The sequence below is a fragment of the Ruminococcus sp. BSD2780120874_150323_B10 genome, from assembly GCF_015553695.1.
Classification (GTDB): Bacteria; Bacillota; Clostridia; order Oscillospirales; family Acutalibacteraceae; genus Ruminococcoides; species Ruminococcoides intestinale_A.
On the sequence record NZ_JADNHD010000002.1, the window covers coordinates 1 to 57,671 of the forward strand.

The 57,671-nt window shown below is 39.4% G+C and carries 53 protein-coding genes and 1 tRNA gene (1 of these 54 running past the window's edge); 23 read left to right on the plus strand and 31 right to left on the minus strand.

Translation table 11 applies throughout. The annotated features are described in order from the left end of the window. Positions 1-317 precede the first annotated feature (317 nt). Entirely contained in the window at positions 318-1,880 is a 1,563-nt protein-coding gene (locus I2E21_RS01540) for a recombinase family protein (protein ID WP_195410198.1), read from the plus strand. Positions 1,881-1,974: 94 nt separating this feature from the next. Here I2E21_RS01540 and I2E21_RS01545 read toward each other — a convergent pair. Beyond that, positions 1,975-2,059: transfer RNA gene (locus tag I2E21_RS01545), tRNA-Leu, on the minus strand. Positions 2,060-2,355: 296 nt separating this feature from the next. On the opposite strand from I2E21_RS01545, the gene I2E21_RS01550 reads away from it, so the two are divergent. The 11 genes from I2E21_RS01550 (at position 2,356) to aguB (ending at position 16,938) form a co-directional block, all read left to right on the plus strand. Continuing rightward, entirely contained in the window at positions 2,356-2,658 is a 303-nt protein-coding gene (locus I2E21_RS01550; RefSeq protein ID WP_186934732.1) for a metal-sensing transcriptional repressor, read from the plus strand. Between the two features lie 9 nt (positions 2,659-2,667). Further along, positions 2,668-5,169 (plus strand): heavy metal translocating P-type ATPase, encoded by a 2,502-nt coding sequence (locus I2E21_RS01555; protein ID WP_195410199.1) that lies wholly within the window; start codon positions 2,668-2,670, stop codon positions 5,167-5,169. Between the two features lie 127 nt (positions 5,170-5,296). Then, entirely contained in the window at positions 5,297-7,051 is a 1,755-nt protein-coding gene (locus I2E21_RS01560) for a 1-deoxy-D-xylulose-5-phosphate synthase (protein WP_195410200.1), read from the plus strand. An 82-nt stretch (positions 7,052-7,133) separates the two neighbouring features. Then, a complete protein-coding gene (locus I2E21_RS01565) occupies positions 7,134-7,892 on the plus strand; it encodes a HesA/MoeB/ThiF family protein (protein ID WP_195410201.1) in 759 nt (252 codons plus the stop codon). 19 nt (positions 7,893-7,911) lie between these two features. Beyond that, positions 7,912-9,693, plus strand: a complete 1,782-nt coding sequence (locus I2E21_RS01570; RefSeq protein WP_195410202.1) for a bifunctional homocysteine S-methyltransferase/methylenetetrahydrofolate reductase — start codon at positions 7,912-7,914, stop codon at positions 9,691-9,693. 452 nt (positions 9,694-10,145) lie between these two features. Beyond that, positions 10,146-11,594 carry an aminotransferase class I/II-fold pyridoxal phosphate-dependent enzyme gene (locus tag I2E21_RS01575; RefSeq protein WP_195410203.1) on the plus strand — a complete coding sequence of 483 codons (1,449 nt, stop codon included), beginning with the start codon at positions 10,146-10,148 and terminating at the stop codon, positions 11,592-11,594. 58 nt (positions 11,595-11,652) lie between these two features. Beyond that, positions 11,653-12,507 (plus strand): polyamine aminopropyltransferase, encoded by an 855-nt coding sequence (gene speE, locus I2E21_RS01580; RefSeq protein WP_022234283.1) that lies wholly within the window; start codon positions 11,653-11,655, stop codon positions 12,505-12,507. 24 nt (positions 12,508-12,531) lie between these two features. Then, positions 12,532-13,791: a saccharopine dehydrogenase family protein gene (locus tag I2E21_RS01585; protein ID WP_022234282.1), complete on the plus strand. Its 1,260-nt coding sequence runs from the start codon at positions 12,532-12,534 to the stop codon at positions 13,789-13,791. 4 nt (positions 13,792-13,795) lie between these two features. After that, positions 13,796-14,923, plus strand: coding sequence for a carboxynorspermidine decarboxylase (nspC, locus tag I2E21_RS01590; RefSeq protein ID WP_195410204.1), 1,128 nt, complete (start codon positions 13,796-13,798; stop codon positions 14,921-14,923). Beyond that, the gene (gene aguA / locus I2E21_RS01595; RefSeq protein ID WP_195410205.1) at positions 14,924-16,063 is read left to right on the plus strand and encodes an agmatine deiminase; all 1,140 of its coding nucleotides are present in this window, start codon (positions 14,924-14,926) and stop codon (positions 16,061-16,063) included. Then, entirely contained in the window at positions 16,060-16,938 is an 879-nt protein-coding gene (aguB, locus tag I2E21_RS01600; protein ID WP_195410206.1) for an N-carbamoylputrescine amidase, read from the plus strand. The genes aguA and aguB overlap by 4 nt, the downstream gene beginning before the upstream one ends. A gap of 136 nt (positions 16,939-17,074) precedes the next feature. On the opposite strand, the gene I2E21_RS01605 is transcribed toward aguB, so the two are convergent. After that, the gene (locus tag I2E21_RS01605) at positions 17,075-17,272 is read right to left on the minus strand and encodes a hypothetical protein (protein WP_195410207.1); all 198 of its coding nucleotides are present in this window, start codon (positions 17,270-17,272) and stop codon (positions 17,075-17,077) included. Positions 17,273-17,587: 315 nt separating this feature from the next. Here I2E21_RS01605 and I2E21_RS01610 point away from each other — a divergent pair, with 315 nt between their 5' ends. Further along, a complete protein-coding gene (locus I2E21_RS01610) occupies positions 17,588-18,586 on the plus strand; it encodes a tyrosine recombinase XerC (protein WP_022234274.1) in 999 nt (332 codons plus the stop codon). A 135-nt stretch (positions 18,587-18,721) separates the two neighbouring features. Here I2E21_RS01610 and I2E21_RS01615 read toward each other — a convergent pair whose 3' ends face one another. The 3 genes from I2E21_RS01615 to I2E21_RS01625 are packed head-to-tail and all read right to left on the minus strand — an operon-like array spanning position 18,722 to position 21,498. Further along, entirely contained in the window at positions 18,722-19,420 is a 699-nt protein-coding gene (locus I2E21_RS01615; RefSeq protein ID WP_195410208.1) for a DUF6873 family GME fold protein, read from the minus strand. Further along, on the minus strand, positions 19,417-20,781 hold the full coding sequence (radA, locus tag I2E21_RS01620; RefSeq protein WP_195410209.1) for a DNA repair protein RadA: 1,365 nt from the start codon (positions 20,779-20,781) through the stop codon (positions 19,417-19,419). The genes I2E21_RS01615 and radA overlap by 4 nt, the downstream gene beginning before the upstream one ends. Before the next feature lie 12 nt (positions 20,782-20,793). After that, positions 20,794-21,498, minus strand: coding sequence for an N-acetylmuramoyl-L-alanine amidase (locus I2E21_RS01625; RefSeq protein WP_195410210.1), 705 nt, complete (start codon positions 21,496-21,498; stop codon positions 20,794-20,796). A gap of 192 nt (positions 21,499-21,690) precedes the next feature. On the opposite strand from I2E21_RS01625, the gene I2E21_RS01630 reads away from it, so the two are divergent. Together I2E21_RS01630 and I2E21_RS01635 are read left to right on the plus strand one after the other, a co-directional pair. After that, positions 21,691-21,936 (plus strand): FeoA family protein, encoded by a 246-nt coding sequence (locus tag I2E21_RS01630; protein WP_195410211.1) that lies wholly within the window; start codon positions 21,691-21,693, stop codon positions 21,934-21,936. A gap of 27 nt (positions 21,937-21,963) precedes the next feature. Continuing rightward, positions 21,964-23,874 (plus strand): ferrous iron transporter B, encoded by a 1,911-nt coding sequence (locus I2E21_RS01635; RefSeq protein ID WP_195410212.1) that lies wholly within the window; start codon positions 21,964-21,966, stop codon positions 23,872-23,874. 168 nt (positions 23,875-24,042) lie between these two features. On the opposite strand, the gene I2E21_RS01640 is transcribed toward I2E21_RS01635, so the two are convergent. Both I2E21_RS01640 and I2E21_RS01645 read right to left on the minus strand, forming a co-directional pair. Then, positions 24,043-25,254, minus strand: coding sequence for an iron-containing alcohol dehydrogenase (locus tag I2E21_RS01640; protein ID WP_195410213.1), 1,212 nt, complete (start codon positions 25,252-25,254; stop codon positions 24,043-24,045). 168 nt (positions 25,255-25,422) lie between these two features. Further along, entirely contained in the window at positions 25,423-26,331 is a 909-nt protein-coding gene (locus I2E21_RS01645; protein ID WP_195410214.1) for a LysR family transcriptional regulator, read from the minus strand. A 539-nt stretch (positions 26,332-26,870) separates the two neighbouring features. Here I2E21_RS01645 and fabF point away from each other — a divergent pair. The 3 genes from fabF to I2E21_RS01660 are packed head-to-tail and all read left to right on the plus strand — an operon-like array spanning position 26,871 to position 30,210. After that, entirely contained in the window at positions 26,871-28,097 is a 1,227-nt protein-coding gene (gene fabF / locus I2E21_RS01650; RefSeq protein WP_195410215.1) for a beta-ketoacyl-ACP synthase II, read from the plus strand. A 26-nt stretch (positions 28,098-28,123) separates the two neighbouring features. Next, complete coding sequence (locus I2E21_RS01655; RefSeq protein ID WP_195410216.1) at positions 28,124-29,785, plus strand: AMP-binding protein; 1,662 nt, start codon at positions 28,124-28,126, stop codon at positions 29,783-29,785. Between the two features lie 11 nt (positions 29,786-29,796). Continuing rightward, positions 29,797-30,210 (plus strand): thioesterase family protein, encoded by a 414-nt coding sequence (locus tag I2E21_RS01660; protein WP_195410217.1) that lies wholly within the window; start codon positions 29,797-29,799, stop codon positions 30,208-30,210. A 199-nt stretch (positions 30,211-30,409) separates the two neighbouring features. Here I2E21_RS01660 and I2E21_RS01665 read toward each other — a convergent pair whose 3' ends face one another. Together I2E21_RS01665 and I2E21_RS01670 are read right to left on the minus strand one after the other, a co-directional pair. Further along, a complete protein-coding gene (locus tag I2E21_RS01665; protein ID WP_022234263.1) occupies positions 30,410-30,814 on the minus strand; it encodes a CBS domain-containing protein in 405 nt (134 codons plus the stop codon). 14 nt (positions 30,815-30,828) lie between these two features. After that, positions 30,829-31,266, minus strand: a complete 438-nt coding sequence (locus I2E21_RS01670; RefSeq protein ID WP_022234262.1) for a hypothetical protein — start codon at positions 31,264-31,266, stop codon at positions 30,829-30,831. 211 nt (positions 31,267-31,477) lie between these two features. On the opposite strand from I2E21_RS01670, the gene I2E21_RS01675 reads away from it, so the two are divergent. The 3 genes from I2E21_RS01675 to I2E21_RS01685 all read left to right on the plus strand — a co-directional run bounded on the left by I2E21_RS01675 (position 31,478) and on the right by I2E21_RS01685 (position 34,393). Beyond that, positions 31,478-32,623, plus strand: a complete 1,146-nt coding sequence (locus I2E21_RS01675) for a lysylphosphatidylglycerol synthase transmembrane domain-containing protein (protein ID WP_195410218.1) — start codon at positions 31,478-31,480, stop codon at positions 32,621-32,623. Between the two features lie 186 nt (positions 32,624-32,809). Then, a complete protein-coding gene (gene ilvA, locus I2E21_RS01680) occupies positions 32,810-34,003 on the plus strand; it encodes a threonine ammonia-lyase (RefSeq protein WP_186934770.1) in 1,194 nt (397 codons plus the stop codon). Positions 34,004-34,021: 18 nt separating this feature from the next. Further along, positions 34,022-34,393 carry a RidA family protein gene (locus I2E21_RS01685; RefSeq protein ID WP_207735294.1) on the plus strand — a complete coding sequence of 124 codons (372 nt, stop codon included), beginning with the start codon at positions 34,022-34,024 and terminating at the stop codon, positions 34,391-34,393. Positions 34,394-34,484: 91 nt separating this feature from the next. On the opposite strand, the gene I2E21_RS01690 is transcribed toward I2E21_RS01685, so the two are convergent. From I2E21_RS01690 to I2E21_RS01705, 4 genes are all read right to left on the minus strand, one after another. Continuing rightward, positions 34,485-35,690 carry an ISL3 family transposase gene (locus I2E21_RS01690; RefSeq protein WP_195410219.1) on the minus strand — a complete coding sequence of 402 codons (1,206 nt, stop codon included), beginning with the start codon at positions 35,688-35,690 and terminating at the stop codon, positions 34,485-34,487. A gap of 177 nt (positions 35,691-35,867) precedes the next feature. Beyond that, entirely contained in the window at positions 35,868-36,218 is a 351-nt protein-coding gene (locus I2E21_RS01695) for an NUDIX domain-containing protein (RefSeq protein WP_279310038.1), read from the minus strand. Positions 36,219-36,298: 80 nt separating this feature from the next. Then, entirely contained in the window at positions 36,299-37,054 is a 756-nt protein-coding gene (locus tag I2E21_RS01700) for an exodeoxyribonuclease III (RefSeq protein ID WP_022234257.1), read from the minus strand. A 9-nt stretch (positions 37,055-37,063) separates the two neighbouring features. Then, positions 37,064-37,414: an arsenate reductase family protein gene (locus I2E21_RS01705; protein ID WP_022234256.1), complete on the minus strand. Its 351-nt coding sequence runs from the start codon at positions 37,412-37,414 to the stop codon at positions 37,064-37,066. A 112-nt stretch (positions 37,415-37,526) separates the two neighbouring features. On the opposite strand from I2E21_RS01705, the gene recQ reads away from it, so the two are divergent. Then, a complete protein-coding gene (recQ, locus tag I2E21_RS01710; protein WP_195410221.1) occupies positions 37,527-39,338 on the plus strand; it encodes a DNA helicase RecQ in 1,812 nt (603 codons plus the stop codon). Positions 39,339-39,496: 158 nt separating this feature from the next. Here the strand turns inward: recQ and hxsA3 are convergent, their stop codons facing one another. The 9 genes from hxsA3 to gdhA all read right to left on the minus strand — a co-directional run bounded on the left by hxsA3 (position 39,497) and on the right by gdhA (position 46,401). Then, positions 39,497-40,111, minus strand: coding sequence for a His-Xaa-Ser repeat protein HxsA3 (hxsA3, locus tag I2E21_RS01715; RefSeq protein ID WP_195410222.1), 615 nt, complete (start codon positions 40,109-40,111; stop codon positions 39,497-39,499). 10 nt (positions 40,112-40,121) lie between these two features. Then, positions 40,122-41,501 (minus strand): His-Xaa-Ser system radical SAM maturase HxsB, encoded by a 1,380-nt coding sequence (hxsB, locus tag I2E21_RS01720; RefSeq protein ID WP_195410223.1) that lies wholly within the window; start codon positions 41,499-41,501, stop codon positions 40,122-40,124. Between the two features lie 4 nt (positions 41,502-41,505). After that, positions 41,506-42,615: a His-Xaa-Ser system radical SAM maturase HxsC gene (hxsC, locus tag I2E21_RS01725; protein ID WP_195410224.1), complete on the minus strand. Its 1,110-nt coding sequence runs from the start codon at positions 42,613-42,615 to the stop codon at positions 41,506-41,508. Then, positions 42,612-42,956, minus strand: coding sequence for a hypothetical protein (locus I2E21_RS12180; protein ID WP_243240572.1), 345 nt, complete (start codon positions 42,954-42,956; stop codon positions 42,612-42,614). Before I2E21_RS12180 ends, hxsC begins: the two co-directional genes overlap by 4 nt. Positions 42,957-43,637: 681 nt before the next feature. Further along, positions 43,638-43,841 (minus strand): HxsD-like protein, encoded by a 204-nt coding sequence (locus I2E21_RS01735; RefSeq protein WP_195410226.1) that lies wholly within the window; start codon positions 43,839-43,841, stop codon positions 43,638-43,640. Beyond that, a complete protein-coding gene (gene hxsD, locus I2E21_RS01740; RefSeq protein ID WP_195410227.1) occupies positions 43,828-44,178 on the minus strand; it encodes a His-Xaa-Ser system protein HxsD in 351 nt (116 codons plus the stop codon). The genes I2E21_RS01735 and hxsD overlap by 14 nt, the downstream gene beginning before the upstream one ends. Before the next feature lie 103 nt (positions 44,179-44,281). Then, positions 44,282-44,542 carry a site-specific integrase gene (locus I2E21_RS01745; protein ID WP_195410228.1) on the minus strand — a complete coding sequence of 87 codons (261 nt, stop codon included), beginning with the start codon at positions 44,540-44,542 and terminating at the stop codon, positions 44,282-44,284. A 109-nt stretch (positions 44,543-44,651) separates the two neighbouring features. Then, positions 44,652-44,924, minus strand: a complete 273-nt coding sequence (locus tag I2E21_RS01750) for a hypothetical protein (RefSeq protein ID WP_195410229.1) — start codon at positions 44,922-44,924, stop codon at positions 44,652-44,654. A 145-nt stretch (positions 44,925-45,069) separates the two neighbouring features. After that, on the minus strand, positions 45,070-46,401 hold the full coding sequence (gdhA, locus tag I2E21_RS01755; RefSeq protein WP_195410230.1) for an NADP-specific glutamate dehydrogenase: 1,332 nt from the start codon (positions 46,399-46,401) through the stop codon (positions 45,070-45,072). A gap of 344 nt (positions 46,402-46,745) precedes the next feature. On the opposite strand from gdhA, the gene I2E21_RS01760 reads away from it, so the two are divergent. Next, a complete protein-coding gene (locus tag I2E21_RS01760) occupies positions 46,746-46,955 on the plus strand; it encodes a helix-turn-helix transcriptional regulator (RefSeq protein ID WP_022234942.1) in 210 nt (69 codons plus the stop codon). A 191-nt stretch (positions 46,956-47,146) separates the two neighbouring features. Here I2E21_RS01760 and lysA read toward each other — a convergent pair whose 3' ends face one another. The 9 genes from lysA to I2E21_RS01805 all read right to left on the minus strand — a co-directional run. Further along, the gene (gene lysA / locus I2E21_RS01765) at positions 47,147-48,445 is read right to left on the minus strand and encodes a diaminopimelate decarboxylase (RefSeq protein ID WP_195410231.1); all 1,299 of its coding nucleotides are present in this window, start codon (positions 48,443-48,445) and stop codon (positions 47,147-47,149) included. Positions 48,446-48,481: 36 nt separating this feature from the next. After that, the gene (gene yihA / locus I2E21_RS01770; protein ID WP_195410232.1) at positions 48,482-49,072 is read right to left on the minus strand and encodes a ribosome biogenesis GTP-binding protein YihA/YsxC; all 591 of its coding nucleotides are present in this window, start codon (positions 49,070-49,072) and stop codon (positions 48,482-48,484) included. A gap of 11 nt (positions 49,073-49,083) precedes the next feature. Continuing rightward, a complete protein-coding gene (gene lon, locus I2E21_RS01775; protein WP_195410233.1) occupies positions 49,084-51,486 on the minus strand; it encodes an endopeptidase La in 2,403 nt (800 codons plus the stop codon). Between the two features lie 97 nt (positions 51,487-51,583). Beyond that, positions 51,584-52,912: an ATP-dependent Clp protease ATP-binding subunit ClpX gene (gene clpX, locus I2E21_RS01780; protein ID WP_022234937.1), complete on the minus strand. Its 1,329-nt coding sequence runs from the start codon at positions 52,910-52,912 to the stop codon at positions 51,584-51,586. A gap of 15 nt (positions 52,913-52,927) precedes the next feature. Further along, entirely contained in the window at positions 52,928-53,509 is a 582-nt protein-coding gene (clpP, locus tag I2E21_RS01785) for an ATP-dependent Clp endopeptidase proteolytic subunit ClpP (RefSeq protein WP_022234936.1), read from the minus strand. A gap of 60 nt (positions 53,510-53,569) precedes the next feature. Next, on the minus strand, positions 53,570-54,847 hold the full coding sequence (gene tig / locus I2E21_RS01790) for a trigger factor (protein WP_195410234.1): 1,278 nt from the start codon (positions 54,845-54,847) through the stop codon (positions 53,570-53,572). Between the two features lie 107 nt (positions 54,848-54,954). Further along, positions 54,955-55,644 carry a metallophosphoesterase gene (locus I2E21_RS01795; protein WP_022234934.1) on the minus strand — a complete coding sequence of 230 codons (690 nt, stop codon included), beginning with the start codon at positions 55,642-55,644 and terminating at the stop codon, positions 54,955-54,957. After that, positions 55,644-57,152, minus strand: a complete 1,509-nt coding sequence (gene thrC, locus I2E21_RS01800; protein WP_195410235.1) for a threonine synthase — start codon at positions 57,150-57,152, stop codon at positions 55,644-55,646. Before thrC ends, I2E21_RS01795 begins: the two co-directional genes overlap by 1 nt. Before the next feature lie 55 nt (positions 57,153-57,207). Further along, a protein-coding gene (locus I2E21_RS01805; RefSeq protein WP_195410236.1) for a membrane dipeptidase crosses the window boundary here: on the minus strand, positions 57,208-57,671 show its 3' portion. Its footprint extends 454 nt past the window's final position; 464 of the gene's 918 nt are visible here — the last part of the coding sequence; its start codon lies beyond the right edge, outside the window — the gene reads right to left on this strand; its stop codon occupies positions 57,208-57,210.

Genomic DNA, 57,671 nt, shown 5'->3' on the forward strand with positions numbered 1-57,671 from the left:
TAAGTGGTGGTTGCTCATTACGGTGTAGCCTGTGTTGCGTTCCACACGGAAAACTGCCATAGCTTCATCACTCCTTTTGCTGTGGATTTGTTACGCAGTAGAACGGCGATTTTGAGGGTTTAGGTATCAATCCCTTGCCGTGTGAAAAACGCACCCGCAAAGCCGCTTATAGCAAGGCTTTTTTTGCCCCTACTGCGTAACAAAGGGCATGAAAAAAGCGGCGTTCCTGTTCTTCCGGGTGGAAGTGAGAAACGCCGCTTGTGCGGTGCAATATTTAGTTGTAGTACAAACCATGCTTGTCCGTTGTCCGAAAAACCTTGATTTTACTATGTTTCAAAAAGTATCGTTATCTAACCTCATCTTTCAACCGCCCCGGATTTCAACAGCTTATCGACGATATTGAAATCGGACTTGTTTCTGCCGTAATGGTTAAAGATTTATCCCGTCTCGGCCGTGATTATGTTTCGGTAGGTAATTATACCGACAGCTATTTCCCCGAACATAATGTTCGTTTTATTGCCGTGAATGATGCCATTGACAGCGATGAAGGCGAAAGCGAAATTGCACCCTTCAAGAATATCTTAAACGAAATGTATGCAAGAGACATTTCAAAAAAGATTCGTTCATCTCATAGGCTCAGAGGCAGTATGGGAGAGCCGCTATCGCAACCGCCTTACGGATATACGAAATCACTGGAAAACAAAAAGAAATGGATAATTGACCCCGAAGCCGCAACCGTTGTGAAAAGCATATTCAAAATGTGCCTCGACGGTAAAGGCAACGAAACCATTGCAAGAGAATTGCAGGAAAACAAAGTGCTTATTCCTATGGCTTATTGGCGGTCTAAAGGACTGAACAGAGGCGGAAAGAAAACACAAACCAATCCGTACAAATGGTGTAAGACAACTGTTCAGAAAATTCTTTCTCAACAAGAGTATTGCGGAGATATTATCAATTTCAAAACATATTCCAAGTCATTTAAAAACAAAACAAGATATGAAAACTCCAAAGAGAATTGGGCTGTATTCAAGGATGTTAATGAGCCGATAATCGACCGAGAAACATTTGAAACCGTACAGAAGTTTATTTCAAAAACAAAGCGTCGGGCTCCGAAAAAAGAAAACGGCGAACGGAGTATATTTAACGGATTGATATATTGCGGAGATTGCCACAGTAAAATGAGATACCACACAAGCACCTCGAATAAAGAAATTCACTATTTCACTTGTTCGGATAACAAAGTTGATTATCGTGGAAATTGCCCTGGGAGACATTATGTCAGAGCAGACGCCCTTGAAGAAGTTGTAAAACTTGAATTAAGGCGACTTGTTGAAATTTTGGAAATTGACGAGCCATATTTTGCACAACTGCTTTTGCGGAAAAATGACGAAGAAAGAGAAAAAGACAAAAAATTTTTAGAGACGGAACTGCAAAAAGCGATTGCACGCAGCAACACGGTATCGCAACTTTATGAAAAGCTATATGAGGATAATGTAATCGGAAAAGTCAGTGATGAGTGGTTTGTTGAGTTATCTCATAAATACGAAAAAGAGCGTATGGACTTAAAAGCCAAAATTGCGGATACTCGACACCAAATCGAAGAGTTGAAAAACACCAATTCGGAATATGGAAAATTCATATCGGCAATTCGCAGGTTTATGCAAATGGATAATCTGACATCACCGCTGCTTCGAGAGCTGATTGACCATATTGATATTTTTGAAACAGAGGGTACAGGCAAAAGTCGAACGCAACGAATAGTTATATATTACCGTTTTATCGGATATATCGAATTGCCGAACACCGCAAAACAAACCCACATTGCGGATACACGCAAAGGTGTTGCCGTAGAGTATATAACCGAACAATTCACGGCATGAAAAAGAGCAAGGTGTTACCCTTGCTCGTACATAAAAATTATATGACAAAACAAAAAGAGTGTTCATAAGTCAAATCCCTTATGAACACTCGATATGGTGCGGGTGACAGGACTTGAACCTGCACACCGGTAAGCACAAGAACCTAAATCTTGCGTGTCTGCCAATTCCACCACACCCGCATAGGTGCTCTTAATTTTTACACGGCATAGCAAACCGAGGCGGAGCTAATCGCTTAATCCGCAATGAGATTATTATAACAGATTTATTTTTAAAAATCAAGAGAATTTTAAATTTCATTTTGCACGAATTTCGTACGAAAAAGTATGTGACAGGTTTTAAGGTGAATATAATGCTTTTTGCTATAAGTATATCTATAAAATTTTTGGAATCAATATCTTAGTATTGACAATATACCATACGGGGGTATATAATAAATATACCCTTATGGGGTATGAAAGTATAAAGGACTGATTTTATGGCATGTGAAAATTGTCACAGTAATAAAACAAAGCAAAGAAGCGAGAAAGAGTACAAGGCTCTCATCAATCGTCTTAACCGCATAGAGGGGCAGATAAGGGGTATTAAAGGTATGCTTGAGAAAAATGCCTATTGCACCGATATTATGGTTCAGGTTTCTGCCGTTAATGCGGCACTCAATTCATTTAATAAAGAGCTGCTTGCAAATCATATCAAAACCTGTGTGGCGGAGGATATTCGCAACGGTAAAGACGAAACAATTGACGACCTTGTCGCAACCTTGCAAAAGCTTATGAGGTAGGTGCTTTTGATGAAAAAATTTAATGTTACGGGAATGAGTTGTGCTGCTTGCAGTTCCCGTGTTGAAAAAGCGGTTTCAAAGGTTGAGGGCGTACAGTCCTGCTCGGTAAGCCTGCTTACAAATTCTATGGGAGTAGAGGGCAGTGCAAGTGACGAGAGCATAATCGCAGCCGTTGAAAAGGCGGGTTACGGTGCGAGTGTGGCAGGCGCAGAGAAAAAACAGTCTGCCGAAACCGATCAATTGAAAGATAAAGACACTCCTGTTCTTATGCACAGACTTATTGCATCTGTCGGTTTTCTTGCAGTGCTGATGTATATATCTATGGGACATATGATGTTGGGTTGGCCTTTGCCAAACTTTTTTACAGACAACCACATCGCTATGGGACTTGTTCAGCTGTTGCTATGCGTTATAATAATGGTGATTAACCAAAAATTCTTTATAAACGGCTTTAAAGGATTAATTCATCGTTCGCCGAATATGGATACGCTTGTTGCGCTTGGTTCGGGTGCATCGTTTGTATATAGCGTATATGCACTTTTTGCTATGACAGACGCTCAGGTAAAAGGCAATGCTGAACTTGTTATGAGTTATATGCACGAGTTCTATTTTGAATCGGCGGCAATGATTCTTACGCTGATTACGGTGGGCAAAATGCTTGAGGCTCACTCAAAAGGTAAGACGACAAATGCGCTCAAGGCACTTTTGAACCTTGCACCTAAAAAAGCAACCTTGTTGATTGACGGCAAAGAAACCGAAGTAACTGTTGATAAGGTGAAAAAAGGCGATGTATTCGTTGTTCGTCCGGGTGAGAGTATTCCCGTTGACGCTGAAATCACAGATGGCAGTACAGCTGTTGACGAGTCGGCTCTTACAGGCGAGAGTATTCCCGTTGATAAAACATTAGGTGACAGCGTGTCGGCAGGTACTATCAATAAATCAGGCTTTATTAAATGCAGTGCAACGGCTGTAGGAGAAGACACTGCGCTTTCTCAAATTATTAAAATGGTAAGCGACGCTGCGGCAACCAAAGCTCCCGTAGCTAAAATTGCCGATAAGGTTTCGGGTGTATTCGTTCCTGCAGTAATCGTGATAGCCCTTATTACCATTGCGGTTTGGCTTTTGTGCGGTCAGACTGTAGGTTATGCGCTTGCAAGAGGTATATCGGTTCTTGTAATCAGTTGCCCGTGCGCACTCGGACTTGCCACACCTGTTGCTATTATGGTCGGCAACGGAATGGGCGCAAGAAAAGGTATTCTCTTTAAAACCGCAGCATCTCTTGAAGAGGCAGGCAAAACTCAAATTGCCGTACTTGACAAGACGGGTACTATCACTAAGGGCGAACCAAAGGTTACAGATATTATTCCGTTTGAAATCACAGAAAATGAACTTTTAAAATATGCATATTCAATTGAAGTCAAAAGCGAACATCCGCTTGCAAAAGCGATAATCGTAAAAGCGGAGGAACTTTCTTTAAATCCGTATGAAGTTACAGATTTTAAGGCTGAATCGGGTAGCGGATTGTCTGCCGAATACAACGGTAAAAGGATTATCGGCGGCAGTAAGAAATATATTTCTTCAATTATCGGTATTTCAAACGATATATTAAGCAAAGCCGACAAACTTTCCGAAGAGGGCAAAACACCGCTGTTCTTTATGCTCGATAACAAGCTTTTGGGAATAATAGCCGTTGCCGATGTAATAAAAGAGGAAAGTCCGCAGGCTATTAAACAATTACAAAATATGGGCATTAAGGTTGTAATGCTCACGGGCGACAATGAGAGAACAGCTAAGGCTGTAGGAAAACTTGCAGGTGTTGACGAAGTTATTGCAGGCGTACTGCCTGACGGTAAAGAAAAAGTTGTTGCCGAACTCAAAAAGCAGGGCAAGGTTCTTATGGTCGGCGACGGTATAAATGACGCACCTGCGCTTACAAGAGCGGATATAGGTATGGCAATTGGTTCGGGTACGGACATTGCAATTGATGCCGCCGATGTTGTTTTTATGAAGAGCAAACTTACGGATGTTCCCGCAGCGGTAAGACTTAGCCGCAAAACATTAAGAAATATCCACGAAAATCTTTTCTGGGCATTTATCTATAATGTTATCGGTATTCCGCTTGCGGCAGGCGTTTGGATTCCGTTGCTCGGCTGGCAGCTTAATCCGATGTTCGGTGCAGCGGCAATGAGCCTGTCGAGTTTCTGCGTTGTAACCAATGCTCTAAGGCTGAATTTCTTTGACATTACAAATCCAAAGAAAGACAGAAAAATAAAATATAAATCAAAAAAGGATGATAATGCTATGACAAAGACAATGAAAATTGACGGTATGATGTGTTCACACTGCGAGGGCAGAGTAAAACAAAGTCTTGAGGGACTTGCACAGGTAAGTCAGGCAGAAGTAAGCCACGAAAAAGGCACTGCTGTTGTAACACTTACAGCAGAAGTTTCAAACGATGTACTCAAGAAAACTGTCGAAGACCAGGGATACAATGTAATTTCAATTTCATAATTTTATTTGCAGATGTCGATTTAAACGGCATCTGCAAATTTTTTGCAAAAAATTTTAAAAAAACTATTGACTTAAAGTCAGCTTTAACAGTTATAATATCTTTATAAAATTTACAGGAGATGTTATTATGTATATTGAAAAAATTAATTCACCTCAAGATGTAAAAGCACTCAATACGGAAGAAATGAAACAGCTTGCACAGGAAATGCGTACAGTCCTCATAAAAAAGTTAAGTATCCACGGCGGACACTTCGGCCCTAACCTCGGTATGGCGGAGGCTATTATAGCATTGCATTATGTGTTTAATTCACCTGTTGACAAGTTTGTCTTTGATGTATCGCATCAGAGTTACTGCCACAAAATTCTTACAGGCAGAAAAGACGCATTCATTTTTGAAGATAAGTATGACGATGTTTCAGGCTATGCAAATCCTGACGAAAGCGAGCACGATTTATTTAATATCGGTCACACCTCAACATCTGTCAGCCTTGCGTCGGGTCTTGCAAAGGCAAGAGATTTAAACGGCGGCAAGGAAAATGTAATTGCCGTAATCGGCGACGGTTCGTTAAGCGGCGGAGAGGCTCTTGAGGGTCTTGATTATGCAGGCGAGTTTGACGGCAACTTTATTATTGTTGTAAACGATAATGATATGTCTATCGCCGAAAATCACGGCGGACTTTATAAAAATCTCAAACTTTTAAGAGATACGGACGGTAAGGCAGAGTGTAACCTCTTTAAGGCAATGGGACTTGACTATGTATTTGTCAAGGACGGCAACGATATTGAACAGCTTATTTCAGCTTTTGAAAGCGTAAAAGACATTGACCACCCTGTAGTCGTTCATATTTGCACACAAAAGGGTAAGGGTTATGCTCCTGCCGAAAAGGACAAAGAGAATTGGCACTGGTGTATGCCGTTTGACATTGAAACAGGCAGATCTAAATTTGAATTTGACGGCGAAAGCTATGACGATATTACGGTAAATTATCTTCTTGATAAGATGAAGAACGATAAAAGCGTTGCTGTTATTACTTCGGGCACACCTACAGTTGCAGGCTTTACAAAGGACAAGCGTGACATTGCAGGCAAGCAGTTTATTGATGTAGGCATTGCCGAGGAGCACGCAGTTGCTCTTGCTTCGGGTATGGCAAAAAACGGCGCTAAACCTGTTTACGGTGTTTACAGTTCATTTATACAGCGAACATATGACCAGATTTCACAGGATTTATGTATTAATTCAAACCCTGTTACAATTATTGTTTTTGCTGCGACAGTATTCGGTATGAACGATGTAACTCACCTCGGTATCTACGATATTGCAATGCTTTCAAATATTCCGAACCTTGTATATCTTGCACCTACTTGCAAGGAAGAATATCTTGCTATGGTTGAATGGAGTATGTCGCAGAGAAAGTACCCTGTTGCAATCAGAGTACCGGGCAATGGAGTTGTTTCAAATCCGAATTACAAACCGATTGACTTTGACAATCTTAACAAATACAGCGTCACAAAAGAAGGTGGCAAGGTTGCAATTCTCGGACTCGGCACATTCTATCAGCTCGGTGAAAGTGTTGCCGATGAAATTAAAAAGCAGTACGGTATTGACGCTACCGTTGTAAATCCTGTTTACATTACAGGTACGGACAAAGACTTGCTTGCAGAACTTGCAAAAACTCACGATGTTGTAATTACACTTGAGGACGGTATTCTTAACGGCGGTTTCGGCGAAAAAATTGCAAGATTTTACGGTAAATCGGATGTCAAAGTATTTAACTACGGCTTAAAGAAAGAGTTTCTCGACAGATATGACTATAATGAAGTTCTTGCCGAAAATCATCTCACCAAAGAGCAGATTTGCGAGGATATTAAAGATTTTATCTGATTTAAGTTGACAATTACAATCAAATAGTATTAAAATATTAGGGCAGAGTTTTTCTGCCCTGATTTTTATTTTAGGAGTTTTTATGAATTTAACCTACGAACAAAACAAACGCTATTCAAGACAGCTTGTAATGAAAGAGATAGGAGAGAGCGGACAGAAAAAGTTGCTTTCTTCAAGCGTACTTGTAATCGGTGCGGGCGGTCTTGGCTCACCTGCGCTTATGTATCTTGCAAGCGCAGGAGTAGGCACAATTGGCATTGCAGACGCCGACGAAGTTGATGTGTCTAATCTGCAAAGACAGGTTATACATAACTGTGCCGATATAGGCAAAGCAAAAGTTGAATCGGCTAAGGAAAAAATAAATAAGTTGAATCCCGATGTTAATGTCAAAACCTACAAAACATATGTGAACAGTGAAAATATAGCCGAGCTTATCTCTGATTATGATTTTGTGCTTGATTGCACCGATAATTTCGGCAGTAAGTTTTTGATTAACGATTACTGTGTAAAGACGGAAAAGCCGTTTTGTCATGCAGGCGTTGTCGGTTTTGAAGGTCAGCTTATGACATATATTCCGCGCAAATCTCCGTGCTACCGATGTGTTTTTGAAGAAGAACCGAAAGCGGGCGATGTACCTCTTCCAAAGGAGGTAGGAGTTATAAGTGCGGCTTGCGGAGTAACAGGCAGTTTGCAGGCAATGGAGGCAATAAAGTTTTTACTCTCAAAGGGTGAACTTTTATGCGGCTATATGCTTATTTATAATGCTTTAAATGCGTCTTTTCGCAAAATAAAACTCCCGAAACAAAACCCGAATTGCAAGGCTTGCGCAAAGCAGGCATAATAAAAATATAGGAGAAATTATGAATATCAGAGAATACCTTAAAAAGAGCAAGCTGATTGCAGACGGCTCTTTCGGCACATACTATTCCCAAAAATATAAAACGGTCGATATTCCCGAATATGCAAATATTACCGCTCCGCAGAGAATATCGGAAATTCATACCGAGTATATAAACAGCGGTGCAAAACTTATCAGAACCAACACTTTTGCGAGCAATACATACTCTCTTGACTGCTCAATCGAAAAGGTTAAGGAAAATATAAAAGCGGCTTACAAAATTGCAAAAGAAGCGGTTGAGCAGAGCGGAAAAGAAATATTTATCGCAGGCAATATCGGTCCTGTTCCCGCAGTTTTTCAGCCTGATTTTGAGGCTGTGGAAGAAGAATACTATCAGATTGCGAAAACTTTTATAGATGAGGGCGCAGATATTTTATGTTTTGAAACCTTTACACAGTCCGAACATATTATGCCTGCAATAAAGAGAATTAAAGAGGAATGTAATCCGTTTATAATTGTGCAGTTCTGCGTGAATCAGTACGGTTACAGTGAGGCGGGCGAAAGTGCTGAAAGACTTGTTAGCGAAACTGCATTTTCAAAATGCGTTGACGCCGTAGGTCTTAACTGTGGTGTAGGTCCTGCCCATATGCAGCAGATATTGTCAAAAATTAATCTTAACAACAATTGTTTTGCCACGGCTATGCCAAATGCCGGTTATCCTTTACTTGTGCGCAACCGTGTAAAATATGCTGATAATCCGATATATTTTGCGTCTAAGGTAAATGGTATGGCTTTGCTCGGAGCGGATATTATAGGCGGTTGCTGTGGTACAACACCTGATTACATAAGAGAAGTTGCAAAAACCATTGACCTTACACCTACCGTAAAATCGGATGAAACTTCCGCAAACAACGAAAACGAAAAGCCTGTTATAAAAAAGAGCTTTTTCAGAAATGCCGACGGTACAATTAAAGATAAAAAGCTTATTGCGGTAGAACTTGCTCCGCCTTTCGGCGCAGATGATAAAAAACTGCTTGAGGCAGCACATATGCTCAAAGGTCTTGGAGTAGACGTACTAACATTTCCCGATTCTCCTTCGGGCAGAACAAGAATCGACTCTGTGCTTATGGCGCAGAAAGTCAAGAATGTAACGGGTTTTGAAGTTATGCCGCACATCTGTTGCCGTGACAAAAACGCCATTGCCATGCGCTCAACTTTTCTTGGCGCAAGTATAAACGACATTAATAATTTTCTTATCATAACAGGCGACCCTATCCCCGTTATGGCAAGACAAGTAGTAAAGTCTGTGTTTAATTTCGACTCCGTGGGTCTTATGCGCATTGCCGATGAAATGAACAGCGAGGCATTAAAAGACAGTCCGCTCACTTACGGCGGCGCTATAAATCAGAGCAGACGAAGAATAGAATCGGAAATTAAGCGTGTACAAAAGAAAATGGAGGCAGGCGCAGAATTTTTCCTTACTCAACCTGTATTTACAGCAGAAGATGCCGAGCGTTTGCGCAGAGTAAAAGAAGAAACGGGTGCAAGAATTTTGTGCGGAATTATGCCGTTGGTCAGCCGCAAAAATGCTCTGTTTATGAAAAACGAAATTTCGGGAGTTAATGTTACGGATGAAGTTATTGAGCGTTATCCCGAAAATGCCGACCGTGAAGACGGCGAAAATGTAGGTGTTGAACTTGCAAAAGAAATGATTGCGGCTACAAGAGATTTTGCGGACGGTTATTATTTTTCTTTCCCGTTTAACCGAACATATTTGCTTAAGAGAATTATACAGGAAGTCTAAGATAAAATTTATGTAAAACCCTATAAATTTCTTGACAAAATATTAGTTTTGGTTTATTATAAATTTGTTGTAAGAGTATATCTTACTTAATTTAGCGTGAAAAAGATTTCTGTTTTCATGCAAATATATGACCACTTGCATATGTAAGTTAAGCCCATACGGACAGGCGGGTCAGCTGCCGAGCGTGGCGCAAGCCACATTATTGATTGAGTTAAAAGCTCAAATTTTATAAGTCGATTACTTATCATCAGTGCAACAGCACATCACTTGTGAAACGGTCAATAAGAGCAGAACGGTATATTTGCTACATTAGCTCTGAAAACGGAATTCTTCTATTAACTGTCAGCATAAGCTACAGAAAATAAATCATATATCCGTTAATCAAACAGGTGGTGCATTGTGCCGCCTGTTTTTTGTTGCATTATTTTTGATAAGCCGAAAGGGTAATGTAAATGGATATAAACACACAAAAGAAAGCCCCCCTGTATGAGGCTCTGCAAAAATTTCGCAAACAAAGGGTAGTGCCCTTTGATGTGCCGGGACATAAAAGAGGAAGAGGAAATCACGAACTCGTTGAACTTCTCGGGGAAAAATGCGTAGGTCTTGATGTAAATTCAATGAAGCCGCTTGATAATCTCTGTCACCCCGTATCGGTAATTTTGGAGGCGGAACAGCTTGCGGCGGATGCATTCGGCGCAGGTCATGCATTTTTTATGGTCGGAGGTACAACTTCCGCAGTGCAGAGTATGATTTGGTCTGTATGCAAAGCAGGCGATAAAATTATTTTGCCGAGAAATGTGCACAAAAGTGTTATTAATGCTCTTGTGCTCTGCGGTGCGGTGCCTGCATATGTAAATCCCGATGTTGACAAAAAAATCGGAATAGCGCTCGGTATGGAACTTTCTCAAGTTGAAAACGCGATCAAAGAAAATCCCGATGCCGTTGCTATTCTTGTAAATAATCCGACCTACTACGGTATTGCTTCCGATTTAAAAGCAATTGTAAAACTTGCGCATGCTCACGGTATGAAAGTGCTTGCAGACGAGGCTCACGGCACACATTTCTATTTCGGTGAGGATTTGCCTGTATCGGCTATGGCGGCAGGTGCAGATATTGCGGCAGTGTCTATGCATAAATCCGGCGGAAGTCTTACGCAAAGCTCATTGCTGCTTACAAACAAAAATGTTCGTTGGGAGTATGTGGCGCAGATAATTAATCTTACGCAGACCACAAGCGCAAGCTATCTGCTTATGTCAAGTCTTGATATTTCAAGAAGAAACCTTGCCTTGAGAGGAGAAGAGTCGTTCGGTAAAGTAATGAAAATGGCTGAATATGCCCGAAATGAGATAAACGAAATCGGCGGTTACTACGCTTACGGCAGAGAGCTTAACAATGGCAGCAGCGTGTTTGATTACGATGTAACCAAACTTTCAGTTTACACAAGAGATATAGGGCTTGCCGGAATTGAAGTTTACGACTTACTGCGTGACGAATACGATATTCAGATAGAATTCGGCGATATAGGCAACATACTTGCCTATATTTCAATCGGCGACAGAATACAGGACATTGAAAGACTTGTAGGTGCGCTTGCCGATATTAAAAGGCTTTATTCAAAGGACAATGCAAAAATGCTTAGTATGGAGTACATTCCGCCTATTGTATCGGCAACACCGAGAGATGCGTTTTATGCAGACAAAGAAATGCTGCCGATTGAACAGACGGCAGGAAGAATTTGCAGTGAATTTGTTATGTGCTATCCGCCCGGAATACCGATTCTTTCCCCGGGCGAAATGATTACAGATGAAATTATAGAGTATATTAATTATGCAAAAGCAAAAGGCTGCTCAATGCAGGGTACGGAAGACCCGTATATTGAAAAACTTAATGTATTGAAATAAAGTTTTTTAAGGTTACTAATAATGCGTTTTGTAAAAAACAAACCAAAGGAGTGTTTATATGGAATTTTGGTTTTCTGAAAGACATACCGATAATGTTGAACTTTCTATAAGAGTTGAAAAACAGCTATTCAGCGGTCAGAGTGATTTTCAGCGAATTGATGTTTTTGATTCTGTGGAGTTTGGCAGATTTCTTACTTCAGACGGTAATGTGATTTTCAGTGAGAAAGACGAGTTCACCTACGACGAGATGATTGTTCATGTGCCTATGGCGGTTCATCCGAATGTAAAAAAGGTGCTTGTAATCGGCGGCGGCGACGGCGGTGTTGCCAGAGAGCTTTCACATTATGAAGAGATTGAAGTTATTGATGTTGTTGAGCCTGACGAGATGTTTGTTGAGGTGTGCAAGGAATATTTCCCCGACAACTCAAAGGGTCTTGAAGATAAAAGAGTAAATATATATTATCAGGACGGTTTAAGGTTTTTAAGAACAAGTCATAACGAATATGATTTAATTATAAATGACGCTACAGACCCGTTCGGACACACTGAGGGACTTTTTACAAAAGAGTTTTACGGAAGCTGCTACAAGGCACTTAAGGATGACGGAATTATGGTATATCAGCACGGCAGTCCGTTCTATGATGAGGACGAGGGTGCTTGTAAGGCTATGCACAAGAGAGTGTACAACTCATTTCCGATAAGCCGTGTGTATCAGGCACATATTCCTACCTGTGCCGCAGGTTATTGGCTGTTTGGCTTTGCATCTAAAAAGTATCATCCGCTCAAAGACCTTGACGCTAAAAGATGGAACAAGCGTGGCATAAAAACTTGGTACTATACGACCAATCTTCATCGAGGTGCATTTATGCTGCCGAAATATGTTGAAGATTTACTTGCAGAAGAAGAAAAATAATTTTATATATTGGAGGAAAACAGAATGAGCAGACTTTTAATTATCGGTTGTGGCGGTGTTGCAGGTGTTGCAATTCACAAGTGTTGTCAGAACAGCGATGTTTTTACAGAAATTTGCATTGCAAGCAGGACGAAATCAAAGTGTGACGCTATAAAAGCAAAACTTGAAAACACAACAAAAACGGTTATTACAACCGCACAGGTAAATGCCGACAGTAAGGATGAACTTGTGGCTCTTATTAATTCATACAAGCCCGATGCGGTATTAAACCTCGCACTTCCGTATCAGGATTTAACAATTATGGACGCCTGCCTTGAAACCAAAACAGACTACATTGATACGGCAAACTATGAACCGGAGGACACAACAGACCCCGAATGGAAAGCTGTTTATGAAAAACGCTGCAAAGACCTTGGCTTTACCGCTTACTTTGATTATTCGTGGCAGTGGGCATATAAAGAAAAGTTTGAAAAAGCAGGTATCACAGCACTTTTGGGTACAGGCTTTGACCCGGGTGTTACAAGCGTATTTACAGCATATGCGCTCAAGCATTATTTTGATGAAATCCATTATATAGATATTCTCGACTGCAACGGCGGCGACCACGGCTATCCGTTTGCAACAAACTTTAACCCTGAAATTAATCTTCGTGAGGTATCCGCAAACGGCTCGTATTGGGAAGACGGCAAGTGGATTGAAACCAAACCTATGGAGATTAAGAGAGTGTATAACTTTGACGGTGTGGGCGAAAAGGATATGTACCTGCTTCACCACGAGGAAATCGAGTCACTCGCAAAGAATATCCCGAATGTAAAGCGTATTCGCTTCTTTATGACATTCGGACAGAGCTACCTTACACATATGCAGTGCCTTGAGAATGTCGGTATGCTTTCTACCGAGCCTGTTATGTATGAGGGCAGAGAAATTGTACCGATTCAGTTCTTAAAGGCTCTTTTGCCTGACCCTGCATCTCTCGGTCCACGCACTAAGGGCAAGACAAATATCGGCTGTATCTTTACAGGCGTTAAGGACGGCAAAGAAAAGACAATTTACATCTACAATATGTGCGACCATCAGGAGTGCTATAAAGAGGTCGGCTCGCAAGCTGTATCATACACAACAGGTGTGCCAGCTATGATCGGTGCGTCACTTGTTCTTAGCGGTCAGTGGAAAAAGCCTGGTGTTTATAATGTTGAGGAGTTTGACCCCGATCCGTATATGGAGGCACTTAATAAATTCGGCCTTCCTTGGGTTGTTGACGAAAATCCCGTAACAGTTGAGTAAGCCGATGAAATTTACAGAATTAAAAACACCTTGCTATGTTATAGATGAGCAAAAGCTGATAAAAAACCTTGAAATATTAAAAAGCGTTCAAGACAGAACAGGCTGTAAAATCCTGCTTGCTCAAAAGGCTTTTTCGGCATTTTGCGTGTATCCGCTTATGAGCAAATATCTGTCGGGAACAACCGCAAGCGGGCTTTATGAGGCTAAACTCGGTCACGAATGTTTCGGAAAAGAAACGCACATTTTCGCACCTGCTTTTAAGGAGAATGATTTTGAAGAGATTTTAAAAATCTGCGGTCATATTGTTTTTAACTCATTTTCTCAACTTGAAAAATACAGGGATAAATGGCAAAATGCAGATGTAAGCGTAGGCATACGACTTAACCCCGAATTTTCCACACAAGAGGGACACGAAATTTATGACCCGTGCGCTTACGGTTCAAGACTTGGGGTTACAAAGGCAAATTTCAGAGAAGATTTGCTTGACGGAGTTGAGGGCTTTCACTTTCACACATTGTGCGAGCAAAATTCAGATGATTTGGTGTCTACTTTTAAGGCAGTTGAAGAAAAGTTCGGCAAGTATTTTTATAACGCAAAATGGCTCAACTTTGGCGGCGGACATCATATTACACGAGATGATTACGATACAAAGGCGCTTGTTGACCTTATAAAGTATGTTCAAAATAAATACGATGTTGAAGTTTATCTTGAACCAGGTGAGGCAGCGGCACTGAATGCAGGCTATCTTATTACAGAGGTTATGGACATTGTTCACAACGGACTTGATATTCTGATTCTTGACGCATCTGCCGCCTGTCATATGCCTGATGTTCTTGAAATGCCGTACAGGCCGCCGCTCAAAAACAGCGGTAAGCCTAATGAAAAAGCGTTTACTTATCGTTTGTCATCTTGTACCTGCCTTGCAGGCGATGTAATCGGCGATTACAGCTTTGACAGTGAAGTTAAAATAGGTGACAGACTGATTTTTGAGGATATGGCGATTTACTCAATGGTAAAGAACAATACCTTTAACGGTATGCCGCTGCCGTCAATTGTGCTTATGCATAATGAAGATAACTGCGAGGTTATAAAAGAATTTTCGTACAACGATTTTAAAGAGAGGCTTTCATAAATGAGCTTTGAGTATATAAAAAACAAATTTCCGATTGACGATGGCTTTTGTATGCCTGCTGAATTTTCAAAACATTCCGCCACCGTTATGATTTGGCCCGAAAGACCCGGAAGTTGGTGCTATGAGGCAAAATTTGCCGAAAAGGTTTTTGCGGAAATTATAGGAAAAATTGCGGAGTTTGAAAAGGTATTTGTGCTTGCAAGCGACAAAAAATTTGCTCACGCAAAGGCTTGCCTTGAAGGTGTTAAAAATGCGGAAGTTTTGAATATAAATTCCGATGATGCATGGGCAAGGGATACCGCCCCGACTTTTGTTGTAAACAATAACGGCGAAATTCGTGCCATCGACTGGCAATTCAACGCATGGGGCGGCGAATATGACGGTCTGTATGCAAATTGGGAGAATGACGATAAAATTCCATATGAACTTTGCAAAACGCTTGGCGTTCCGATGTATGACGCACATCCGTTTGTGCTTGAGGGCGGCTCAATTCACACTGACGGAGAGGGCACGCTCATTACAACAGAAGAATGTCTGTTAAGCAAAGGCAGAAATCCGCAACTGACAAAAGCCGAGATTGAAGAAAAGCTAAATAAATACCTCGGTATAAATAAAACAGTCTGGCTGCCAAAGGGTATTTATAATGACGAAACCAACGGTCATATAGATAACATATGCGCATTTGTCGCTCCCGCCGAGGTTGTACTTGCGTGGTGTGATGATGAAAATGACCCGCAATATGCAATATCAAAAGCGTGCCTTGATATTCTTGAAAATTCAACCGACAATAAAGGAAGAAAGATTAAGGTCCATAAACTGCCTGTTCCGAAAATTCCCGTGACAGTTACCGAAAACGATATAAAAGGATATATATTCGAGGACGGAGAGGACACAAGAGAAGTCGAAGAAAGGCTTGCGGCATCGTATGTTAATTTTTATTTTTGCAACGGCGCTGTGATTTTGCCTCAATTCGGCGGTGAAAATGCCGAAAGCGACAGAGTTGCCGCAGAAATTCTTGAAAGAGTTTGCAAAGACAGAAAAATTATTCCGATTTATGCAAGAGATATTATTGTCGGCGGAGGCAATATTCATTGCATTACACAACAAATTCCGTTTGCCGATAAGGGAGGTAAAATATGAGAAAAGTTAAGGTATCGGCGGTTCAGATGAAATGTACAACCGATGTTTGGGAGAATATAGCAAATGCCGAAAAATTTGTGCGACAGGCAAAAGAAGACGGCGCAAATATTGTTTTACTCCCCGAACTGTTTGAAAGACAGTATTTTTGTCAGGAAAGACGATATGACTACTACAATTTTGCTAAGCCTACCCTTGAAAACGACGCTGTAAAACATTTTGCAAAACTTGCGAAAGAACTTGAAATTGTTATTCCTGTCAGCTTTTACGAGCGTGACGGAAACCGCCTTTTTAACAGTGCTGCGGTAATTGATGCGGACGGTGAAATTCTCGGTGTATACCGTAAAACTCACATTCCCGACGACCATTATTATCAGGAGAAATTTTACTTTATTCCTGGTGATACGGGGTTCAAAACTTTTAAAACTAAGTTCGGTACAATCGGTGTAGGCATTTGCTGGGATCAATGGTTCCCCGAAACCGCAAGAGCGCTTGCGTTAAACGGCGCCGAATTGATTTTCTATCCGACTGCTATCGGTTCAGAACCTATACTTGAGTGCGACAGTATGCCGCATTGGAGAAGATGTATGCAGGGACATTCTGCGGCAAATGTAATTCCCGTAATTGCGGCAAACCGCATAGGTAGGGAAGATGTAACCCCTTGTGACGAAAACGGCAATCAGACATCCTCACTCGTTTTTTACGGCTCATCTTTCATTACAAACGAAACGGGAGAGATTATTAAATCTGCGTCAAGAGATGAAGAAACCGTGCTTACAGCTGAATTTGACCTTGACGAGATTTTTCAAAACAGACTCGGCTGGGGAATATTCCGTGACAGACGCCCCGATTGCTATAAGGTAATAACCGAAAAGTGATTAGGAGAAAAATATGTGCTTGATATGCGACAGAATATTAAAAAGTAAAATGCTGATTTAATTTCTGATACATAACAAAATCATAAAAACAGAGCAGACCGTAATTTTAAGTCTGCTCTGTTTGCTTTTATTTTGATTATTTATCCGCCTGAATTTTTACAAACTGTTCCTGCATATAGCTGTAAACATCGTCGGGTACATTTGTAAATACATAACATTTGTCGAGATATTCATCACTCGGGAAGATAAGTTCGTTATTCTTTATATCCTCGTCAAGATACTCGTCAGTGGTGTAGTTTACCTTTACCGGAAAGGAGTTACTTCTCATGAACATGGAAAGGCAAGCAGAAAATACGGATATAGTTTGTCAAGTGTAAGAAGAAGGCAATTCGCAGATATCCGGAACTGACGGTACCTGGAGAAAAAGTACAGATGGTCGCATCTATTTACAACGCAGAAGATATGTAAAATGCAATTGAGAAAACGCTTTGCTTTTTATATGTCATATGATATAATAATGTGTAAGTAAAGTGGGTAGAAGACCTGCAATCTGTAATCGAATTACAGGTTTTCTACCCTTGTATAAAAATATAGCTAATTATACAAAATCAATGTTTTGTATAATTGAGGGGGAAGGTGAAGCATTTAAATGAGTATTTCTTTCATAGATGAAGCGCCGCAGATAATCAAGGATTACTTGTTTTATATGCAGACGGTCAAAGGAAAATCACAGAAAACCGTTGATGAGTACTACATAGATTTGCGTACATTTTTCAGATTTATAAAATTACAGCGTGGACTTGTTCCGAATGATTCTGAATTTGAGAACATTTCGATTTCTGATGTTGACCTTGAACTTGTGAAAACCGTCACGTTGAATGACGCATATGAATTTATGAATTATATTCAGCGTGAGCGCAAAAATCAAAATGTTACCCGTGCCCGTAAATGTTCGAGCCTTAAGGGTTATTTTAACTATCTCGCAACAAAAAAATGCGTGCTTGACAGCAATCCTGTTGAACAGCTTGAAGTTCCAAAAAAGAAAAAATCTTTGCCAAAGTATCTTACGCTTGAGCAAAGTCTTGAATTGCTGAATGCAGTCGACGGTGATTATAAGGAGCGTGATTACTGTATTCTCACGCTGTTTTTAAATTGCGGCTTGCGTGTGTCTGAAATGGCGTCTTTGAATTACACGGACATTCATCAGGATGACACTATGCGTGTTGTCGGCAAGGGCAACAAAGAACGAATTATTTACCTTAATTCCGCCTGCGTTTCCGCAATAGAAAATTATATGCGGGTGCGGCCTGTTGACGGCGTTAAGGACAAATATGCGCTGTTTATCAGCCGAAATCACCGCAGAATGAGCGTAAAAACCATACAGGCTATGGTGTATAAATATCTTGAAAAAATCGGTCTGAATGCACAGGGCTACTCCTGTCATAAGCTAAGGCACACTGCGGCAACGCTGATGTATCAGTACGGCGGAGTTGACATACGAGTGCTAAAAGATGTGCTCGGTCACGAAAACCTCGGCACAACCGAGATTTACACCCACTTAAGTTCCGAGCAGATGAAAAATGCCGCCGAGAAAAATCCTTTGTCTAAGGTAAAGCAAAAATCCAATAAAAAATCTGATGAAAAATAATAAAAATTTATTACGAGTTATAATGTTGACCTAAATTTTAAAATTATTTAATCTAAACCATAATTTACCCCAACTTTTGATAAAGGCGCTAATAAAAAACAGCCCCGACTTTGATTTCTCCAAAGCCGGGGCTTGTCATATTTTTACTGCGCCGCCTACATCTGTAAGCGGTTTATTTTCTGCTAAATTAATTATTTTTACATTATGAATTATACAAAATCTTTCGATTTTTCGGAAGTTCGGGTTAGTTTTTATATCACCGAAAAACGCTACAGTACCGTCATCAATCATTGTGCACGCACCGCCGATAAATCCGTAATCGTATCCGTCAAGTCTTATGCTTCCGCTGTCGATTTTCAGAACATCAATTCCGTTTTTGGTAAGCGCATTATAGATTGAGCTGTCAGCGGTTATGGCACTGTTTTTACCGATAACCGCAGTTGAACAGCGTGTGTAACCTTGTTTTACATCGACTATCTCAATGCCGTTTTCCTTGCAGTAATTTTTGACTGAAACATCTATAGCCTCTTCCCTGCCGTATAATTTTCCGCTGATATACAGGCAATTAAGTGCCACGCAATGCGGATATTTGCCATCAATATTGTTCTTGCAAAGAATTATATTATAATCTTTGTTTTCACGAAGTCTTTTTAAATTATTACATTCTTTAAGCAGAAAAATATCGTTGTTGATTTTTAGCATTTGCATATCAATGTGCCGCTGCTCGGGTGTATTAAATTGTAAAATTTTATCCGACGGTATAATATCGTACCCAAAAATTTCAATTGCTTTGCAAAGTTTCGGGTACTCGTCGGACATTACAAAGGCGCTCATATGCTGACTGCCTCAAAGGCCTGTCTTATATTTTTAACTCCGATAAGCTCTGCACCGTCACATTTTACGGCTTTCAGATTGTGATACGGAAGAATGATTTTTGTAAATCCAAGCCTTACAGCCTCGTTTACTCTTAATTGAGCTTGAGAAACCGCCCTGATTTCGCCGGCAAGACCGATTTCGCCGAACACTACAACATTCTCGTCAATCGGAACATCTTTCAGACTGCTGATAAGCGCCATTGCGACCGCAAGGTCAATGGCAGGTTCGTCAATTCTAAGACCGCCGACAATGTTTATATAAGCGTCATTGTTTGAAAAATAATATCCCGCTCTTTTTTCAAGCACGGCAAGCAAAAGCGAAAGTCGGTTGTAGTCAAAGCCCGTTGCCATTCTTCGAGCGTTGCCGTAGCCGCTTTGCGTTGCAAGTCCCTGAACTTCCGCAAGAATAGGACGAGAACCCTCAATTGTACAGGTTACGCAAGTACCCGATACGCCTTTCGGTCTGCCCGACAGCAACATTACAGACGGATTGGGCACTTCCACAAGTCCCGTGTCGGTCATTTCAAACACGCCGATTTCGTTTGTAGAACCGTATCTGTTTTTGACTGCTCTTAAAATTCTGCATGACATCTGCTTGTCACCTTCAAAGTGCAGTACGGTATCAACGATGTGCTCAAGCACTTTCGGACCCGCAATTGAACCCTCTTTGTTTACATGACCTACCACAAACATTGGAATATCAAGCGATTTTGCCGTGCGCATAAGGCAGTTTGTCGATTCTCTGACCTGCGTTACACTGCCCGGTGAGGAGCTTAATTCTGTAAGATTCATTGTCTGAATTGAGTCGATCATTACTATATCGGGCTTTTCAGCACGGATTTGTTCGCATACTACTTCTACATCGGTTTCGGTCATTACAAAAAGATTCGGAGAATTTACACCGAGTCGGTTTGCCCTTAACTTAAGCTGTCTTTGCGATTCTTCGCCCGACACATAAAGAACTTTCATTGAGTTGCCGAGATATTGACATATTTGCAGTAACACGGTTGATTTGCCGATACCCGGGTCACCTCCGAGCAAAATAAGACTGCCCTTTACAATGCCGCCGCCAAGCACACGGTTAAGTTCGCCGCAGCCCGTATCGTAGCGGTGCTCGTTTTCGGTGGTGATTTCCGTAATTGAATAAGGAGAAGAAACCGCAGAAGCTACCTTTCTTTTTACGGCAGGCGCAGCTTTCACGCTTTCTTTGATTTCTTCTTCCATTGTGTTCCATTCGCCGCAGGTCGGACATTTTCCGTACCATTTCGGTGATTCGTAGCCGCACTGCGAGCATATATATACACTTTTAATTTTTGCCATATTAAACTTCCTTTAATAAACATTCATCAGTCCGACAGCTATCGCATAAGCCATTTTTTGTTGATAGGTATCGTCCTGCAATTTTGCACATTCGCTTTCATTAGAGATAAATCCGCATTCACAAATTACAGCGGGCACAGTCGCATTTTTTAAAAGATAAATGCTTTTATCCGCTTTCTTACATTCCCTTTCATTGTCAGGCTGGAGCATAGTTTTTACAGATTGTCTGATACTCTCTGCAAGATCGGCGCTCTGCGGATTGTTAGGTGAATAAAAAACTTGCGTTCCGCTGTATTTGCTCTCGGTAAACTTATTCTGATGAATACTGATTACCACATTTTCAGGATTTGAATTAAATACAGAAAGACGGTTTTTCATATCGGAAACTTTGCGCTGTCGCACATTTTCGCCTTGCGTATATACGGATTTGTCCTCTGTTCTGATTTGCTCTGTTTTATAGCCGAACAGTGTAAGCATATCCGCAAGTTTTACGGATATTTGCAGATTAAGGTCTTTTTCCACCACATTGTTATCATTTACAGCGCCGCCGTCCTCACCGCCGTGACCTGCGTCGATTATTACAGTATGCGTGTTTTCGCTGACATTACTTTCACTCGTCAGTACATTAAGGCGAAAATAAGCCGTTGTAATCAGGAAAACAAAAGCGATTATAAGAATAAAACATATTGTAAAATACAAGATTTTCTTAAGTTTCATAAAGCCGAACACCCCGTTTTATTTTTATGTGCGGAGTGCATTGCTTATAACAATTATAACATAGGCAATGTAAATTTTAAAGGCAAAACTAAAATTGTAACTATATAGTTTTGTCTGAATACTCTGTTAGTAATCAAAATGTAAGTACGGCGCACACCTATATGCAATGTACAGAAAATTCAGGTGAAGTTAATGGAAAAAACAACTCTTGACAAAATTCCGCTGAATTGCGAGGTTTATATAGACAGTATCGAGTGCGGCAACGGCATAAAAAACAGAATTTTTGATATGGGCATAACAGAGGGTGAGAAAATTGTGCCGATAATGAAAAGTCCGTTTGGCGACCCGACAGCGTATTTGTCAAAAGGAACGGTAATTGCGCTTAGAGAAAGCGATTGCAGTAAAATTACGGTACGCCTAAATCGGGATTTCGCATAAATAATTAAAAAGTTGGGAGGTTTTTATTTGCTGACAAGAAACAGCCGTAAAACAGAGGCAAACGGAAAAATTTGCGACAATGCAGACTACAATGTGGTACTTGCCGGCAATCCTAATGTCGGAAAAAGCACGATTTTCAATGCTCTTACAGGTATGAAACAGCACACGGGCAATTGGACGGGCAAAACCGTTGAGTATGCCAAAGGGTGCACAAAAATCAAAGACAAAAGTTTTTCCGTCGTCGATTTACCCGGCACATATTCTATGATTTCTTTTTCACCCGAAGAAGAAGTTTCACGGCAGTTTCTTGTCAGAGATGACATTGACTGCACGGTTATTGTAATTGATTCAAGCGTGCTTGAGCGGAATCTTTCGTTTACCCTACAGGTTCTTTCGGTAACGAAAAAAGCAGTGCTGTGCCTCAATCTTAGCGACGAATGTTGTAAAAACGGTTTTGTTATTGATGAAGATGAGCTATCGCTTAATCTCGGCATACCTGTTATAAGCACCAATGCGACAAAGAAAAGCGATATTGAAAAAATCCGAGAGAAAATTTACGATGTATGCACCGAAAAAACAAAATGCTTTCGTGTTACAAGGCTGTATGACGGAATAGATATTTTTAATAAGGAAAAGCACAAAGAAAACACTGAATTTCTTGCCGCTCGGTCAAAGGAAATATGCAGTCGATGTATAAAAAAATGCGGTGAAAACATAAGCGAAAAAACCAAAAAGCTTGATAAAATACTTACTTCTAAAATTACGGGAATACCTATTATGATACTTTTGCTTGGTTTGCTTTTCTGGATAACTGCGGTAGGCGCAAATTATCCGAGCCGTCTTTTGAGCGAACTGTTTGAATATATAAAAGTCGGTTTGGTATATGTATTTGATTTTTTTTATGCACCGGATTTTATAAAAGGCTTTTTTATAAACGGAATATACACTACACTCAGTTGGGTGGTTGCGGTAATGCTGCCGCCAATGGCGATATTTTTTCCGCTGTTTGCCCTGATAGAGGACTTTGGCTATTTACCGAGGATAGCGTTTAATCTTGACAAATTCTTTTCAAAATGCGGTGCGCACGGCAAGCAGGGTCTGACTATGGCAATGGGAATCGGCTGTAATGCCTGCGGAGTTACGGGCTGTCGCATAATAGAATCACCTAAAGAAAGACTGATTGCGACAGTTACAAATAATTTTATGCCCTGCAACGGAAGATTTCCGATGCTTATTGCGCTGATTACAATATTCTTTTCGGGCAGTGCCTGCGTGTTTGCAAGTTCAATAAGCGTGGCGTTAATCCTTGTTTTACTGATACTTTTTGCGGTTATGATGACAATGTTTGTGTCTAAAATATTGTCTGTAACGCTGTTAAGCGGCGAGCGTTCGGCTTTTGCGCTTGAACTTCCGCCGTACCGCAAGCCGAGAATTCTAAAAACTATAGTCAGCTCGTTTTTAGACCGTACCTTGTTTGTACTTGGCAGAGCGGTTATAGTAGCAATTCCGGCAGGAGCGCTGATATGGCTGCTTGCAAATATCTATATTGCAGACAGCTCACTGCTTTCGTATTGTACGGATTTTTTTGACCCGTTCGGCAGAGCCATAGGTCTTGACGGAGTAATTATAATGGCTTTTGTACTCGGCTTTCCCGCTAATGAAACCGTCATACCGATAATAATTATGTCGTACCTTTCCACGGGTACGCTGACTGATTTTGCAAGTTATGAGGAACTTTTTGCATTGCTTACGCAAAACGGCTGGACGCTTACAACGGCAATCTGTACAATAGTAATGTGCATCTTCCACTTCCCTTGCTCCACAACCTGCCTTACAATCAAAAAAGAAACGGGTAGTATGGGCTGGACGATGTTTTCGATAGTTATGCCGACAATGATTGGCATAGCGCTTTGCTATCTGATTTCTCATATTATGTAAATCAACTTAATTTAAAAAATCCAAACAGAAAGCCTGCCCTTACATTATGCAAGGGCAGGCTTTGAGGTTATCAAATGAAAACAATATTATAATTAGAATTCATAGATTAAGTATAAAGAAAAGGAGATTGTAATGAAAAAATTTATTGCTTAATTAATCGGAAATTAATCAGAAATCAATTTCGAGGTCATAGTAGCAAGCCTTAAGGAGTTTTTCCATTTCTTCCTGGCTTGGCTGACGAGGGTTAGAGCCTGTGCAAGCGTCTGCGATAGCATTCTTAGCTGTTTCGGGAAGCTTATCCATAAACTCTTTTTCGTCAATAATGCTTACATCAGCCTTTACGCCGCCCGGGCCGTAGTTCTTGATAGCCTGCGGAATATCAAGCTGATCATTCATTGAGCGGAGCTCTGCAATAAGTGCATCAACAAGTTCTTCTGTTGTGTCGCCCTTAAGGTCAATGAACTTTGCAATCTGAGCATAACGCTCGGCTGCTGTAGCATCTTTGGAATTATATTTAATTACCTTTGGAAGGTACATAGCATTTGCACAGCCGTGAATAATGTGACCGCCCGAGAATGCAGCACCTGTCTTATGAGCCATTGAGTGAACAATACCGAGAAGAGCGTTTGAAAATGCCATACCTGCAAGGCACTGTGCATTGTGCATAGCATCACGAGCGTCCATATCGCCGTCATATGACTTTTTAAGGTCGTTGTGAATCATCTTAATTGCGTGAAGTGCAAGAGCATCTGTATAATCACAGTTAAGAGTAGATACATATGCCTCAATTGCGTGTGTCATAGCATCCATACCTGTATGTGCTGTAAGCTTTTTAGGCATAGTTTCAGCAAGTGACGGGTCAACAATAGCTACATCAGGAGTAATGTTGAAGTCGGCAAGCGGATACTTGATACCCTTGTCGTAGTCGGTAATTACAGAGAAAGCCGTAACCTCTGTAGCTGTACCGGAAGTTGACGGAATAGCACAGAATTTTGCTTTCTGTCTTAATTTAGGGAAGCTGAACGGTGTGATAAGATCCTCAAATGTGATTTCAGGATACTCATAGAATGCCCACATAGCCTTTGCCGCATCAATCGGTGAGCCGCCGCCCATTGCTACAATCCAGTCAGGCTCAAACTCTCTCATAACGGCTGCGCCCTTCATAACTGTATCAACAGATGGGTCAGGCTCAACACCCTCAAAGAGTTTAACTTCCATTCCTGCTTCTTTTAAATAATCAACAGCCTTGTCAAGGAAACCGTTACGCTTCATTGAGCCGCCGCCTACTACTACAATTGCTTTTTTGCCTTCGAGTGTTTTTAAACTTGAAAGAGCATCTTTTCCGTGATAAAGATCTCTTGGTAATGTGAATCTGTACATTATTATGACCCCCTAATAGGAAATATTAGTCACTTTTTTATTGACTAAGGATATTATAACACCTTTTATTTCCAAAGTAAAGGGTTTTTAAGTAAAATTTATGTGAAAATATAGAAAAGTTTTTATTACATCACAAATATTATTATATATAATCACAGAACAGTCACATTATAACCCGTAAATGTTATCAACATCGTTTGCGTACTCTTTTACGAGCTCAAGAAAATGCTTTGCAACGGGATTGGTAGCGGATTTACTCCACGCCATAACATAAGAAATGCTTGTGTCAGCATCGCTTAGCGGTATGCTTGAACAGCTTTTGTCCGATGAAAAATTAAGCAGTGAACTCGGAACAATAGAAATTCCCATACCAGCCGCCACTGCCATATACATACTTTTTACATCGTCAAATGTATTTGTGATTTTGGGTGAAATATGAAAAGTGCGGTATAAATCCATAACCTCCATATACAGTATGGGAGAAACATTTTCAGAAAGAAGTACAAGTTTTTCGTTTGCAAGGTCAGCCATAGAAATATTTTTCTGCTTTGCCGCAGTATTTGTTTTGTCCGCAATTACATAAAGCTGTTCGCTGTGGGTTACTATAGACTCGACAGATGAGCTTTCGGGGAGCATATCCCTCGGCATAAAGCAAAAGTCATAATCGCCGCCGAGTACATTGCCGTTTTCCGAACCGTCAAGTTCTTTTACATCAACCGTAATATCGGGATAACGATTGCGAAATTCTTTTATGCATTTTGTCGGAAACGAAAAAGAGGTTTGGTCGCACGCAACCGTAATTCTTCCCTTTCCACCGTCATGCATCTGCTTTATTATAGATGTGGCTTTGTTCAAGGTTTCTACAATTTCTATTGCGTACGGCAACAAAGTCTTGCCCTCGTTTGTAAGGATAACATCACGGTGCGAGCGTATAAAAAGTTGTACCCCAAATTCTTTTTCAAGGTCAATAATATATCGGCTGACGGTGGATTGCGAAACATAGTTGCGCCTTGCCGCCTCCGAAAAATTCAGAGTGCGTGCCACAGAGATAAAGCACTTTAACTGATTTATGTCCATAAATAAAGTTTCCTTTCTATGATATAAGATAAATAGCAATTGAATTATAAAAAGTCAATAATATTTTTTGAAAAACAAAATATTAATAAAAACTAACTATAAATAAAAAGTCAGAAGATTCCAAAGGGCGCTGACCTTTGGTCGTGTGGGGAAAAAGGATTCTTAAGGGAAAAGGGCCTCGAAAGCCCTGTTCTCTTAAGCGTGCTTTCTTTTGGAGCTTTTCTTTTCACGCAAAAGAAAAGCGGAATCCGCAGAAATTATATATTACAGTAATAATTGTTTTAAGATAATAATGCAGGAATAAATCCGGAAGTGAAAAGCATTTTAACCGGTTTATCCCACATAAATTAACTTTCCTTTCGCTAATTGTATCTTGTTATGCAGGAAGTGAATAAATAAGTCAAAATTGATAAATAATTACATTAAAACTTTAGTTGACCAATTCTTTCCTTTCTGTTATAATTTGAGTATAGCATAATAGTATGCAAAAATCAAATAATAATCAAATACTTTAAATAATTATGCGGCAAGGAGCAGTTATGAAAAAAATAGTTATTACAGGTATGGGCGCAGTTACACCTATCGGCATAGGTGTAGATAATTACTGGGAAAATATCACAGCAGGCGCGTCCGGTATAGACACAATCAAAAGTTTTGACGCATCTGAACTTGCGGTTCAGATTGCGGGCGAAGTAAAGAATTTTAACCCGTCAGATTATATGCCGAAAGACTTAATCAGAAAAACGGATCCGTTTATGCAGTATGCATATATTGCTGCAGAGGAGGCTTTAAAGCAGAGCAACCTTGAAATTGAACCTGAACGCACAGGTATTGTAATGGGTACAGCTATGAACGGCATTGCTACAATTGCGTTCACTCAAGACGCACTTTCGGGTGCTGCACATAAAAAGGTAGGACCGAGATTTATTCCTAAAATTCTCGGCAACATTGCCGCTGCAAATATCGCAATCGACCACAATATTCAAGGTCCGAGCCTTACCGTAAGCACAGCTTGTTCATCGGGCGGTGATGCAATCAACACAGCTTGTATGTGTATGCAGACAGGCAAAGCCGATGTAATGCTCGCTGTCGGTGCGGAGTCGGTTCTCTGCCCACTCGTAATTTATTCGCTTGCAAACGCAAAGGCACTTTCACGCAGAAACGACTCCCCCGCTACCGCAAGCAGACCTTTTGATGTTACCCGTGACGGTTTTGTAATCGGAGAGGGCGGCGGTGCGCTTGTTCTCGAAACCGAGGAGCACGCGCTTGCAAGAGGCGCAAAGATTTACGGCGAAGTTCTCGGCTGCGGCAACACAGATGACGCTTACCATGTAACAGCTCCGCATCCGGAAGGAAGAGGCGCTATTGCTTGTATGAAACAGGCTATTGCACAGGCAAATATCGACGCATCACAAATAGGTTATGTAAACGCTCACGGCACAGCTACAAATAAGGGCGATACAGTTGAAACAGCGTCTATTAAAAATGTATTTGGTGACAAACTTCCGTATGTAAGCTCAACAAAGGGCGCAACAGGTCATATGATGGGCGCAGGCGGCATCACAGAGGTTATTACCTGCGTAAAGGCTATTGAAACAGGAGTAATTCCGCCGACAATCAACTTAAATGAAGTTGACCCCGAGTGCAGCGGAATAGACTTTGTCGCTAACACAGCAAAGAAAGCCGAAATAGATTATGCTATGTCGAACGCATTTGGCTTCGGCGGACAGAATTCAAGTATTATTGTAGGCAGATACAAGGGATAATCCCTAACGATATAAAGGAGAAATTTATGCAGTTTACTTATGATACAGATATGTTTGTAAAAACATTTGAAAGCGAATTTACATGGCTTAACGGCTTTATGAGAAATGTTCGCCGTTTTGGCAAGAGAACAGCTGTTATTGACCCTGCCCATAACATAAAGTGGACATATACAGAATTAAACACAGCTGCAAATAAGTTTGCAAATGCTATGAAAGCAGACGGTGTTAAAAAGGGCGATGTTGTATTTATGCAGCTTTTTAACTCTACACAATTTTTGCTTGGATATATATCACCGCAAAAACTCGGCGCTATCGGTAATCCCGCAAACTTTAATCTTTCTCCGGGCGAAACGGCGGAAATCATCGGTCACAACAAACCTACTGTATATATGTATGACACAGAAATCCTTGATACCGTTGTAAAGGCTCTTGAAATCACTTCTCATACTCCAAAGGTAATTATCGCCGTAAACAACTCCGGTAAAGAAATTGAACTTCCGCAGGGACATATTCTTTTTGAGGACTATATAAAAAATGCCTCCGAAGAAAATCCGCCTGTAGATTTTGAGCCGCATATATATGATGAGGTTGTTCGTTTGCAGACTTCGGGCACAACAGGCACACCAAAGGGTGTTCCGCTCAACAATGTAAACGAAGTGCTTTCGGCACACGATGTAATTATGCATTTCCCGCTCAACCCTACCGACATTACAATGAATATGACGCCGTGGTTCCACCGTGGCGGTTTACATTCGGGCGGTCCTACCCCTACTTTGTATGTAGGCGGATGTATTGTAATTATGCGTAATTTTAACCCTAAGACCTGCCTTGAATATGTAGAGAGCAATAAGATTACTTTTATAACAGGTGTACCGTCAATTCTCACTCTGCTTGCAAGCCGACAGGAAAAGCACCCTAAGAATATTTCTTCTTTAAAGGGTATAATAACTATGGGCAGTCCGCTTGAAAAAGAGGCTTGTATTCGTTTTCAGAATGTGCTTACACCTAATATTTTTAACGGCTACGGCACAACAGAAACATTTTGGAATACATTTTTACGCCCGTACGATTTACCTGAAATGGCAGGTTCTGCAGGTCGTTCATGTACTGATGATGAGGTAAGAATCGTAAACGTTTACGATGAGGGAAAAGCAAATCCAGATGATACTGTTCCTTGTGACGGCAAGACAGAGGGCGAAATAATTATTAAGTGCCCCGGTAAGACAACCTATTGCTATGTAGGCAACGAAAAAGCTACAAAGGATAAATTTGCCGACGGCTGGATGTACACAGGCGATGTAGGCACTTGGGACGAAAATCAATTTATCACAATTTCGGGCAGAAAAGATGATATGATTATCAGCAAGGGCGAAAATATCTACCCTGCAAGAATCGAAGAGGCTATCAATAAGCACCCTAAAGTTTCGGAATGTATAGTAACGGGTGTGCCTGACAGTGTTCGTGGCGAAAGCGTTGCAGCCTATGTTATTCCGCAGGACGAAAGCCTTACTGCCAAGGAGCTTTTTGAATTTTGCGCAAATTCCCCTGATATTTCAAAGTATCAGGCTCCGAGATATTACCGCTTTGTGACAGAATTGCCACATACGGCGACAGGTAAAAAGCAGCACTTCAAAATAAGACAGCAGGCTAAAGAAGATTTGAAAAACGGTTTGCTTATTAAAAAATAAAGGGTGATTTTTTGCAGATAAAACCATATTCAAGAAGAATCAATTACTATGAAACCGATATGATGAGCATAGTCCATCATTCAAATTATATCAGGTTCTTTGAGGAAGCACGATGTGACTTTATGGAGCAAATCGGCTGCGATGTAAGAGCACTTGAGGATAAAGGTGTTTCTATTGCCGTTGTTGACGCATACGCAAAGTACATTGTGCCGTTGAAATTTGACGATAAGGTTTACATCACAACAAAACTTACTAAGATGTCGGCAGCAAAGATGGAATTTGAATACGAAATCAGATTTGCTGATACCGACATTCTCGCAACAACAGGCAGAACCACGCATTGCTGTGTAAACCGCTCAAACAAACCTATGCCTATTAAAAAAGCTGACGCAAACTTGTACGAAACATTGCAAAATTTAATATAAGTTCTTTATTAAAGGTTTGTTGAATTTTTGGTGAATTGTTGCTTAGCGCAATGCTTTGTCAAGTAATTATAAAAATTTGCCAAAACACAATTCATTAAAGTACCGACATAAAACAGAACCGATAAAATAAGCAACCCTCTGTAAGCAAAAACTTACAGAGGGTTTGTTGTTCAGTATGGATTTTAAGTTGGATTTGACTTTATAATTTACTTTTGTCAACAAAGTGGCTGATTAAATCTTTACGGGTTACAATGCCTATGAATACTCCCGAATCATCTGTGACAGGGATAAAGTTCTGATTCAAGGCTCTCTCGTAAAGTTCTTTCATATCAACGCTTATTTTTACAGACGGGTTGAAGTCGGTGCGGATAAGGTCACGCACAAAATACTTTTCCTGCGATTTCATACCCTGCGTTTGCTTTTCGACTATGTACCATAAAAAGTCGCCCTCACTGACTGTGCCGACATACTTGCCGTATTCGTCAATAACAGGTACTGCGGTGTAGCTGTGCGCTTTCATTTTTTCAAGTGCCTGTCTTATGGTGCTGTCTTCATAAATATAAGCCACTGTTTCTTTTGGTTTTAATAGCATTACAATGTTCATTTTATTTCACCGAATTAACTTTCAGATTTGGCGGTCATATATATTTTGCCTATTGCAAATATAATTGCAAACAACAAAAGCGGCGGGTCTTGCTCAAGCAAGCCTGTAAGAATAAAAATTATACTCGGAAAAATTGCCGTCATCATATGCAGTGTGTGGTTTCTGCTGCGATAAAACATTATACAACTTACAATGTGCAGTAAAATTAAAAATACCGTTGAAACAATCCAAAAGTTGCGCATTGTTTCCGACAAAAATCCTTTACCCTGTATTCCGAATCCGCATACCATACAGAAGATTACCGCAAAACCGCCGATTTGTTCAAATGCTTTTAATCCTCTGTTTACCGTGTCTTTCGGCGGCTTGTACTTTTTGTCAATACATCTGAAAATCATCCAAATTATAAATAAAGCCGCAATAACGGGTATTCCGTAAAAATTAAAAAATTGCATTAAATCATCCTAAATATATTATCTGTTTTTATTAATTCTATCACAGTTTTTGATAATTCTCAAGTGCTTTATTCTACAAATTAGCGCAAAATATATATTTTTTACAACAAAAGTGCATAAGTGACAGAATTGTAAATTGATTTTTCAGAAAAAAGATTGTATTATATTAAAGTACACATTTTTGTGAATAGAAAATTTTGGAGGGGATTTCTTGAGCACCGAGAAAAAGCGAAAACGCTTTAGAATAAGCGGAAAGCTTATTTTTAATATAATAGTTCTTGGCATTACCTTTTATCTTATAGCCTTTTTCTGCGTTTCCGAAAACGGAATGATTGACTTGCTTTCTTCACCCGACGGTTTTATATGGGGATGGATAATTGCAGGCATAGTCGCATTTGATATGAATATAGTTATAGACAGTATTGTAACGCAGATACTTATTAGAATACAATATCCCGATTTCAGATTTATTGACGCTCTCAAAGTTGCGCTGGTCGGTGTTTTTTTCGGTGCTGTCACTCCGTCCAACACAGGCGGACAACCTATGCAGTTGTATCTTCTTTCAAAAATGAAAGTCGGAGTCGGGTTCGGCTCGGCGTGTATGACGCAAAAATTTGTTTATTATCAGATTGTTACGGGAGTATTCAGCGTACTTGCCATTATAATAAAGTTTGATTATTTTAAAGCGGCTTTTACCAATATATGGTCTACCCTGTTTATCGTACTCGGCTTTTTGACCCAAACAGTTGTTACCGTTTTGTTTTTGGTTGTATCGTTCAGTCCGAAAATTACAGGTAAAATTATTAAGTTTATAGATAAAATTTTACATAAATTCAAATTTATCAAAAATCCGGATAAAAAAGTGAAATCGCTTAAAGAGCAGGTTGAGCTTTTCCATACAGGCAACAAACTGCTTTATGAAAATAAAAAGCGTATGATGTTGCTTTATGCTCTCGTTGCACTGCAAGTAATTGCTATCCTCTCTGTTCCGTATTTTGTATATCTTTCTTTTGATATGCACAGCATTGCCGTTGAGCACGGTCAGGTTCCGCTTAATTTTCTTGATACAATTTGTATTCAGTCGTTTGTACTCTTTACTTCAAACCTTGTGCCTCTGCCGGGCGCATCCGGCGGCGCAGAGCTTGCGTTTACAATGTACTTTGGCCCGTTCTTTGTTGTGGGACTTGCAAACAAAATTAAGCCTGCAATCCTGTTGTGGAGATTTATTACATATTATGGCGCAATATTAATTTCCGCTCCGTTCTCTTACCTTACAAAGGGCAAAAGAATTGATGACGCCATTAAGGAAAATGAACTTTCCGACGAAAACGAACTTGAAAAAATAAAAACAGAATAAGCATAATTTTACTGTTCGGCACATTAAAAAGCAATGATAATGTGCCGAACTTTCTTTTATGTAAATCAAATCAATAATTGCGGCAGAAATATGCAATATTTTTTGAAGAATATTGCAAAAAAACTTGTTTTTGGTTCAATTCTGATTTATAATTATAAAGTAATAAGAGTGAAAGAGGAGATTTATATGGTTACACTTGATAAAATCTATCACGCATCTTATGTACTTAAAGATGTAGTTATCCCTACCCCGCTTGTTAAGGCAACCGCTATCAGCGATGATTGCGAAGTTTACCTTAAGCCTGAAAATTTGCAGATTACAGGTTCGTTTAAGGTAAGAGGCTCGGGATATAAGATTTCTCAGCTCACAGAAGAAGAAAAGAAGCGTGGCGTTATTGCTTGCTCGGCAGGTAATCACGCTCAAGGTGTTGCGCTTGCCGCAACAAAATACGGTATTAAATCACTTATCTGCTTGCCTGACGGCGCTCCGATCTCTAAGGTTGAGGCTACAAAGGGCTACGGCGCAGAGGTTTGTATGGTACCGGGTGTGTATGATGATGCCTACAATAAGGCTTGTGAGCTTCGTGACGAACATAACTATACTTTTATTCATCCGTTTGACGATGAAAATGTAATTGCCGGTCAGGGTACAATCGGTATTGAAATTCTTGAAGAATTGCCTGACGCAGACGCTGTAGTTTGTGCTATCGGCGGCGGTGGACTTATCTCGGGTGTTGCTTGCGCAATCAAGAGCCTTAACCCTAACATCAAGGTTTACGGTGTTCAGGCAGAGGGTGCTCCGTCAATGTACGAGTCAATCAAACAAGGTAAGCCTGTTCATCTTGACAAGGTATCAACTGTTGCTGACGGTATTCAGGTTAAAGAACCGGGTGAGCACACATTTAAGTATGTTCAGAAGTATGTCGATGACATTGTAACCGTAACCGATGATGAAATTTCATCTGCTATTTTAAAACTTATTGAATCACAGAAGATGATTGCCGAGGGCGCAGGCGCTGCACCTCTCGCAGCTGTAATGTTCAACAAACTTCCTGTAAAGGGCAAAAAAGTTGTTTGCGTAATTTCGGGCGGCAACATTGATGTTACTATCCTTTCAAGAGTAATTAAGCGTGGTCTTTTAAGATCGGGCAGATCACAGACACTTTGCATTGAACTTCAGGATAAACCGGGTCAGCTCAAGCAGGTAGCCGATATTATCGCTGACAAGGGCGGAAATGTTATTTCTATCCACCACGAGCGTGCAAGCGAGGGTACTGATATTAACGGCTGTTACCTAAGAATTGTACTTGAAACAAGAAACTTTGACCATGTAAAAGAAATTACAGACGCACTTATTAACGCAGGCTTTAAGCTTGTATAATATATGGAGGAATTTATTATGGAAAAAATCTATACAAAAAATGCTCCCGATGCTATCGGCCCATATTCACAGGCAGTTGTAGTAAACGGTCTTGTATTCACATCAGGTCAGATTGCAATTAACCCTGCAAGCGGCAATGTTGAGGCTACTACAATCGAGGCTCAGACAGAACAGGTTTGCACAAACCTTAAGAATGTTCTCGAGGCTTCCGGCAGTTCACTTGAAAAGGCTGTAAAGACAGTTTGTTTCTTAAAGGATATGAACGATTTTGCCGCATTCAACGCTGTATATGGCAAGTATTTCACGGAAAAGCCTGCCCGTTCCTGCGTAGCTGTAAAACAGCTCCCTAAGGATGTACTCGTTGAAGTTGAAGTAATCGCCGAAGTTTAATTCTGTATAAAATCTGTTGATTTTTCGGCTCTATGTCAATAGTTGGGGTAAACCCGAAAAAGAAGAATTGAAATGAACAAGCGATAGTAAATCAAGCTATCGCTTGTTTTTGCATTTGGTGAGAAAACATATGTAAAATACGGTTACGGAAACGCTTGAAATTTCTGTAGCCGTAAGCATTTCTTTTGAGAACTTTGATTTTGTTGTTGCAACCTTCAATAAAGCCGTTAGTGATTGACGCAGAAAATGAATTCAATATTCCTTTCAACCAATTTTGCATTGTTTTGGCACACTTAACGAGCTGAGGAATACCGCAGTCATATGCCGAGTTAATCCAGTCAGACATAGATTTTTTAGCTGATTTTCTGTCTTTGCAATCGAGGATTTTCAAAAAGTCCTCTTTGTAAAAATGAGCCGTACACAAATTAGGCGAGGCATACAGCATAACATTAACTTGTTGTTTTTGTTCATCGGTCAATTCATCAAATCTTTTAAGAAGTAGTTTTCTTGAATTTTTAAAATATTTGCGATAAGATTTACTGAATTTCTTTTGCTCTTCTTTTCTGACACTCTCAAAAGCCCAGAAAATTTGGCGTATCCAGTGGTATTTATCAACAATTTGTTCTGCATTCCCAAACCATACCGAGCCGATATTTGCAAACGGTTTCCACATATCGCTGACAAAATATTTAATTTTTTCTCTTTCGGACTTTTCAAAATTTCTGAAATATTCAGTCAAATAATATTCTGTCCTTGTCGGCAAAATATCTAAGACAGTTTTGTTGACGGGATCAGTAAGAATACATTGATATTTTTCTTTGCCGGCATTGCCTTTAAATTCATCAATGGAAATTGCTGTAGGAAGTTTTTTAAGTGAGTAAGAAATAAAATCAAATATTCTGATAACCGTAGGTATTGACAAATTGACCTCTTTGGCTATGCTCGTGAACGAGGTTTCACTCCGTAATTTGTTGATAACATAAGCAACCAACCTATTTGTCATTCTGTGAAAGCGAGGAAGAAATGTGTTCTTTTCGTAGAAACGCTTGCCGCAAGAGCAACGGTATCTACGCTTCTTGAGATGAATAAAAACAAATTTACCGAATGCAGGAATATCCTTAATTACCTGTTCTCGATAATCGTGAATTTTATCGGTGTGATTTCCACAGGCAGGACATTTGTGCATTTTTCGTTCAAGTTTGCAGTAAATATGGATAGTGCCATCAATTTCTTCAATGTTTTCAATTAAAATGTCTTGCAATCCTAAGAGTTTTTCGGTAAAATATTTGTAGAGCATATTTGTTCCTCCGTTTCTGGTTTCTAGTCAATTCCATTTTAACGGATTTTAGACAAATATGCTCTACTTTTTTTAAAATTATTTTTGTAGGATCTATTTGTTACCCCAACATTTATTATAGAGCCGATTTTTCAAAACAAAAACCTGCACTTTAATTATAGAGTGCAGGTTTTTTGCTTAGTAAACTGCTTTAGATAAATGATCATAAGCCGCAGACAGTATTCTTTTTGAGCTTTCATATTCAAAAGTATTGTAAGCCTCATCAAACGCTAAAAGTTTAACGGCTGATAATTCAGACTTTTGAAATTTTACATTCTGATTTTTATATTCAGCAAGAAAATAAACTATTTGCTTTACTGTATCGACTTTGCTCGGAATTATATGCTCGTCGACTACCCTAAAGCCATCAATAAGATTTGCTTTTACACCGACTTCTTCAAATATTTCTCGTAAGGCGGTTTGTTCTTCTGTTTCATCTGCTTCCATATGCCCTTTTGGAAATCCATGAAAGCCTTGAAGCTGCTGCAAATTAAAAATTTATATTCGTTGTTTTCTTTTGTAAATACAACAGCTCCGCAAGATTTTTCGCATTTCATAGGCTGATTAATTTATTCAATCACAAGTTCAACAGGGCAATGGTCGCTGCCGAAAACTTCGGTGTGAATATCGGCGCTGACAAGTCTTGAATCAAGGGCTTTTGATGTGAGAAAATAGTCAATACGCCAGCCTGCATTCTTTTCTCTCGCTTTAAATCTGTATGACCACCATGAGTATATTCCCTCTCTGTCGGGATAAAAATAGCGGAAAGTATCGGTAAATCCGCTGTCTAAAAGCGCAGTCATTTTACCTCTTTCCTCATCTGTAAAGCCTGCATTTTTGCGATTTGTCTTAGGATTTTTAAGGTCAATTTCATTATGCGCAACATTGAGGTCGCCGCATACGATTACGGGTTTTGTTTTTTCAAGATTTTTCAGATATTCTCTGAAAGCGTCCTCCCAAACCATTCTGTAATCAAGTCTTAATAACTCGTTTTTGGAATTTGGCGTATAGCAGGTCACAAAGTAATAGTCCTCAAATTCGGCGGTTATCACTCTGCCCTCTTTATCGTGTTCTTCAATTCCAAGTCCGTAGGTTACGCTTATCGGCTCTTCTTTTGTGAAAAGCGCAGTGCCCGAGTATCCCTTTTTTTCGGCGTAGTTCCAATACATATGATAGCCGTCAAGCTGCAAGTCGATCTGTCCTGCCTGCAATTTTGTTTCCTGCAAGCAAAATACATCTGCATTTACTTCATTAAAAAAGTCAAGAAAGCCCTTTGTTACGCAGGCTCTTAAACCGTTTACATTCCAAGATATAAATTTCTTCATAATTGCTCCTTATCCTATTATTTCTTCCCATTCTGCCTCTTTAAATCCTGTAAGTACCTTATCACCGTTAATGAGAATGGGGCGTTTTACTAACATTCCGTCGGTTGCAAGCAGTTGATATTTTTCTTCAAGCGACATTTGCGGCAGCTTGTCCTTTAAATTCATTGACTTATAAAGCATACCGCTTGTGTTGAAAAACTTTTTAATGTCAAGTCCGCTCATTTCGTGCCATTGCTTTAATTCCTCGGCTGTCGGATTATTTTCAACAATGTGTCTGTCCTCGTAATCGGCACCTTTGCTGTCTAAGAAATTCTTAGCCTTTTTGCAGGTCGAACATTTCGGATATTCTAAAAATAACATAATATCACTCCAAATAAAAAATACAACTATAGTATAAAATATTTTCGGCTAATAATCAACATTTTCGGCTCTTTGCTTGAAAATAATTTTGATTTTATATATAATATTTATTATGGATAAGTTTGAACTTCTAAAACAATACTTCGGCCACGATTCGTTTCGTGACGGTCAGGAAAATATAATAGATAATATTTCAAGCGGCAGAGATGCGCTTTGTATTATGCCTACGGGCGGCGGAAAGTCGATTTGCTATCAGATTCCGGCACTTATGTCGGACGGAATTGCAATTGTGATTTCTCCGCTTATTTCGTTGATGAAAGACCAGGTTACTTCGCTTAATCAAAACGGAATCAGAGCGGCATACATTAACAGCACGCTTACTTCCACCCAACAGTCGAAAGCAATTTATAACGCTATGCGAGGCGAATACAAACTGATTTATGTTGCGCCCGAAAGGCTTGAAGCGCCCGCTTTTCTTAATCTTTGCAACAGTATAAAAATTTCTCTGATTGCGGTTGATGAGGCACACTGTGTATCGCAATGGGGTCACGACTTTCGCACAAGCTATTTGAAAATATCCGATTTTATTTCTAAACTTGATGACAGACCGGTCGTTTCCGCATTTACGGCAACGGCTACCGACGCTGTAAAAAGGGATATTCTAAATCTGCTCGGTCTTAAAAATCCTTTTGAAATAACAACGGGTTTTGACAGAAAAAATTTGTTCTTCGCCGTAAAGCGTCCGCAAAACAAGCAAAAAGAATTACTCGCCATTGTGAGCGAACACAAAAATCAGAGCGGAATAATTTACTGTGCTACCCGTAAAAATGTAGAAAAAGTCAGCGATTTTCTCAATGAAAACGGCTATGAATCTCTGATTTATCACGCAGGATTGAGCAATGAAATACGAAGCAAAAATCAGGACGATTTCATTAATGACAGATGCAATCTGATTGTTGCAACCAATGCTTTCGGAATGGGAATTGATAAGCCCGATGTGCGCTTTGTGGTGCATTATAATATGCCGAAAAATCTTGAAAACTACTATCAGGAGGCAGGCAGAGCAGGTCGTGACGGCGAAAACTCCGATTGCGTTTTGCTGTACAGCCCCGGTGATGTTCATACACAAAAATTTTTTATTGAAAATAATGACGAGAATGCCGAACTTACCGAAGAACAGCGTGAGAAAATCAAGAAAAATGATTACTATAAACTTAATAAAATGGTAGGTTACTGTACATCTACCACCTGCCTTAGAAATTATATTCTAAACTACTTTGGTGAGTATCACACAAACGAGTGCAAAAACTGCTCGGCTTGTCTTAAAGAATACAGGCTTACTGATGTAACGGTAGATTCGCAGAAGATTCTTTCTTGCATTATACGAACAGGGCAGCGGTTCGGCACGTCTACAATATCCGCCGTGCTTGCAGGCTCAAAAAGCGAGAATATTTACAAATACAGGTTAAATAATCAGTCTACATATGGCATAATGAGTGACAAGCGCAGAACGGTTATAAACGAGCTTATAACAAGGCTTATTGACGAAGAGTATATAACTCAAACCGAGGACAAATACCCTGTTTTAAAGGTAACACAAAAATCATATCCGATTTTGAAAGGGCAAAAAAGCCTTACAATGCGCCTCGCCGTTAAAGAGGAGCTGCACAGAGAAATTCAGCATACAGAGGTCGATAAGGTGTTGTTTGACAAACTTAAGGAGATCAGAAAATATCTTGCGGATAAAGCCAGCGTTCCTCCGTATGTTATATTCAGCGACGCATCTTTGCGTGATATGTGCGCAAAACTTCCGACAAACGAAAATGATTTCTTAAGAATATCCGGTGTCGGTATTAAAAAGCAGGAAAAATACGCAAAAGAATTTATCCAGATTATTAAGGAATATAAGGAAGAAAAGTTTTAAAATACGGCATACCATTAGGTGTGCCGTGTTTATGTTTAATGATAAAATCCGACCTCCAAATTGTTAGATTTTTGGTCTGACTTTTGGAGGTCACTTTAAAACTGTGTATTAATATTATATATAATGTATATTGACTTACAAGTATTTTTCTAAGAATATTATTCCTTTTTATGTTTATGAATTGCATATGCAACTGCACCTGTTGCGGTGGCACCCGCTACAGCTCCGACCCCAGCGGCTGCAACTGAATTTCCTGAATTGGCAGTACTTTTAACAGCTTCGGTAGTTGCTTGAACAACTGTGCTGTTTTCAATTCTTGTGTCAGGTACAGTTGTAGGAGCGGTTGTAGGTAACGGCTTAGTAGTTGGCGGAACAGTCACTTTGTGTGTAGTCGGAGGATCGGTTACTACATTACTGTGTGATGCATGAGAACTATGTTCAGTTGCTATGTTCGAATGTGAGGCATGTGAAGCATGAGAATTATGCTCAGTAGCAACATTCGAATGTGAACTGTGACTACTGTGCGAATCATGTGACGAATGGCTTTTAGCAGATGTATGTGACACATGAGAACGATGATAAGAAGTTGATGAATGCGAAGAATGTGAACTGTGAGAAGAATGTGCGGCTTGAGCATTTATCCCTGCAATTATGCTCAACAAAATCACCATTGAACCAACTGCAAGTATCTTGTTTCTTGTTATATTACCTTCTTCATCATTGATAAAATTGATTATCTCTTTCTTAACCCTTGGAAACATATCATTTTCCATAAATTTAAACCTACCATTTCTCTATTATTGATTTCTCTTTTTCATTTTGGAGTGCAGAGAAAATCTTATCAAGAATTCCTCTATATGTTTTACATCTGTAAGAATTCGGTTCTTTGTTAAATATATTTTTATTTAATGCCAAATTTGTTACAGGACAAGTTCCGCAATAGGGGCTGTAAACGCAATCGTGACAGGTTGGGAGTGATTCAAGTACGCTTGAAATACAAGCGGCTTTACAATTATTGCAATTTATAAGTTCATCATATGTATTGTTATACACATTACCGAGTTTAAAGGAATCATCTCCCATTTCAGCAAGCATTCTTCCCTCATCGCAAGTATAGACATTACCGTCGAAATAATAAGCAATTTGGCCAATACCTGCTCCACATGGAGAACGCAGCTCCATATAATTCACGGGATAGCCATGCAGAATCTTAGATAAAAAAATTGTAGCGTGACCTTCGCTAATTTCTGTTCCATTCATATTGAGTTGCAAAATATAATCAAAAGCTTTGTTGTAAAATTCTATGAATTTTTCGGCAGAATATCCGACAAAATTCCAATCTTTATTTGCACAACCAAGAGGAGTAAGCGGTCGGATAAAAATGCTTTTTAAGCCCATTGAAATATACTCGTCAATTATTTCTTTATAAAACGGCAGACTGTTGGAAGTTGTAGTTTGAATTGCACCAAACCTTACACCATTAACTTTCAATAGTTCAATAGAGTGTTTCACATCAGAATACGAACCTTTGCCGTTGCGATAACGCCTGTTCATATTATGCACAAGTTCATTGCCGTCAATTGAAGTTGATATGCCTACATTATATTTTTTAATAAAATCAACAATGTCCTGAGTTATAAGCGTGAGGTTTGTCACGATGTTATATGTAATATTTTTTGATCTTTTATTTAACTCCGTATATTCCACGATATGTTGAATAACAGAAAAATTAGCAAGAGGTTCCCCACCCTGAAATTCAAACGAAAGGTTATCATTTGGTGAAGTCAAAGCTATATCCACGGCTCTTTCTGCAATCTCTTCTGTCATAAATCCGTTAGGTATTTCGTTACCGTTTTGAGTTTGACAATATACACATTTTAAATTACAACTTTTAGTAACAACAAAAATGTGCAATCCGGTTGACGAGAAAAGATAATTTTTACTGTCACGAAAATACGGTTTTACTTTTTCGGCAAATCCTCTAGGAGAACCATTGTAACAAAACATATTTTTCTCTGCTGATTTTCCAAAATCTGAATTCATATCTACTTGATTATTTATTAGAGAAAAAAGTTCTTTTTTATCCGCAAACAAATATCGTCCTAAATCATTTGTAATAAGATATTTATTATTAAATTTTTTAAAATTAAAATAATTAATCATATTTTTATTTTCCTAACGGTATGATATCATCCTTTGAATGTCTTACAGTGCCCGCAAACATTCCGCCGCATGCATCTTTTTGATAGCATTTTTCACATTGTTCTACATACCTGATTTTATAATCACTAATGCTTTTTTCGCAAAGACTTCTGTACTTCTTATCAACAGCGCAAAGAGGGAAATTATACAATCCCACATCAATGCCTGCGCCAATCAGCAAATCAATTGCTTCCTTTGAGGCTCTAAAAGAATCCGGATAGCTTATCCATACTCTGTTTTTATTCTTTGCAGCATTGCCTGTCATTTCAAGTCCTATAAAATTTACACACCCAACGCCTAAGAAGTTTTCGGTAATGAGTTTAGCTATGTTGGTTATGAAATTTGCATTTAGTTTGCTTACAACTATACGCAGTTCTATTTTTGCTCCGATAGACAACAAATTCAACAAACCGTTGAATGTTTGAATAAAACTTCCTTTAGCCTGAGTAATACAATCGTGAGTTTCGCTGTTATACCCATGAATAGGTATTCCTAATTTGAGAGTGCGAGGACAAGTTTGCTTAAATAAATTAAGGTACTCTTTATTGCTGAAGATTCTACCATTTGTGAGTAACAAATACGAAGTATTCGGCAAATTTTCTCTAAGAAAATAAAGCAAATCGAAAATACTTTTGCCTATCAAAAACGGTTCTCCGCCTGTAATTGTTATGTGACACACATCGTCCGGAAAATATTTTGCTATATTTATAAGTTCATCACCGTAATAATTCTCGCCGTTTTTTCGTATAGACTCAGCAGTCGGACACATAACGCAATTTGAATTACATCTGTTTGTAACAAGAATTGCATTATCAAGTGAAGCATTATTAAAGTATTTATAGGCATTACCTCGGCTGTCAACCTGAAAAATATCATAATCGGTACACGAACTAAATCTTTGCGTTTCTTCTTCTGACAAATTGAGAGTAATGTTTTCAGGGTATATGATAATACTTCTATTGCCCAAGAGTCCCGTACTCAAGTCTTTTCCCAATAAATAGTCTTTTACGCTCTCACTCTTAGCAAATGAAAATATTCTTGGTTTTTCATCATAATCTTTAATTCTTATAATCAATTTAGCATTACTCCCACAATGATATAGGTTACTATTCCAAGTGAAATAAATATAGCAAACGGTATCTTTCGCACTATTTTAACTGTTTTGCTTCCATAACTTGACTTTTCCCATCGGCGAATACTTTCACATTCACTTTCAGATAATCTATCACTTATGTTTTCGTTTGATATATCAGGCAGCCCTTTTACTCTTGAATTCAAAAACAACATTGAAGTTTCAGTGGAAATAATCATACCTGCCTTAACATCAGAGGTATTAATGTATTCATAATTGTACTCGCTGATAAAAAGTTTCATAAGCATAACTATAAATACAAGTCCGAAATTAACAATATACATAATTCCAAACGATTGCCTTAGGCATATAAATATAACTGCCAAAATCAATGCTATTGGCAGAATTATCCTTTTATCAAGACGCTTAAATGAATTCAGCAAAATAACAAAAGATATATTTATTGCTAACAGCACAAATATGTAATGCATAAAGAACTCAGAGAAAAAGTATAAAAATATGTTGTCAATTGCTATTATGCAACAAACGGACGATATGTAGTTTAACATGAACGACTTCATACCGGATTTAATTTTAGCTTTATCAGCGATTTTTTTCTGTTTAATACCGCAATATATAGAATCAAAAATAAGGAATATGTAACTGAATGCAAACGCAAACGCAATTACAAAAATTATAGAAAAATTCAGAAAATTAAATTTAGAGTATAATTCTACCGGTGCTAAAAGTGAAAGTGCAATCAAAAGCTTGCAATCACCTGCCGCCCAAATGTGTGCAATGTATAAGATAACAGATATTATTAGAGAAGTTAAAATACTAATTACAGAATCAAGTAGTGTTTCAACTCCGAAAAACATATACTGCAAAACAAGCAAGACAGTTCCAAACAAAGGAAACGGCAACAAATAAAGATTCTTTACATATCCGAATTTTATATCAGTATAAGATGAGCCTATACATAAAATAATAATCAAAACAACTTTTAATACGGTTAAAATGTTCATTTATATCACATTCATTAGATCAATAATGTAGTTGGAAAATTCACAGACAGTTAAATTTATGTCCAATTTTGAGTTTAACACTCTGCAAATTATTTTGTTGTCGTATTTTTCAAGAATAATTTCTGCAATATCAGAAAAATCTTCAATGGATTTTTCAATACACTTTTGATCATATAAATTCAAATCAAATTCAATTATTTTCATTGTTTTCAAACCAATCTGTAAGTATTTCATCAGCGTTAAAATCAATTGTTTGCTTCTTAGGTTCCTCATCATTGATTATTGTAGATGCCATAGCTCGTGCCACCATAATTTTTCTGATGTCTGCGGTTTCCAAATACACCTTATGTCGCATTGTTTGAAAGATCATTTCGTTGTCAAATTCTTGTTCTGATACAGTATTTCCCTCTTTTATGACAAAATCAACGATATATTCATTTTCTGTTTGACTAAGATGTATATATGCCTTGTCAGTAAAATTAAATGCAGCTTTTAATAAAGCCTCTTTACAATATAAATTTCGGTTATATTTTAATAACATAAAATACCTTCTTTACTTATCTTCTGCATTATTCTATCATATTTTTAAGATTTACTCAATTATAAATAGTTCTAATTTGTCACATATTATTTTATACATTTTGCTAAAAAGTCTTAATTTTGACAAATAAGCTGTTAATTGACGCAAGCATTGAATTAACACTGCGTATGGCGTAGTTATCGCATATCAGTTTGTTTTTATAGGCAATAACTTTTTCTTTTGTGATTTCAACACTTTTCACATAAGCGAAAAAAAGTTTTACATCACGAATATATTTTTCTATTGTATTTTTACTTTTTTCTTCGTTTTTAAGATATATGGCGAATGATGATATTTTATCATCTGTTAAAACTCTTTCTTTCATCGTGTTTACCTCCGTTAAGTATTAATAATATTTTATACGAAAAACACGAATATAAATTAACGGCATACCATTTCTGTAATTTAACATTGAAATGGTATGCCGTTTCTGATTACAAATCCTGCAAATCTGCGCTTGGAATATCGTTTTCAAGATTATCTCTTGCTAAGTCGTTGTCTATATAAGAATAAAAATTTGAAATAGGTCTTTCGCTGTGCGGTTTACTGTGATACACTTTTTGTGACGGCGGCTGTGTGCCTGCAATAATCGGATTGGCTTTTTCGTTGCTAAGTTTAGCTCCGCCCTGCAATTCGGGTACAATCTCTGCTCTGTTTTTATTTTTATCGTAAATGTTATCTGCTCTGTGCATTCCTTTTTTAGCCATTAAAATCACCTCAAAAGTATTTTGCACAGTAAAAACAGAATTATTAGCATATGAAATAAAGAGCCTTACAATAAAAGCAAAATAAACATATAAAAAATCCTGCCTGAAAAATCAGACAGGATTTTGAATTTATTAAAGGATTTAATTAGCAAACGCCCTGAGCAATCATTGAATCTGCAACCTTCTCAAAGCCTGCGATGTTAGCACCTACTACATAGTTGCCCTCATAGCCGTACTTCTTAGCAGCATTGTCAATGTTGTGGAAAATATTAACCATAATGTTCTTGAGCTTAGCGTCAACTTCATCAAATGTCCATGAAAGACGCTGTGAGTTCTGTGACATCTCAAGAGCAGAAGTAGCAACACCGCCTGCGTTAGCTGCCTTACCCGGAGCGAAGAGTAAACCTGCCTCCTGGATGAGCTTTGTAGCCTCAAGAGTTGTAGGCATATTAGCGCCCTCTGCTACTGCATAGCAACCGTTAGCGATAAGTCTCTTAGCATCGTCAGCGTTAAGCTCGTTCTGTGTAGCACATGGAAGAGCAACATCACACTTAACTGACCAATCGAATTTACCCTCATGGTACTCTGCATTTGGACGGTAGTTCTTGTACTCTGAAAGTCTGCCTCTCTTAACTTCCTTGATTTCCTTAACAGCGTCAAGGTCGATACCCTCTGCATCGTAAACCCAACCTGTTGAATCAGAAAGTGTAACTACCTTAGCACCAAGCTCTGTAGCTTTCTGTGTAGCGTAAATAGCAACATTACCTGCACCTGAAATACAAACTGTAGCACCGTTGATGTCTTTACCGTTGCACTTGAGCATTTCCTCTGTGAGGTAAAGAAGACCGTAACCTGTAGCCTCTGTTCTTGCTAAAGAACCGCCCCAGTTGAGGCCCTTACCTGTAAGAACGCCCTCGTATACATTTCTGATTCTCTTATACTGACCGAACATATAACCGATCTCACGAGCGCCTGTACCGATGTCGCCTGCAGGAACGTCTGTGTCAGCACCGATGTGCTTGCAAAGCTCTGTCATAAAGCTCTGGCAGAAAGCCATAACTTCGTTGTCGCTCTTGCCCTTAGGGTCAAAGTCAGAGCCGCCCTTACCGCCGCCGATAGGAAGACCTGTTAATGAGTTCTTGAAAATCTGCTCAAAACCGAGGAACTTAATTACACCAAGGTTTACAGACGGATGTAATCTTAAACCGCCCTTGTAAGGTCCGATAGCGCTGTTGAACTGTACACGGAAACCACGGTTTACCTGTACCTTGCCGTTATCGTCAACCCAAGGAACTCTAAACATAATAACACGCTCAGGCTCTGTGATTCTTTCGAGAATTGCGTTCTCCTGATACTTAGGATTAGCCTCAAATACAGGCTCAAGTGATGTTAAAACTTCTGTAGCTGCCTGAATAAACTCAGGTTCATTTGGATTTTTTGCTTTAAGCTTTTCGAGCTGTTCACTTACATACGACATTGTATGTTCCTCCTTATTAATTCAAAACAATTTATCATTACCACAATTAAATATTGTTTGTGGCTTTCGACATACTTATAATACTACTTTTTTAACCGTTTTGCAAGTTTTTTAAATAAAGTTTATAAACTTGTTAATATTTAGCTATTATTTTGTCGAAAATAAAAATATTTTACCTAAGTTATGAAAGTTGCTTGTGCTCGAGTTGCTTTGAAATAAGTTTTTAACACCAACTTACCGTTTTGTATAGTTCGTCAGTTGAATTTTTAACACTTGTTTTAGTTGCAAACGCACATAAACAATGATATAATACAAATAGTAATATTTTGAAATGCGGTGATTTTATGGACTACACTAAAAGATTAAGGGAATTAAGAATCGCAAACGGATATACTCAAGCTGAGATTGCTTTTCTGCTACATACAAGGCAGGAACAGTACAGCAAATATGAAAGCGGAAAGCGTGAGTTGCCTATAAAGCATTTGATTTCACTTTGTATGATTTACAGAGTGTCTAGTGATTACATTCTCGGTCTTGATAAATTCAATAAATAACGGTTATGTAAATTTTATAGATTAAGAATTAACTCATTGTTTGGATTTTAAAATGATAATTTTATTTTGAAATTTCAAGGAATAGCCTATCCCCTTTTAAGGCAAAAAATTACCGCCGACTATTGTCGACGGTTCGTTGCACAATAAAAAAGGTCACTTCCGATTTCTCAAAAGTGACCTTTAATTTTTTATCAAATATCGTTTCTTACGATATCTTCGTAGCTTTCTCTCTTAACAACAACTCTTGACTTGCCGTTGTTTACCATAACAATAGCAGGACGAGGGATTCTGTTGTAGTTAGATGCCATTGAGTAGTTATATGCACCTGTTGAAAGAACAGCAAGTGTATCGCCTACTGTAACAGGAGCTACCTGTGTGTGTTCCTGTACAAGGTCGCCGCTTTCACAGCACTTACCTGCAACGGTAACTGTCTGTGTAGCCTCTTTGTCTGCGTGGCTTGCGTTTACTACTGTGTAATCAGACTGATAAAGCGCATATCTGATGTTGTCGGTCATACCGCCGTCAACAGATACATAGGTTCTGATGTCAGGGATTTCTTTGATACCGCCGACGGTGTAAAGCGTGATACCTGCCTCACCGACGATTGAACGGCCCGGCTCAATAAAGATGTAAGGTACAGGCACATTGTGTTCCGCAGCCTTTGCTTTTACGGCAACAGATACTTTTTCCATATAATTCTCATAAGGAACAGGCTCGTCGCTGTTTACATACATAATGCCAAAGCCGCCGCCGAGGTTTAAGTTGCTGATTGTAACACCAAGCTCGTCTTTGATTTTACCGATGAAGTCCATCATAATTTCTGCAGCTGTAACGAATGGGTCAATATCAAAAATCTGTGAACCGATGTGGCAGTGAAGTTCTGCAAGGTTTACATTTTCATATTCAAGTGCCTTTTTAACAGCCTCAAAAGCCTCGCCTGTTTCAAGTGCAAAGCCGAACTTTGAGTCAATCTGACCTGTTCTGATAAAGTTATGTGTGTGAGCGTCAACACCAGGCTTGATTCTGAATGAAATCTTTGCCTTTTTACCGAGTTTGCCTGCAATTTCGTTTAAAAGCTCAAGCTCGTAAAGGTTGTCGACTACAAATGTGCCGACACCTGCGTTAAGTGCAAATTCAATTTCAGCGGCTGTTTTATTGTTGCCGTGAAAATGGGTTTTCTCCATAGGAAAACCTGCCTGCTGTGCTGTATAAATCTCGCCGCCCGATACTACATCAAGTCCGAGATGCTCTTCGTTTGCAATTCTGCAAAGCTCCTTACAGCTAAGCGCCTTGCTGGCATAAAGCGGCATACCGTTGCCGTTGTAGAACTTTTTGAAAGACTTAACATATGAACGGCAGGTTGTTCTGATTGTGTTTTCGTCAAGCACATAAAGCGGAGTGCCGTACTCCTTTGCAAGCTCAACTGTGTCGCAACCGCCGATTGTAAGATGTCCTTTTTCGTTAATGTTTAAGCAATCATTTACAAACATTCTCTCATACCTCCTGATATTTACTTGCGCAGCCTTTTATTCGGTCTGCAAAATATGTGACTCTATAAGAGCCTTTATTTCCTCTTTGCCATATCCGTCCTGTGCCGAAAACTCTATCATAGGTAAATCTTCGATTGTGCTGAAAATATCCTGATAGTATTCAAGCTGTAGTTTCTGGTTTGTTTTGTTCAGCTTGTCACGCTTTGTAAGCACTACAGCAAACGGGTAATTACTTCTGTAAAGAAAGTCCACCATCTCAAGGTCGTCATCTGTAGGAGGATGGCGCATATCGAGAATTTGGATAATCAATTTTATATTTCTTTCCTGTGCAAAATATCCCTCTACAAGTTCAGCCCAGCGTTTCTTTTCGTTTTTGGAAACCTTTGCGTAGCCGTAACCGGGCAGGTCAACCATACGAAATTCTTTTAATTTATAGAAGTTTATGGTCGCTGTTTTACCGGGTTGGGCGCTGACTCTTGCGAGTGCTTTTCTCTGCACAAGTTTATTTATAAGAGATGACTTTCCGACATTTGAATGTCCTGAAAAAACAATTTCGGGCATATCAGATTTTGGCAGCTGTTCTTTTGTGCCGGCGGCAAATTCAAATTGTACTTCGTTAAAATTCATTTACCTCACCCCTACTGTCTGATGTTTTCCGATTTGGTAGTTACCGTATTATCGGCAACTGCATTCCATTGCTTTTCTGAAATTACAGGTACATCGACTATTGCAATCGGGACTACCTGTGAGAAACTTGTAACAGGAATAAAACTTACTTTTTCCTTTACAACAGGGTCTATTTCCTCAAGGTCTGCTTCATTTTCCTTTGGAATGATAACGGTTTTAATGCCCGATTTATATGCAGCCATACTCTTTTCTTTTAAGCCGCCTATCGGCATTACATTACCTCGTAGGGTAATTTCACCTGTCATTGCAACATCACGCTTTACGGGCTTTCCTGTTAAAGCTGAATAAATGGCGGTTGCCATTGTAATACCCGCCGAAGGACCGTCCTTTGGTACAGCACCCTCGGGAGCGTGAATGTGAATATCTTTATTTTTGTAGAACTGCGGATTAATTCCGAGTGAATTTGCGTGACTTCTTATGCAAGTAACGGCAGCCTTTGCCGACTCCTGCATAACATCGCCGAGAGAACCCGTAAGCTCAAGTTTGCCCGTGCCCTCCATAACCGCAACTTCAATCGGTAAAAGTTCACCGCCGACGCTTGTCCAAGCAAGTCCGTTTACAGTGCCGATTTCGTCCTTTGACGGTAATTTATCGGTTGTAAATTTCTTGTGTCCGAGCATTTCAAGAATTTCTTTGTTTGTAATTTTAAAAGTTTCCTGTTCGTCTTCAAGTTTTTTAACTGCGCATTTACGGAGCACATTTCCGATTAATCTTTCAAGAGTACGAACACCCGCCTCTCTTGTATAAAAATCAATTAGGAAATACAGCGCCGATTGAGTAAATTTAACCTCTTTAGCGGTAAATCCGCTCTTTTCAAGCTGTTTTGGAACAAGATGCTTTTTAGCAATGTTAAATTTTTCTTCTCTTGTATAGCTGTCAAGCTCAATGATTTCCATTCTGTCACGCAACGGTGCGGGAATTTGTGATACATCATTGGCTGTTGTAATGAACATTACATTAGACAAATCAAAAGGAATATCAATATAATGGTCAACAAACTTGTTGTTCTGTTCCGAATCGAGGACTTCAAGCAAAGCGGATGTAGGGTCACCTTTGTAATCGCTGGCAAGTTTGTCGATTTCGTCAAGAATAAGAACAGGGTTGTTTGAACCTGCATTCTGAATGGCAGTCATAATTCTGCCCGGAATAGAGCCGATGTAAGTTCTTCTGTGACCTCTGATTTCTGCCTCGTCACGCACGCCGCCGAGGGCAATTCTTTGGCTCTTTCTGCCGACAGCCTTTGCAATTGACTGTGCAATCGAGGTTTTGCCGACACCCGGAGGGCCTGCAAAACAGATAATCTGACCGTCCTGCGAACCTCTCAATTTTGTAACGGCAAGCTGCTCAATGATTCTTTCCTTGATTTTAGCAAGTCCGAAGTGAGATTTATCAAGTTCTTTTCTTAACTTGGTAACGGAAATTTTATCTTTGGTAGCTGTGTTCCACGGAAGGTCAAGCACTGTGTCAAGATAAGTCCTGATAACAGATGCCTCCTGACTTCCGTACGGCATACGCATCAGCTTTTTGCACTCTTTGATGAGGATATTTTCAGTTTCTTCTGAAAGTCCCAAAGCATAAATTCTTTCGGCGTAAGCCTCTGCCTCTGCGGACGGATTATCGTCCTCGCCGAGCTCTTCTTCAATAATCTTTTTCTGTTCTCTTAGAAAATAATCACGCTGATTTTCTTCAATTCTGTCTCTTGCTTTTTGAACAATATCTTTTTCGATTGAAAGAATATAAGTTTCATTTATAAGAATGTCAAGCAACATATCCAGTCGCTCGGTTTGGTCAAGTTCTTCAAGAATGGTCTGCTTTGCCTGATAATCAAGAACAATGTTGTCAGCTATGTAGTCTGCAAGCTCGCCGCAAGACTTACAAGAGGCAACTTTAAATATAATATCATTCGGAACTCGAGGAGCTACCTTGACATAGTTTTCAAATTCCAATCTGACAGCACGCATCAAACCGAGTTGTTCGGAGGTGTGCTTAAACTTTTTATCCGGATACGGCTCAACTTCGACCATAAGACAATTTTTATCGAATACAGGAGTTACAATTCCGGCTCTGAATTTGCCCTCAATAACAACTCTTGTTGAGTTGTCGGGCTGTTTGATTACCTGAACTATTTTTGCAACTACGCCTGTTGAGTAGCATTTTGTAATATCAGGGTCGTTTTCGGCAGCGTCTTTCTGTGTAACAAGAAAAATAAGCTGATCGTTTTTCATAGCGGCATTTATAGCACTGATGCTCTTCTTTCTTCCCACATCAAAATGAATGAGCGTTTTCGGAAAAACAACAAGTCCTCTGAGCGGCAGAACGGGCAAAAGTATTAAATTATCGTTTCTATCGTCCATTTTCTATCCTCCCATCACAATTTATTTCACAATTAAATCTAATCAAAAAAAGCTGTATTGTTTTTTCGGCAATACAGCTTTAATTATTTACAATACTTTAAGAAGCTGTGCTTCGTTTTTGACGCTTCTTTGCATCTTGTTTTAAGTTGATTGAAACAGCCGCCTTGTCTTCATTTCTGAGAAGTTCGGGTTCGCTGCCCTCGGTTACAACCTTTTCTGTGATTGTTACCCTTTCAATAGTCGGATCGGACGGAATTTCAAACATAAGGTTAGTTAGTATTCCCTCCATAATTCCTCTTAGTCCTCTTGCACCTGTTCTCTGTTCCTGCGCTTTTTTGGCAACTGCTTTTAAAGCGTCATCTTCAAATACAAGTTCAACATTGTCAAGCTCAAAGAGTTTTTTATACTGCTGAACAATTGAATTTTTAGGAACTGTAAGGATTTGCACAAGAGCGTCGGTATCAAGACCGCTTAGAGCCGTAATAACGGGAAGTCTGCCGATAAGCTCCGGAATTATGCCGTACTTAACAAGATCGTGTGCAGTAACATCTTTCATCCAATAGGTTTCGTCAAGCTCTTTTTTATCCTGAATAAATGACTCGAAACCGATTACTGAAGAGCCTTTGCGCTTTGTAACAATTTTTTCAAGACCGTCAAAAGCACCGCCGCAGATAAACAGAATATTCTTTGTGTTTATCTGTAAAAATTCCTGTTGCGGATGTTTTCTGCCGCCCTGCGGAGGCACATTGGAAACAGTACCCTCAATAATTTTGAGCAATGCCTGCTGAACACCCTCACCGCTTACATCACGGGTGATAGACGGATTTTCCGATTTACGAGCAATTTTGTCTATTTCATCAATGTAAATAATGCCTCGCTCTGCTTTTTCAATGTCGAAATCAGCAGCCTGAATAAGCTTTAATAAGATGTTCTCTACATCTTCGCCGACATAGCCAGCCTCTGTAAGTGTGGTGGCATCTGCAATGGCAAACGGAACATCAAGTGCTTTTGCAAGAGTTTGAGCAAGCAAAGTTTTACCTACGCCTGTCGGACCGAGCAAAAGAACATTACTTTTTGAAAAATCAACATCGGTTTCGTTTGAAAACACTCTCTTGTAGTGGTTATAAACAGCAACACTGAGCGTAACTTTTGCGGCATCCTGACCGATTACATATTCATCAAGAATTTCCTTGATTTCCTTAGGCTTAAGGAGCTTTGGAATAGAAACGGTATCATCTTTTTTAGCAAGCTCTGCGTCAACCGCTGTATTCTCGAGTTCTTCTGTCTGCTCAAGAATATTCATACATAAATCAACGCACTGGTCGCAAATATACACGCCGTTGCCTGCAATCAGACGGCCAACCAATTCCTGTGGCTTTCCGCAAAAAGAGCAGTATATTTCTTTTTCGTTGTTTTTGTTTGCCATTAAGATTTCCTCACCTTATCTTTTTTCAATAACCTTATCGATAAGACCGTATTCAAGAGCCTGCTGAGCAGTCATAAAGTTATCTCTGTTAGTATCTCTTGCGATTACATCAATCGGCTGTCCTGTATTATCAGCAAGAATCTGATTAAGACGCTGTTTCATATCAAGAATGTGTCTTGTATGAATTTCCATATCTGTAGCCTGACCTTGTGCACCGCCTGACGGTTGGTGAATCATAATGTCACTGTTTGGAAGAGCAAGACGCTTGCCCTTTGCGCCGGCTGCAAGGAGGAATGCACCCATACTTGCTGCCATACCCATACAAATAGTGGAAACATCACATTTGATGTAATTCATTGTATCAAATATTGCAAATCCATCTGTAACACTGCCACCGGGGCTGTTGATATAAAGGCAAATATCCTTTGTAGGATCCTGGCTCTCAAGGTAGAGTAGCTGTGCTACTACTACACTTGCACTTGCACTGTTCACTTCTTCTGTGAGCATAACGATTCTGTCATTAAGAAGTCTTGAATAGATGTCGTATGAGCGTTCGCCACGGCTTGTCTGTTCAAGTACATATGGTACTAATGCCATTTGATCAAAACCTTTCATTATAGTAAATAGTAATTAACAAAAACAGGTTAATTATTCAAATTATTTAATAACTACACTGTCCTTTACCATATTAAGAGCCTTTTCAGCCTTAACATCAAGTGTAAGTGTTTCGGCAGGAACTGCACCCTTAACTGTTTCAACATCTACCTTGTAAGTTTCTGCCATCTTGTTGTAAGCCTCGTCAAGGTCAGCGTCTGTTACTTCAATATTCTCTTTCTTAGCGATTGTTTCAAGAGCAAGTCTTAACTGAACTCTTTTCTTAGCCTCGTCGGCATACATCTTCTTTAAGCCGTCAAGGTCAATACCCATATACTGGAGGTATGTGTTCATATCAATACCCTGTGAACGGATTCTCATCTCGAAATCTCTAACCATTTCGTTTACCTGGTTGTCATACATAGCCTGTGGGATTTCGCCCTCAAGAAGTTCGATAAGTTTTTCGGCAATCTGATTGTCCTTATCCTTTTCAGCTTCATCCTCAAGACGGGCAGCGATTGTTTCTTTAAGCTCATCTCTGTATTCTGCTACAGTTTCTTTTTCTGAAACATCCTTTACAAACTCATCGTCAACTTCAGGGAGTTCCTTAGCCTTAATCTCGTGAAGCTTAATCTTGAACTCTGCGTCCTTACCTGCGAGCTCTTCAGCCTGATACTCTTCAGGGAACTTAACATTGATAGAGAACTCTTCATCAGTGCTGTGACCGATAATCTGCTCCTCAAAGCCCGGGATAAAGTTGCCTGAACCGATTGTAAGGTTGTAGTTTTCAGCCTTACCGCCGTCAAATGCAACGCCGTCAACAAAGCCTTCAAAGTCGATAACTGCGATGTCGCCGTTAGCAACAGGTCTGTCCTCAACTGTTACCATTCTTGAGTTACGGTCACGAACCTTCTCGATTTCTTCGTCAATAAGCTCGTCTGTAACTTCTGTTGACTTCTTTGTTACTTCAAAGCCAAGGTAGTTGTTGATTTCCATATCAGGCTCAACAACGATATTTGCCTTGAAAGTAAAGCCGTTCTCAACCTCTGTAACTTCGATAGATTCAACAGCAACAATCTTTACGCCTGCCTCTTCTGCTGCGTTGTAAAGAGCCTCAGGATAGCAATCCTGCATAGCGTCATCATAGAATACTTCTTTGCCGTACATTTTCTCAATAATGTGGCGTGGAGCTTTGCCCTTTCTAAAACCGGGAATGTTAATTTTCTTAACTTCCTTCTTGTAAACTGTGTTAAGTGCTTTTTCAAAAGTTTCTCCGTCAACTGTAACAACTAACTCGTATGAATTAGCCTGCTCAAGTTTTTTACTTTCTTTTAATGCCATTTTTTGAAATCCTCCAAATTTGATTTTTTATACAAATATAATCAGTATCAGTTCATTATAACACAAAAATTCAGTTTTGCCAATACTCAAAAGCAAATTTATGCTTATTATCGTACCAAAATCGGCATAAATGCGAGTCGGTCGCAAGAGATCAGCTTAAAATTTATACCTTTATAATCACCCTCAACGGCATACCGCATATTTGATTTGCCGTGAATGTGTCCGTAATAGCATCTTTTTATATTGTGTTTTAATAATACATTCATAATTTCGCTGCATTCGGTGTTGCAGTAGACAGGCGGATAGTGCAGAAAAACCACAGGCTCAAGCCCTGTTTTTTCCGCCTCTGAAATCGACATTTCAAGTCTGCCTACTTCACGGTTAAGTACCTTTACATCAGCGTCAGACTCATTTTCGAGAAACCATCCTCTTGTACCGCAAATTGCTTTATTGTCGCAAACATAAGTGTTGTTAAAAAGGATATTTATCGAATTAAGTTTGTTATTGTCGAGGAACTTTTCAATTTTACTTTTGGTTCCCCACCAATAATCGTGATTGCCCTTGAGAAAAATTTTCTTGCCGGGCAAATCATTAATATATTTAAAATCGGTATATGTTTGTTCAAGCTTCATTGCCCAGGAAATATCACCCGCAATCATAACCGTATCATCATCGGTAACAAGTGTATTCCAATTTTTTGTAAGCCTTTCGACATAGTTGTCCCAGCCCGCAAAAATATCCATCGGCTTATCTTCGCCGAGTGACAAATGAAGGTCAGCTATCGCAAATAAACTCATTATTTGATGTTAAGTGCATCAAGAACATACTGAGGCATAGAATTAACCTCTGTAACATCTGAGAAACGAGCCTTTTTGTCCTTAAGTGCTGCAAGAGGTGCAGGCACAGGAGCATTTGAAACCTCGAATAGCTTTTCTACCATATCAAATTCATTTTCAGGAAGGTCTGTGCCGTCTGAAACAGCCTCAAGAACAGCCTTAGAGAACTTGTATGGGCTTGCTGTCGATGCGATAACAGACGGAGTTGTGTCGCCTGTCTGCTCAACATACTGCTCATATACATTAACAGCAACTGCTGTATGAGTATCGCAAAGGTAGTTATCTGTATCAAACAAAGCTTTGATTGTAGCCTTTGTCTGCTCATCATCGCAGAAACCGCCGAAGAATTTTGACTTGATTCCAGCCTTGATTTCGTCGGAAACCTCGTACTTGCCTACAGTCTTGAGAGCAGTCATAAGCTCTTTTGTAGTATCGGCATTGTTGCCCGAAAGCTTATAAAGAAGTCTTTCGAGGTTGCTTGATACGAGAATGTCCATTGAAGGTGAAATTGTTGTATAGAAATGTCTGTTTTTGTCATAAACACCTGTCTTAATGAAGTCAGAAAGAACATTGTTTGAGTTTGACGCACAGATGAACTTGTTGATTGGAAGTCCCATAATGCTTGCGTAGTATGATGCAAGAATATTGCCGAAGTTACCTGTCGGAACTACAACATTAATCTTGTCACCCATAGCGATTTTGCCTGCATTTACGAGGTCGCAGTAAGCAGAAATATAGTAAACAATCTGTGGAAGAAGTCTGCCCCAGTTAATTGAGTTTGCAGAGCTGAAAAGCATATTGTTAGCCTCAAGCTTTGCGGAAATTTCAGGAGTAGTAAAGATTTTCTTTACACCTGTCTGTGCATCATCAAAGTTGCCCTTGATAGCGCAAACGGTAACATTGTTTCCTTCCTGTGTGTTCATCTGGTGCTTCTGCATTGGACTTACACCGTCAACAGGATAGAAAACGATAATTTTTGTATGGTCAACATCTTTAAAGCCTTCAAGAGCAGCCTTACCTGTGTCGCCCGATGTGGCAACAAGAATTACTGCATCTTTGCCGTCGTATGTCTTTTTAAGTGATTTTGTAAGAAAATGAGGAAGAATCTGGAGTGCCATATCCTTAAAAGCACAAGTCGGACCGTGCCAAAGTTCAAGAATATTAAGTTCCTTGCCGTTGAGCTTTGCGTAAGCCAAGGGAGCAGGATTGTCACTGCCGAACTTCTCTTTTGTGTAGGCATTTTCAACACAATCGTTGATTTCTTCTTCTGTAAAATCAGAAAGAAAATCAGCGAAAACTTTTTTTGCTCTGCCCTTGTAATCAAGCTTTAAAAGCTCATTAAATGTTTCTGCGGAATATTTAGGAAATTCCTGTGGCACAAAAAGTCCGCCATCCTTAGAAATACCCTGGGCAATTGCCTGAGCGGCCGATACAACTTCGGCTGCATTTTGAGTACTGTTATACAACATATAAATCTTCCTTTCAGAGTTGCTTTACACAAAGTACATTTTACTACATAATTTATCAAATGTCAAAGTTTTCAAAGAAATTAACTGCATTTTCATAAAAAATTTTATCAATTATGGCTTCTTGATAGTTTTTTTGCAGAAAAAGATTATAAATTTCATATAGATTTCTGTTATTTCTGATGTCATACGGCAAGATTCCGCCGTCAAAATCACTTCCGAGGCATACATAATCTTCTCCGCCGAGCGACAAAAAATGCTCTGTGTGCTTTAGAATATCATCAATGCAGGCTTTTTCGGGTTCGTTATTGAGAAACGCATTATGAAAATTAAGTCCTATAATTCCGCCGTTTTTAAATATGATTTTTGCCTGTTCGTCTGTAAGATTTCTTTTGTGCGCAGTAACCGCTCTTGCGTTTGAATGGGTGGCTATAAACGGCTTTGCAGCAATTTCACATACATCATAAAAAAGTTTATCGCTTGCGTGTGATACATCAATGACAATCCCTTGATTTTCAAGTT

Bases quoted from the DNA above. Each gene is read 5' to 3' on its own strand.
- I2E21_RS01550 (WP_186934732.1), top strand. From the start codon at position 2,356: ATGGCATGTGAAAATTGTCACAGTAATAAAACAAAGCAAAGAAGCGAG.
- I2E21_RS01555 (WP_195410199.1), top strand. From the start codon at position 2,668: ATGAAAAAATTTAATGTTACGGGAATGAGTTGTGCTGCTTGCAGTTCC.
- I2E21_RS01560 (WP_195410200.1), top strand. From the start codon at position 5,297: ATGTATATTGAAAAAATTAATTCACCTCAAGATGTAAAAGCACTCAAT.
- I2E21_RS01565 (WP_195410201.1), top strand. From the start codon at position 7,134: ATGAATTTAACCTACGAACAAAACAAACGCTATTCAAGACAGCTTGTA.
- I2E21_RS01570 (WP_195410202.1), top strand. From the start codon at position 7,912: ATGAATATCAGAGAATACCTTAAAAAGAGCAAGCTGATTGCAGACGGC.
- I2E21_RS01575 (WP_195410203.1), top strand. From the start codon at position 10,146: ATGGATATAAACACACAAAAGAAAGCCCCCCTGTATGAGGCTCTGCAA.
- speE (WP_022234283.1), top strand. From the start codon at position 11,653: ATGGAATTTTGGTTTTCTGAAAGACATACCGATAATGTTGAACTTTCT.
- I2E21_RS01585 (WP_022234282.1), top strand. From the start codon at position 12,532: ATGAGCAGACTTTTAATTATCGGTTGTGGCGGTGTTGCAGGTGTTGCA.
- nspC (WP_195410204.1), top strand. From the start codon at position 13,796: ATGAAATTTACAGAATTAAAAACACCTTGCTATGTTATAGATGAGCAA.
- aguA (WP_195410205.1), top strand. From the start codon at position 14,924: ATGAGCTTTGAGTATATAAAAAACAAATTTCCGATTGACGATGGCTTT.
- aguB (WP_195410206.1), top strand. From the start codon at position 16,060: ATGAGAAAAGTTAAGGTATCGGCGGTTCAGATGAAATGTACAACCGAT.
- I2E21_RS01605 (WP_195410207.1), bottom strand. From the start codon at position 17,272: ATGTTCATGAGAAGTAACTCCTTTCCGGTAAAGGTAAACTACACCACT.
- I2E21_RS01610 (WP_022234274.1), top strand. From the start codon at position 17,588: ATGAGTATTTCTTTCATAGATGAAGCGCCGCAGATAATCAAGGATTAC.
- I2E21_RS01615 (WP_195410208.1), bottom strand. From the start codon at position 19,420: ATGAGCGCCTTTGTAATGTCCGACGAGTACCCGAAACTTTGCAAAGCA.
- radA (WP_195410209.1), bottom strand. From the start codon at position 20,781: ATGGCAAAAATTAAAAGTGTATATATATGCTCGCAGTGCGGCTACGAA.
- I2E21_RS01625 (WP_195410210.1), bottom strand. From the start codon at position 21,498: ATGAAACTTAAGAAAATCTTGTATTTTACAATATGTTTTATTCTTATA.
- I2E21_RS01630 (WP_195410211.1), top strand. From the start codon at position 21,691: ATGGAAAAAACAACTCTTGACAAAATTCCGCTGAATTGCGAGGTTTAT.
- I2E21_RS01640 (WP_195410213.1), bottom strand. From the start codon at position 25,254: ATGTACAGATTCACATTACCAAGAGATCTTTATCACGGAAAAGATGCT.
- I2E21_RS01645 (WP_195410214.1), bottom strand. From the start codon at position 26,331: ATGGACATAAATCAGTTAAAGTGCTTTATCTCTGTGGCACGCACTCTG.
- fabF (WP_195410215.1), top strand. From the start codon at position 26,871: ATGAAAAAAATAGTTATTACAGGTATGGGCGCAGTTACACCTATCGGC.
- I2E21_RS01655 (WP_195410216.1), top strand. From the start codon at position 28,124: ATGCAGTTTACTTATGATACAGATATGTTTGTAAAAACATTTGAAAGC.
- I2E21_RS01665 (WP_022234263.1), bottom strand. From the start codon at position 30,814: ATGAACATTGTAATGCTATTAAAACCAAAAGAAACAGTGGCTTATATT.
- I2E21_RS01670 (WP_022234262.1), bottom strand. From the start codon at position 31,266: ATGCAATTTTTTAATTTTTACGGAATACCCGTTATTGCGGCTTTATTT.
- ilvA (WP_186934770.1), top strand. From the start codon at position 32,810: ATGGTTACACTTGATAAAATCTATCACGCATCTTATGTACTTAAAGAT.
- I2E21_RS01685 (WP_207735294.1), top strand. From the start codon at position 34,022: ATGGAAAAAATCTATACAAAAAATGCTCCCGATGCTATCGGCCCATAT.
- I2E21_RS01690 (WP_195410219.1), bottom strand. From the start codon at position 35,690: ATGCTCTACAAATATTTTACCGAAAAACTCTTAGGATTGCAAGACATT.
- I2E21_RS01700 (WP_022234257.1), bottom strand. From the start codon at position 37,054: ATGAAGAAATTTATATCTTGGAATGTAAACGGTTTAAGAGCCTGCGTA.
- I2E21_RS01705 (WP_022234256.1), bottom strand. From the start codon at position 37,414: ATGTTATTTTTAGAATATCCGAAATGTTCGACCTGCAAAAAGGCTAAG.
- recQ (WP_195410221.1), top strand. From the start codon at position 37,527: ATGGATAAGTTTGAACTTCTAAAACAATACTTCGGCCACGATTCGTTT.
- hxsA3 (WP_195410222.1), bottom strand. From the start codon at position 40,111: ATGGAAAATGATATGTTTCCAAGGGTTAAGAAAGAGATAATCAATTTT.
- hxsB (WP_195410223.1), bottom strand. From the start codon at position 41,501: ATGATTAATTATTTTAATTTTAAAAAATTTAATAATAAATATCTTATT.
- I2E21_RS12180 (WP_243240572.1), bottom strand. From the start codon at position 42,956: ATGTATATTGTTAATTTCGGACTTGTATTTATAGTTATGCTTATGAAA.
- I2E21_RS01735 (WP_195410226.1), bottom strand. From the start codon at position 43,841: ATGAAAATAATTGAATTTGATTTGAATTTATATGATCAAAAGTGTATT.
- hxsD (WP_195410227.1), bottom strand. From the start codon at position 44,178: ATGTTATTAAAATATAACCGAAATTTATATTGTAAAGAGGCTTTATTA.
- I2E21_RS01745 (WP_195410228.1), bottom strand. From the start codon at position 44,542: ATGAAAGAAAGAGTTTTAACAGATGATAAAATATCATCATTCGCCATA.
- I2E21_RS01750 (WP_195410229.1), bottom strand. From the start codon at position 44,924: ATGGCTAAAAAAGGAATGCACAGAGCAGATAACATTTACGATAAAAAT.
- gdhA (WP_195410230.1), bottom strand. From the start codon at position 46,401: ATGTCGTATGTAAGTGAACAGCTCGAAAAGCTTAAAGCAAAAAATCCA.
- I2E21_RS01760 (WP_022234942.1), top strand. From the start codon at position 46,746: ATGGACTACACTAAAAGATTAAGGGAATTAAGAATCGCAAACGGATAT.
- lysA (WP_195410231.1), bottom strand. From the start codon at position 48,445: ATGTTTGTAAATGATTGCTTAAACATTAACGAAAAAGGACATCTTACA.
- yihA (WP_195410232.1), bottom strand. From the start codon at position 49,072: ATGAATTTTAACGAAGTACAATTTGAATTTGCCGCCGGCACAAAAGAA.
- lon (WP_195410233.1), bottom strand. From the start codon at position 51,486: ATGGACGATAGAAACGATAATTTAATACTTTTGCCCGTTCTGCCGCTC.
- clpX (WP_022234937.1), bottom strand. From the start codon at position 52,912: ATGGCAAACAAAAACAACGAAAAAGAAATATACTGCTCTTTTTGCGGA.
- clpP (WP_022234936.1), bottom strand. From the start codon at position 53,509: ATGGCATTAGTACCATATGTACTTGAACAGACAAGCCGTGGCGAACGC.
- tig (WP_195410234.1), bottom strand. From the start codon at position 54,847: ATGGCATTAAAAGAAAGTAAAAAACTTGAGCAGGCTAATTCATACGAG.
- I2E21_RS01795 (WP_022234934.1), bottom strand. From the start codon at position 55,644: ATGAGTTTATTTGCGATAGCTGACCTTCATTTGTCACTCGGCGAAGAT.
- thrC (WP_195410235.1), bottom strand. From the start codon at position 57,152: ATGTTGTATAACAGTACTCAAAATGCAGCCGAAGTTGTATCGGCCGCT.